The following is a 57,671-nucleotide window of genomic DNA, read 5'->3' as shown; positions in this document are numbered from 1 at the left end:
GTATTTTTTACGCCCGATTCAAGCCCAAGACAATCCTGCACTGGCCCGTATTATTCGTGAGGTTTCTAAAGAATTTGGACTGGCGCCGGAATCCGGTTTTGCCGTGGCCGATGCTGCGGTCGATGATTTATATGCGGTGTATTCACAGCCACACGCACAGTATTGGGTCGTTACCAATGACCAAGGCAATATTTTCGGTGGTGGCGGTGCTGCGCCTTTGCAGGGTGATCCAAGCCGCCTGGAAATCCAGAAAATGTATTTTCTGCCAGAGATACGTGGCTACGGATTTGCCAAACAGATTCTGGAACACGCTTTTGACTTTGCCCAGCAGGCCGGTTTTCAGTCCTGCTATCTGGAAACCACAGCATCACTGTGGCAGGCGGTAAAATTGTATGAAAAGCTGGGGTTTGTACATTTATCTGCCCCACAAGGCCAGACCGGTCATAGTCATGCCTGTGAAATCTGGATGGAAAGAGCTTTGAATGAAGATGAATCTGGGTAACATCAACCGCCTGCGTACAAAAAAGCCCTACTCACCATAGGGCTGACTAAAACAGTCGAATGGATTTTTCTATACTTAATCTGCCTTCAGGCCGAACTTTTTAAACAGGCTTAAACGGCGTTTCGGCTGGATATTGGCTTTGTTTAAATCACCTTTATAATGCTTGAACACGCGTTTATCCATCATTTTAAACCATAGCGGTGGAATCAGCGCCGGCAGCAACATACTGGCATAACCGCTTGGCAATTCAGGCGCTTCATCAAAATGTCGCAAGGCCTGAAATGGACGGGTCGGATAGGCATGATGATCGGAATGACGCTGTAACTGATATAAAAACAGATTGGTGACAATATTATTGTTGTTCCAGCTATGTTCCGGCTGGGTACGCTCATATTTGCCCTGCGCATCTTTTTGTCGAAGCAAGCCATAATGCTCAATATAATTGACCAGTTCAAACAGGCTGATGGCATAAAAGGCCTGCGTGCTTAAATACGGCACAATGCCTTTCCCAAAGCTGGCCAGCATTCCGGCATGAAACAGCGCACTCATGCCCCAACCTTGTAGCAATTCATTGTCTTTGGACCAGAAATTCTTGCCTTTGCGTTTTAAACGCTGGGTTTCAATTTCAATTGCCGATTTAAACGAGCCTTTCACCGTACGTGGCCAGAACTCATAAAAGGTTTCGCCCATACGGGAAGACGCCGGATCTTCTGGGGTTGCAGCGCGTTTATGATGCCCATACGGATGTTCAATCCGGAAATGGTTATAACCCGACGGCACCAGCGCCAGATGCGACAGATAATGCTCCAGTTTGGAGGATTTATGGCTCAGTTCATGTGCAGTATTAATCGCCACCCCATTAACCAGTCCCATCGACGCACCCAGAAAAATTTTATCCAGCAGCGAAGTCTCTTTACGTGAGACCAGATAGGCCGCATAAATATTGGCGATATACTGCAAGGGAATAAAACTTTTTACCAAACGGGAATAATACGGGTCCTGCTCCAAGAGCTTGACTTCTTCCGGGCTTGGATTGTGCTCGTCTTTACCGACCAAGGTATCAATGCTAGGAATAATCACATGAATTAACAGTGGTCCACCTAGAGCAAATACAGTTTTAAATGGTTTCGGTGCAAACTGGTAACCGGCCAGAATCCCAATGCCTAAAACCGGTAAAAATGGGCTAATCAGCCATAAATAACGTTTTTTATCTAAAGCCAGACCGGATTTTTCAAGTAAAAATTGCTGTTGTTGTTCTGTGAGTTGTAGCGGAGCATTCATTGCCTGCACTTCCATCCTGCTTAACTTATCTATATATTTCAGCAAACAAGCCACAGAGAACAGTTGCAAACGTCCAAAAAAGCTATGTAAACGTCTTTGGCCCACATTGCCTGAAATTGGCCTTTCATCACACGATAAATTCAGGCTTAATGACCAAATAGCTAGGCTCAAATAAGAAGATATCAACCCGATATGGATGCTTTAAGTAAAATTTTTGATGATATTCATCTCAACAAATCTGAATTTATCTATTTGAATCCACAGGGAAACTGGGCATTTCAATATCAGGATCACAGCGCCATTATTGCCTATGTGGTACTAAGTGGTGAATTATATCTGGAATTATCGACCCAGCGTCAGGTCTATGCGCAGGCCGGTGATATTGTGCTGATTCCTTCCGGCGGTAGCCATGTTGGCAAAAGTAGCACGCAACTGGAGTGGCTAGATGCCCTGGATATTAGTGACCTGTTTCAGCAGAAACGCCAGCAGACCATCGAGTTTGGTGAAGCATCCGGTGAAAAATCATTTATTTTAGCCATGCACGGCACAATGGACAGCATTATGGCCAAGCCGCTGTTAAATGCCTTGCCGGACTATATGCATATTCATCATATTATGAGCAGCACTGCGCCGGAATGGTTGCAAATTGGCTTACAGTTTCTGGCAGTAGAAAGCCATCAGATCCGGCCCGGCCGCGATAAAATTCTTGATCATCTGATCAGTATTTTATTTATTGAATGTGTGCGTGATTATATTGCCCAGCTGAATGATTCTAATAACTGGCTCAGTGCCCTGACCCATCCGGAACTGTCCAATGCTTTAACCGCCATTCATGGACAACCGGAAAAAAGCTGGACCGTCGAAACCCTGGCCGAACAATGCTGCATGTCGCGCTCAAAATTTGCCAATCTGTTTGCCCAGATTGTTGGTGAATCGCCACTGGCCTATTTACAGCAACATCGCTTAAGACTGGCGGCTCAATATTTACGTCATGGCCAGCTCTCAATCCAGCAAATTGCCTATAAAGTTGGCTATTCTTCTGAAACCGCCTTTAGCCAGACTTTTAAAAAACAGTTTGCCCTGACCCCAAGCCAGTACCGGCAGCAGTTTCAGCAGGCTCTTATAAAATAGCCAGAATCGCCGCTACCGGGTCTTCACAATTGCCGGATAGCAGCTGTTTATGCATGGTACGATGCTGCATCACCTGAATTTGTGCAGCTTCAATATGCATCAGCTTTTCAATTTCATGCGCCAGACGCTCTGGTGTAGCCTCTTCTTGAATCAGCTCTTCAATGACTTTTTTGCCGGCAATAATATTCGGTAGCGAGTAATACGGAATTTTAACCAGCAGTTTGGCAATCCAGTAGGTAATCCGGTTGAGCTTATAAAAAGTCACCATTGGACGATGCAATAACATCGCTTCCAACGTTGCAGTACCTGAAGCCAGCGCAACAATATCCGCTGCATTCATGACCTGACGGCCAATTTTTGATTCTGTATCGGTATTTTCCAGCAGACTAACCCGTGATCTCAGATCAGCAGCACAATGCTGTAATAAACTTTCAATCTGCTGTTTACGCGCATCGTTAATGGCGGGAATTAAGAAGTGATAGTTTTGATATTTGGCAGCCAGAATTTCAGCGGCTGCCAGAACCAATGGCCCTAAACGCTCAATTTCACCACGACGACTACCGGGCAATAAGGCAATATGCTTTTGCGAAGCTTCCAGCCCCAGTTCCAGTTTGGCATCGGCCAGATTATTATCGACAGGCAACTGACTCGCTAATGGATGCCCGACAAAGGCAGCCGGAACCTGCCATTTTTGATAAAAGGCTTTTTCAAATGGAAATAAACACAGCACCAGATCAATATTGGCTTTAATGCCGTGGACACGGCCCTGACGCCATGCCCAGACCGAAGGACTGACATACTGCACGGTTTTAATGCTTGGACTTTTCTGCTTCAGGCTTTTCGATAAACGCAGGTTAAAATCCGGCGCATCAATCCCAATAAAAACATCGACCGGCTCCTTGCTCCACTGTTCAACCAGTCCATCACGCACGGCAAACAGCTTTTTAATGTCTTTTAAGACTTCAACAATGCCCATGACCGACAAAATATCCATCGGATAATAGCTTTTAAAGCCTTCAGCAATCATTTGCGGGCCGCCAATACCTTCAAATTCAGCCTCAATGCCTTGCTCACGAAAACGGCGGATCAGTCTGGCACCCAAAGTATCCCCAGAAACTTCTCCCACCACAATGCCTATTTTCAGTTTTCGTTTTTGCAAGACCTTGCTCCTTCAATTGCTGCGTGGAATTTTAACATATTCTGCTTGAAGTGACTGTAACGACTGTTTGTCCTGAGCTGAGAAAAAATTCAGGTTTTTCTATATTTTAACTGCTTTGTTTTTATCCAGTATGGCTATCAGGTTTGATTGATGATGCTGTGCTGGGCTCATTCATTTATTACGCTTTCACCGCTTTATTTCACTCTATTCCACCTGACTTGCAGTTTCATGACCATCAGCAACTTTTTATCATGCTGAAAGATTGATCAAATAAAATCCCAAACTCCAACACATGTCATCTCTATGTAATGACACTGAATATACAAATAATAAATTTAAAGTGAAATTTCCTGCTATTTTTAATCTTTTTATCTTTCCATTTTGCTGCGCTGTCATCACAAAATCTGCCTATTCAGCCCTGCACATCCTGATCTTTTTACTAAAAAATCCCCTTTTTTTCAGCTTTAAATCCAGCAGATTTCAGATAGATCTACTCCACGCTGTTTCACTATAAATGTTGATCTTTTTCTCATCTTTAGCATTTTTTAGAATAAGCAAATCATTAATCATGCCAACGACTTATATCCGAAAGTCATAAGATAAGCACGTTTTTTGATGTATGGCATATCCCCATGTTTGGTGCAGTTGAGTTTATTTTGGCAGGTGTTTTGGTTGGCTTCTGTGTAGGTGTGACCGGTGTAGGCGGTGGTTCGTTAATGACCCCGATTTTAATCAGCCTGTTTAAGATTGAACCGCACATTGCCATTGGTACCGATCTGCTCTATGCCGCAATTTCCAAATTCTGTGGTTCACTAGTCCATGCCAAAAAAATGAATATCGTCTGGCCAATTGTGATCTGGCTGTCTGTCGGCAGTATCCCGGCGTCTTTTGCAACGCATTGGGTACTCGACAACTATTTAAGCCAGTCCACGCATTATAAAGCTGTGCTGACCATGGTCTTGGGCTTTATGCTGACCCTAACCGGCATATCTATTATTTTCCGCAGCCAGATTGAAAAATTTTTCAACAAATATCGCAAACACGAATTGCCAGATATGACTCAAGACCTGGAAAAGGTCGACCTGAAGGCCACCAACAAGCGCGCGATGATTGTGGTGATGGGAATTGTCCTGGGTGTGTTCGTCACCCTATCTTCGGTGGGTGCAGGTGCCTTCGGCATTATGGCGCTGGTGCTTATGTTCCCGAACTTGCCAATGATCCGCATTATCGGCTCCGATGTGGTCCACGCAGTCTTATTGACCTTTGTCGCCGGTATGGGTCACATGACCTCGGGCAATGTCGATTTTGAACTGCTGATGTGGTTACTGGTCGGTTCTATTCCGGCAATTGTGGTCGGTACTTTAGTCAGCTCACGCCTGCCTGAAAAAATTATCCGTAAAGTGCTGGGCATTACCCTGTTCGCGCTTGGGGTGAACTTTATGCTGAACCCGGTCAAATCCAAACCGGCACAACCAGTTGAAGCGGCGATGGTGGTGAGCGCTGAAAAAACATCGCCAGTTTAATTTATCTCTGCGATTCATCACTTTTTTTTCAGTAATCTATTGATCTTTTTTATAACAATAGGCTGCTATATTCGTGTTATATTCAGGCTATTAAACAATCTTGTATACGATTAAACCAGTGACGGCAATGAACACTTTACAGTCTAACCCTATTACACCTTCAGATATCGATGATGTGAATATTAAAAGCATCCAGCCACTTGTGACCCCTGCTGAACTCAAAGCAGAACTTCCACTGACTGACTCTGCTTATCACACCGTACTGAAAGGTCGTGAAACCATCCGCAATATTCTTGATGGTAAAGACAAACGTCTGTTTGTGGTCATTGGGCCTTGCTCGATTCATGATCCTGTGGCAGCACATGATTATGCAGACCGCCTGAAAGTGCTGAGCGAAAAAGTAAAAGATACCTTATACATCGTAATGCGGGTGTACTTTGAAAAACCGCGTACGACCGTGGGCTGGAAAGGTCTGATTAACGACCCGGACATGAATGACTCTTTCAATATTGAAAAAGGTCTGCGTATTGGCCGTAAACTGCTGCTGGAACTGAATGAAAAAGGTCTGCCTTGTGCCACTGAAGCACTGGACCCGAACTCTCCACAGTATTATCAGGATCTGATTTCCTGGTCAGCGATTGGTGCGCGTACCACAGAAAGTCAGACTCACCGTGAAATGTCTTCTGGCCTGTCTTCACCGGTTGGCTTTAAAAATGGTACCGATGGCGGCTTAACTGTTGCGACCAACGCAATGCAGTCTGTAAAACATGGTCACAGCTTCCTGGGGCTGAACGAACATGGTCAGGTGTCGGTAATTCGTACCAGCGGTAACAACTATGCGCACGTGGTATTGCGTGGTGGTAATGGCAAGCCAAACTATGATGCCGGTTCAGTCGCCGATGCAGAAGCAGCGCTAATTAAAGCCAAAGTCAGCACCAAAATCATGATTGACACCAGTCATGCCAACTCCAACAAAGACCCGTACCTGCAACCACTGGTCTTAAAAAACATCACTGAACAGATTTTAGATGGCAATAAATCAATTGTCGGGATTATGGTCGAAAGTCATTTGAAAGGCGGTCGTCAAGATATTCCTGCAAATCTTTGCGATTTGGAGTATGGTAAGTCTGTTACCGATGGATGCATCGACTGGGAAACCACTGAAAAATCCCTGCTTGAGATGCATGAAGCATTGAAAGAGGTTTTAGCCAGCCGCTAAAACTGACTCAAAAACGCCATCGTCAAGATGGCGTTTCCATTTCAGTTGCAGGAAATTTTATCTGATGAATGAAATTGAAACCGCTTTAAGCCAAATTGATCACTTTCAGTTTGTGCATGAACACCTGTACACATCCGGCCAGCCGAATGCGGAACAGTTACGTCAGATTAAAGAATATGGCATTACCACTGTGGTTAATGTCGCACTGAGTGATGCCGAGCAGCATCTAGCCAATGAAGATAAAATCTGTCTGGAACTGGGCCTGAACTATGTACAACTGCCCATCTCTTGGGAAACTCCATCTGACGCCCAATGTCTGCTGGTTTTAGACCTGATTGATCATCTGGTGCAGGATCAGATGGTGTGGTTGCATTGCGGTACCAATCAGCATGTCAGCAGCCTGATGTATTTGTATCGTCAGTATTATATGAATATGGACATGCCTACCGCGCAGGAAATGTTGCACCAGATCTGGGAGCCGAATGAAACCTGGACCGGTCTGATTCACGCTGTTGCCTTACAACTTCAGGGCCGTAAAGCAACCCAGGAACTGCAAATTTCCTTAATGAAAACCGATCACTTTGCGTGACAAATTAACACCGTAGCTGTAGCCAGAATTCCTTCCTGACGGCCGGTAAAGCCTAATTTTTCCGTGGTGGTGGCTTTAATGCTGATTTGAGTCACATCCACATCCAGCACATCGGCAATACTCTGGCGCATTTCCAGATTGTGCTTGGCCAGTTTCGGGCGTTCACAGGCCACGGTAATGTCGGCATTATTCAATAGATAACCGCGGTCTAAAATCAGCTGATAAACATGCTTCAGCAACACCCGGCTGTCAGCGCCCTTAAATTCAGGATCGGTGTCGGGAAAATGCTGTCCAATATCGCCCAGTGCCAATGCACCCAATAAGGCATCGCATAGCGCATGTAAAATCACATCCCCATCTGAGTGGGCTTTCAGAGCATGGGTATGTGGAATTTTAACCCCAGCCAATGTCACAAAATCGCCTTCTTCAAAGGCATGTACGTCTATTCCCTGCCCAATTCGTATTTGTGCAACCATATTCAACTCCTTCAGAAATAAACGATTGAAATCTTGTATTCACAGTTTCTCTTTCGCTATAGTTAGCTTACGCAAGCTAATGAAAGTATAAGCGATCATGCTGTTGAAAACCGAGATGAATCTTATAAAAATCATTGGAACCCTGTTGTTTTTGGGCGCCGCGGGCACCCCGCTGTCGCATGCACAGAAAATCAATTGCGAGCAGGCCAACACGCCTGCTTTCAATAAAATCTGCCATGCCGATTTACAGGAGATTCGTGAGCAGCTCAATGATCAGTTTCTGACAGCTTTTCTGGTGACCGATGCCCCGCTGCGTATTCTGCAAGATACCCATCAGCTCTGGTTTAAACGTGCGCAGCAGTGTAAAACCACCGAGTGTTTTAAACAACAGTTTGAAGCGCGTCTGGATCAGTTAAATTTCTTTAGCTCGATGAACCAGAGCATGACCCAGCATTATCTGAAATTTGAACAGGGACAACTGGCCAAGCAACCGGTACATTTGCAGATTCATCAACTGAATAAAGACAGTATTAAAATTGAAGGTGTGGCCTATCGCAGTCCAAACAACAAGCTAGATACCCAAACCATTTCCTTACTGGCCTATACCTCACCGCAGCAAAAGCAGCATATTATTGACAATGAACATGACTGCAATTACCAGCTCGACTTTCAGAAGGCTTATCTGGCGGTGCGTACTGAACAAAAAGGCTGCGAGCGTTTTAGTGGTATTTATCGACTCTATGATTAAAACCTGACAGCGCTTTACATCACCCACCACAAAATCAATGGCAAACTGAACGCCGCACACACAGTCTGCAGGCTAATCACACTGGCCATCAGCTGGCTATCTCCCCCCAAAACTTTGGTCAGAATATAAGCCGATGAGGCCGTCGGCAAGGCAAAAAACATCACCAGAATCTGGGTATGCAGGGCCGGCAGATTCAATGCCAGACAGGTCGCCAACGCAATCATCGGCATCAACAGCAAGCGTCCAAAAGTGTTTAATAACAAGGTCCGCAGATCTTTACGCAGCCCCTGAAACTGTAATGCTGCACCAATACACATCAAGCCCAATGGCAAACTGGAAATGGCAATCTGTTTTAAATAATTTTCAAAGCCAATCCATAAGCGTAAATTCAGCAGATTAAACACCCCGCCTGCAATACAGCCTAAAATTAAGGGATTTTTCAATAATGATAACAGGATGGATTGCAAGCGCATCCCTTCTGAAATGGTCAGAGCCAAAACCGAGAGAATATTGACCAGAGGAATGCAAAACACCAGCAGAATAGCAAACAGCGCCATACCTTGCTGATAAAACAAAGACGCCGACAGCGCCAGACCGATATAGGTATTAAAACGCACCATGCCCTGCATATACACGCCAAAACGTGCCGCTGCAGTGCCATACAGCGCCTTTAAGATATATAACAGACAAACCGCAATCAGCAGGGTCAGACCCGCTCCCAGCATCATGTGGCGAATTTCGCTGGCCTGAATTTCGGCATGCGCCAGGCCCAAAAACAGCATCACCGGGAACAGCAGATAGTAGTTGAGCTTTTCTGCACCCTGCCAGAATTTATCTTCTAAAAACCTAAAGCGCTTGAGTACATAGCCCAACGCAATCAGAAAGATTAAAGGAAATAGCGCAACCAGAATTATATTTGCCATCGTTTATCCATACATATCGCGGTCTGCCCAGGACGGCAGCATCTCAATCCATTTTTTTAATGGCAGTTCAAAATCTTAAAACGAAAATATTTTATTTAAAGCCTGAGTATAAGCCAAATAGCTCATTGAATTGACAGCGATTTGCTTCATTTTGATGGATTTATTTTGCCAGAACCCGGCAGATGATCAGCATCTCTCCTAAAGCCCTGTTACTTTAAAACAGAGCTTAACTGAATGTTCTCATTACCCGGTCACCGGATAATGCTGCGCAATTTCCTGACTAATCATCAATGCTGTCGCCGCAGATAAGGTCCAGCCCAGATGCCCATGGCCAGTATTATAAAATACCCGTGGATGCTGGCCCTGCCGAATCACCGGCATCATATTTGGCATCATCGGACGTAAACCTGCCCACGGCACCACGCTTTCGGTTGAAATATCAAAATTCCGCTGCACCCAGCGCACCAGTGGCTGAATCCGGTCATGGCGAATATCGCGATTATAACCATTAAATTCGGCCGTTCCGGCAATCCGCAGCCGATCTGTGCCTAAACGTGAGGTCACAATTTTGGCACTTTCATCTAGCAGACTGACCCAAGGTGCCTGCTTTTGGCTCTGTTCATCCTGTAAATTGACGGTAATGGAATAGCCTTTGACCGGATAAACATTGACCCGATCACCTACCTGTCGCGCCAATTGATAGCTCCCCACACCGCCGCAAATCAGCACGGCATCGGCATGTAAGGTTTCCACCATCGGCTGATCTGCCAGCGGATCTTCAATGGCTGGCCGATAACTCAGCTGTACCTGCTGGGCGTCTAGCTGAATATCATGAACATCCCGGCCGAAAATATAACGTACACCCTGCTGCATGGTGACTTGAGCCAGCCCCACCGTGAATTTATGAATGTCGCCGGTGGCATCTCCCGGGCAGTAAAAACCTGCATAATATTGCCCAGTTAGACTTGGTTCAATCTGTCGGATTTCATCCAGACTGACCTGATAACGCTCCAGCCCCCCCTGACAGAGCAAATCATTGACCCGAATTGCAAAGTCAAAATCCGCTTTATTATGATAAAAATGCAAAATTCCACGTTTTTCCAAATTGAAATCAATCTGTTCCTGTTCTGCAATTTCAAATAAACGTTTGCGTGCCAGAAGTGCCAGGCGCACTGTTTCCTGGGTATTGTGTTCATAGTGGCGAATATTGCTTAAGAACTCGATCAGCCAGCCATACTTATGCAGATCAAATACAGGATTTAATAAGAGCGGCGCCGACTTTTGCGACATCCATTTTAGGCCTTTCAGTACAGTGGCTTTCTGATTCCAGACTTCTGCATTACTGGCTGATAACTGGCCACCATTGGCATACGATGTTTCCATCGCCGGGTATAAATGCCGGTCAATCACCGTAACCCGATAGCCCAGACGCATCAACTCATAGGCTGAAGTGACCCCGGTAATTCCTGCACCAATGACAACAACATGCGGCATAAAACACTCCTTGGAACAGCTGTTCCAGACGTGATGCCCCATCTGTCAGGGTACCTGAGAGCTTCGATTGTTCTGATATTCAGCTCAACCATCCCCTTCGGTGAGCACGATACGTGCTTCTCTCCAGATTTTTGAATTATTACGGTCCTTTTGCCTGAGAGTTTCCGGGGTCGTTGCTCCTTCGGCGAGCACCAAGTGCCGCTCTCCCGCAATAATTTTTATTGTATAGCTTGAATATGAGCAAAATCCGGGCCAAGCACGAGTAGAAATTTGTATCTGATGTTCAAGAAACCTCAAAATCTGGATATAAAAAAACTGCCCCAATTGGAGCAGTTTTTTGAATCAGCTTCAAACAGCGTGTTAGCGTACAATCCCGCGTTTAGACTGTTCTAGTGAATCAATTAAACGCTGTGCTTCCGGCACTTCTGGCAGAATCTCTGCACGGATTTTCTGAATGGCTTCTTCAGTGGTTAATCCTGATTTGTAAATCAGTTTAAAGGCGTCCCGTAATCCTTGAATCACATTTTTCGACCAGCCTTTACGACGCATACCTTCAATATTCATAGCAAAAGCATGCGCAGGATTACCCGAAACCATCACATAGGCCGGTACATCTTTCAGAATTAAAGATGCGCCACCAATCATGCTGTAAGAGTCAATTTTACAGAACTGATGAATACCCGAGTTTCCACCCACCACCACATAATCACCGACATGCACGTGCCCTGCGACACCGACATTATTGGCAAAAATATTGTGATCACCCACGATACAGTCGTGAGCAATATGCGTATTGACCATCAACAGGTTGTGGCTACCAATTTTAGTGATGCCTTTGTCCTGAACCGTCCCGCGATGTAAGCTGGAATGTTCACGAATCAGGTTATAGTCACCAATTTCCAGCCAAGTTTCTTCACCCTGATATTTCAGGTCCTGACAGACTTCGCCAACACTTGCGAACTGGAAAATCTCATTATGCTCACCAATACGGGTATAGCCACCCACCACCACGTGTGAATGCAGCTTTGTACCCGCACCAATGCTGACATTCGGACCAATAATACTATAAGGTCCAATTTGCACATCAGGCGCAATGACTGCAGAGGAGTCAATTATAGCGGTGGGGTGAATGAGGGGGTTATTGCTCATGCTTGCTCTGTTTTCTGATGCGAAATCATAATTTCCGCGGTTGCTGCAACAATGCCATCGACCGTGGCGATACAATTATATTTGTAAATACCACGTTTCTGCATTACTAATTCAGATTTTAATACAAGTTGGTCGCCTGCAACCACTTGTTTTTTAAATCTAACTTTTTCGGCACCGGCAAATAGGAATAATGCACCCGCAGTCGGTTTCTGATTATTCATAATAAAGCCAAGCACGCCTGAAACCTGTGCCAGCGCTTCTACAATCAACACCCCTGGCATAATTGGATATTCAGGGAAATGTCCTTGTAAAAACTCTTCATTAATCGAAACGTTCTTATAACCCACAATCCCATTGTCAGTTACATCAACGATTCGATCTACCAATAAGAATGGATAACGATGTGGCAAATATTCACGGATGGTTTGAATATGCATTGGCAATTCAGGTTTCGTAAATGTTGGGGTATTCGACTCAGTCATCATAATTATTTACGCAATTTTAAAGTTGATTCAAGGGACTCAATTTGAGTCTGCATATGATCGAGTCTTTTCTGCAATTGGGTCAATGGCACATCTGCTAATTGTCTGAAGCGAATCACCGCGCGTTTCCATTGCGCATTTGGTAATGCACCGGTGCCCGAAGAATAGGTTCCTGGTTCAGAAATACTCTTTGTGACCATTGACATTCCGGTTAAAGTCACATTGTCGGCAATAGAAAGATGACCAGAGACCCCACATGCGCCTGCCAGAATACAGTTTTTGCCAATGATGGTACTGCCGGCAATACCACATTTTGCAGCGATCGCGGTATTGGCACCTACTTTCACGTTATGGGCGATTTGCACAAGGTTATCAATTATGACACCATGTTCCAAAATTGTGTCATCCAGCGCCCCACGGTCAATACTACAATTCGAACCAATCCGCACATCATTACCAATCTGTACTGAACCTAGCTGTGCAATACGGTGCCATTTGCCCTGATACGGAGCAAAACCAAAGCCTTCACTTCCAATTACGGTATTGGCATGAATGCGGACCCGGTCAGCAATTTTAGCTTCACCAGTAATAGTGACATGGGAATCAATAAAACATTCTTTACCAATTTCAACAAAATCATCAATTTTACTGTGCGACTGGATAATGGTTTTATCACCCACCACACAATTTTCACCCACCACCACATAATGGCCAATATAAGCACTTTCAGAAATGATCGCTGAGGGATGAATTTGTGCGGTACTTTCAATACCGGTTTGAGTGTGCTTACGCTCAAAGACATGGGTTAAAATTGCAAACGCCAAATAGGGATTTGCCACCACAATAAAGTTCTGATGCGTATCAAGCTGCTGCTGTAACTCGGGCGTGACAATTAAAGCACCCGCCTTAGATACTTTTGCCTGCTCCACATACTTGTCAGCATTGACAAAAGCAATGTGCTGCGGTTCAGCAAGCTCCAGGCTCGCTAAACCTTGGAGGCATAAATCAGCCTGACCGACCAGCTCGCCCTGGACCAGACGAGCAAGTTCTTCTAAGCGATAATGTTGATAACTCATTGATTACTTGATTGCATTAACCTTTTGAATCATTTTATCAGTTAAATCATACTTAGGGTCATAGGCAAGTGCTGAGTTTTTGTTCAAAACCACATCTAAATTATTTTCTTTACGCAATTGTTCTGCTGCCTGCTTGATGCGCTGCTCAAAACTGTCATTCATTTTTTGCAGATCAGCCTGCACTTTGGTCTGCAAACTTTGCTGTAAAGTATTAAATTCTTTTAACTTGGCCTGATACTGCGCCGATAATTTCTGCTTATCGGCTTCAGATAAATTTGCTGACTGCTGGGCACGTTGCTGCAAATTTTCCAGCTCTTTACCCAGCTGTTCAAGTTTAGTGGTTTGAGGTTTAAGCGATTGTTGCAATGCACTATTTTGCTGTTTTAAATAGCTGCTGCTTTCAACCACACGCTCTAAGCTGACCACACCATAACCTGCCGCCTGTGCCGCTGCGGCACAGGACAGTGTGAAACCTAAAACCGCCAGTTGTATCTTCTTCATCTTGATCTATCCCTATTTCAAGCATCCATGAACAGACCGTACTTAGAACGTACGGCCAATTTCAAACTGGATATTCTTGGTTTCATCACCTGGTTTTTCATTCAGCGGATATGCATAACTTAAGGACAATGGGCCAATCATGGTAATCCAGGTAAAGCCTACACCGACGCTATAACGCATATTGCCAAAGTCAAAGCCATAATTGTCTTTACAATATTGACGTTCTTCTGCCGTATTAGGAACATCACATTGGGTATCAAAGACTTGCGCACCCTCAGCAAAAAGCACCGGACGAACCTGACGCGCCCAATCGCCTTTAAATGGTACCGGTAAAGCCAGTTCAGTACCAAACTGTACTAAAGCATTACCACCCACTTCTTCTGGAGATGGATCTCTTTGATTAGTTTCATCAAAGTATACGCCATCATATTTTGGACCAAGCGTACTGTTGTCATAACCACGTACCGAGCCATAACCACCGGCATAGAAGTTCTTATAGAATGGTAAATCATTACCATAGCCCACTTTACCATAGCCACGCAGCACAAAATCTTTACCCAGCGGATAATAGGCCTGCGCATCATAGGTGACTTTTTGATATTCCACATCACTGCCCGGTAAGGCGATTTCAGCATTCACCCGATGTGACATCCCCGTCGTTGGGAAAATCGGACGGTTAAGAGTATTATATGACCAGCCCAAGTTCAAATTATAAGTTAAGAAATCACCCTTAAACTCATTAAAAAATTCCTGAGGTGCAGTACATTCACGATTTTCTTCATCCCATGAACCCTCTGGACAGAAGGTATCCGTACGCCCTGTTGCTTTACCACCCTTGGCAAGTAGATAATCACGAACATAAGTCGATACATAAGGACCGGTTGTCACTTCTGTCTGATCAATATTTAAGCCCGCACTAATGCTCTGGTTTTCATCAATTGGATAACCAAAGTTAATCCCGCCACCGAAACTGTCGGTCACATAGTTGTTAACGTTATAGTCATCATCCAGTTTGGTTTTACGGTAGTACATATTATAACCGCGACGTACACCATCAATGGTAAAGTACGGATCGGTTACGCTTAGGTTATAGTAGTCTTGTGTTTCAGAACGCGACAGGTCAATCGACACGGCATTACCGGTGCCCAAGAAGTTGGTCTGGCTTAAACCGGCCTGGAAAGTTACACCGCCACTTTGCGAGAAACCCACCGCCAAGGTACTGGTACCAGAATGCTGTTCTTCCACCGCAACGTTAAGATCAACCTGATCCGGTACATTCGGAACACGCACCGGTTTAATATCCACGGTTTTAAAGAAACCAGTACGTTCTAAACGGACTTTAGACAGATCAATTTTTTCATTACTGGCCAATGCACCTTCCATCTGGCGCATTTCACGACGTAATACTTCATCGGAGGTTTTGGTGTTACCACTGAAGTTAATCCGGCGTACTGTGACTTGCTGGCCCGGATTGATGTAATAGTTCAGATCAACCTGTTTGGTTTCTTCATTAATTTGTGGCACCACATTCACTTCTGCATAGTAATAACCGGCATTACCATACTTGCGAAGCAGCAGCTGCTTAACCGCATTGACCTTTTCTTGCGAATAGGTTTCACCATCTTTATAGATTTGCAGCGCTTTTAATTCTTCTGGTGCATATAAAGCATCACCCAAGAATTTGGTTTGACCAAATTTGAACTGTTCGCCTTCATCAATCGACACCTCAATGAAGATGTGCTGTTTGTCTTCACTTAAGTTCAGGCTCGAATTATTGATATTAAAGTTGATATAACCACGGTTTAAATACAGCGCACGTAAAGCTTCCAAGCTTGCTGCCATTTTCTCACGCGCATAACGGTCATTACGTGAAATCACAGAAGCCCAGCCACTTTCTTTGACTGCAAAGGCCTGTTTAATTTCGCTGTCTTTAAAGACGGTATTGCCAATGATATTAATATCAAAAACTTTGGCCGCTTTACCTTCAATAAACTCGATGGTCAGGTCGACGCGGTTATTCGGACGTGCTGTGGTAATGACTTTGACATCGGCATCATAACGGCCTTGCTGCATGTATTGCTGTTCAAGTTCCGATTCTAGTGTTTGCAAAGCAGACTTTTTCAGCACTTCACCTTCAGCCACGCCCATTTTCTTTAAGCCTTCTTCAAGGGCTTCTTTTGGAATTAATTTATTGCCTTTAAATTCGACTTTCGAAATGATCGGACGTTCTACCACCTGAAACACCAAGGTATCACCTTGCTGGGCAGCTTTAATATCATCGAATAAACCTGTGGCATACAGGCTGCGAATTGCATTTGCAATGGTGGCATCGTTGACACGATCACCACTATTTACAGGAATCATTCCATAAACATTGGCTGGCGTTAAACGAACAAGTCCGTCAATTTGTATATCTCTTACGATAAATTCATCTGCTGCATATACTTGTTGTACTGCTGCCATAGCACTAACCAGTGCCAGAGGCATAAATAAATGTGTGTGCTGCATGCCAGTCTTTTCCAATGTTAAATTTATTGCCTATCCACGTTGTTATAAACGCATAAAATCATTAAATAATGCCAGAAGCATCATGCTACCGAGCAATACCATACCAATTTTTAAACCAACCAATTGTATTTGTTCAGAAACAGGTTTACCACGAATTAGTTCTATAAAATAATAAACCAAATGTCCACCATCCAGCATTGGAATTGGCAGTAAATTTAGAATACCCAAGCTTACACTCATTAGGGCCATAAACGAAATAAAAGTTTGCCAGCCCATTTCAGCGCTTTGTCCTGCCACCTTGGCAATGGTAATCGGGCCAGACAGGTTATCTAAACCAATCAGACCACGCACCATTTTGACGATGGAGTTCAAAATCATCGAGGAAATTTGACCGGTTTTATCGACCGCCATCATTAAGGCTTCTGTAGGACTATATTGAATGGTTTGTTTATATTCTTCAGGAATTGTTATTTTTCCCGGGTCACTTTGTACACCTAACATACCGGTGGTGTTGCCCATATTGTCGCGTTTGGCCTGCGGCATAATTTCCAGCTGTACCCGCTGATCTTGACGCAACACGTCAATCTTCAACAGTTTCTCTGGCGATGCCTGTACCACTTGTACCACATCGTACCAGTCTTTCATGACAACACCGTCAATCGCTAAAATCTGGTCACCTTCTTTCATCCCTTGACGAATGGCAGCGCCATCTTCACTCAGTTTGCTGACCACTGCTGGAATATTCGGACGATATGGCGTAAAGCCCAGAACCTCAAGTGGTGACTGAGATTGATCTTTCAAGAAATCTTGAATCGGTAATTGAAAGTTTTGTGGCTGACCATCGCGGTTGGCCTGAATATGAATGGTACCTGTTTCACCGGCACGATCCACCAGCGCAAAATTCAGTTTTTCCCAGGTGCTAACCTGGGTACCATCGACTGCGGTAATCCGGTCACCCGGCTGCATATTCACTTCAGCCGCAGGCGTTTGTGGCAAGACTTTCCCAACACGGGTATTCAGCTGTTCCTGAGACGGTAAAAACAGAATCCAGAACATTACAATCGCAAAAACCAGATTAATTAAAGGACCTGCCGCGACAATCGCGATCCGTTTCCACGGATGCTGACGGTTAAAAGCAAAAGGCAGATCTTCTTCTGCCACATTGCCCTCACGTTCATCCAGCATTTTGACATAGCCGCCCAAAGGCAAAGCCGAGAGCTGATATTGAATACCGGATTTCTTCGAGGTCCATTTCAGCACTGTCGGGCCAAAACCAATAGAATAAACCAGGACTTTGACCCCCAGTTTGCGTGCAACAAAGTAGTGCCCAAATTCATGAATTGCAATTAACGGCCCCAACAAAAGAATGGCCGCAACAATAATAAATAAGGCACTCATGTCTTAGCTTCCTGTCTGAATCACACACTGCTGTGCAAAAGCACGGGCATTCTGGTCTGCCTGAAGAATGGTTTCAATTGAATCTGCGGCGCGATTGGCCAGATGATTCAGGGTCTGTTCAACAATTTCTGGAATCTGGGTAAACCCAAGCTGGTTTTGCAAGAAAGATGCCACTGCAATTTCATTGGCCGCATTTAGCAAGGTCGGTGCAATACCACCTGCCTGCATGGCTTGACGTGCCAGCTTTAAGGCCGGGAAACGCGTGGTGTCCGGTGCCTGAAAATTCAGCTGTGAATGGATAAATAAATCCAGCGGCGGAACATGCGTCTGCAGACGTTCCGGCCAAGCCAACGCATGCGCAATTGGCGTACACATATCCGGATTACCCATTTGCGCCAAAGTTGTTCCATCGACATATTGAACCATGGAGTGAATAATACTCTGTGGATGCACCACCACTGTAACAAATTGTTCTTTTACTGCGAACAAATGGCAGGCTTCAATCAGCTCCAGACCCTTGTTCATCAGGGTGGCGGAATCGACGGAAATTTTTTGACCCATAGACCAATTGGGATGTTTACAGGCTTGCGCCGGGGTCACACTGTGTAACTGTTCCAGACTATGATTTAAAAATGGCCCACCCGATGCGGTCAGCAGAATCTGCTGCACACCCAGTTTTGGTTGACCATTACGCTCGACCTCAAAATAGTTTTGCGGCAGGCACTGGAAAATTGCATTGTGTTCGGAATCGACCGGCAATAATAAAGCGCCATGATCACGCGCTGCCTGCATCATCAGGTCACCGGACATCACCAGAGCTTCTTTATTGGCCAGTAGCACGCGCTTACCGGCCTGCACTGCGGCCAACGTTGGCATTAAACCTGCGGCACCAACAATTGCCGCCATCACCACATCCACTTCAGGATGTGAAGCCACAGCTATTAAACCAGCTTCATCACAGAGGATTTCAATATCGGCAAGATTGGCCTGCTGTAACAGCTGTCTTAAGGAATCGACCTGTGCAGCAGGTACCACGGCCACTTTGGGATGAAACTGTTTGCATATTTCAACCAGCTCAGCAATACGACTGTGAGCCGTTACGGCATATACCGAATATTTTTCAGGATGTTGTTGCAGTATTTTTAAGGTGCTTTGACCAATTGAACCTGTAACACCCAATATACAAACAGATTGTAACATCTATAAATCTACGCCAATAAGTTTCAGTACATACATGCTTGCAGCAAAGATTGGAGCCGCTGCGAGCAAGGAGTCAATGCGGTCCAGCACTCCACCATGTCCTGGCAGAATACGACCAGAGTCTTTAATTCCGGCACGGCGTTTGATCATGGATTCAAACAGATCGCCCAGTACCGAACTAAACACGGTTATCATGGACAGAATCAGGAATAAAATATGTTGGGTCAGGCTTAAGTCCAGATAGACAATTTCTACAAACAGCACAATCAGGATGGCGGTAAACACGCCACCATATAAACCTTCCACCGATTTGTTTGGACTGACATGTGGTGCCAGTTTCTTTTTACCAAACTTGCGTCCGACAAAATAAGCGCCAGAATCTGCACCCCAAACCAGTAGGAACAGATACATCAGCCACCACGGTGAATGGGTCCAGACCACATAAATGGCAGTCACGGCGGCAGAAATGAGCACAAAGCCAATAAAGTTCAGGCTTGGATTGTACCAGCCATCATATTCAGGATAGGATTTCACCCAATACAGGCTGAGCAACCAGGTTAAAATCGAGGCTGACCACAGCAATAACGCAATATCACTAAAATATAAAGCAAGCGCGGAAAGAGCGGCGGTCACCAGACCATAACCCCAAGCCATGGGCTTGATGACATATTTTGTTGTTCTTGGCATGAGTTTGAACCACTCATAGCCCGCAACCCCTGCTGCAAAAATCATCAGCACAAACATTGGATAATGGGACTGAGTTGCAAACATACAGCTCAGCACCACAGCGACCAATACCAATGCGGTAATTATCCGCTCTAACATGTATTAATTCTCAAGTTTCTCTTGTTGGATTTGCTCTGAAGTTTTTCCAAAGCGACGTTCGCGTCCTGCAAACACATGAAACGCATCATCCAGCTCTTCCACACTAAACTCTGGCCACAAGGTCGGAGTAAAGTACAGTTCGGCATACGCGGCCTGCCAAAGCAAGAAATTGGACAGCCGATAATCACCACCCGTACGGATCAACAGGTCCACAGGCGGTAAATCACCTAGGCACACATATTGACCGAACAGCGTGCTATCAATCTGTTCCAGCGCGACTTTATTGGCCAGTACATCAGCCGCAATCTGTTTGGCTGCTTCTGCCATATCCCACATGCCCCCATAACTGATAGCAATGGTTAAAGTCATGCTACTGAACTTAGCAGTCCTTTGTTCAGCATGCAACATCAAGTCACGTAGATGTGGGGATAAACGGCTGCGATCACCAATAAAACGCAAGGCAATCTGGTATTTTTCCATGCGCGGCATTTGCTCATGAATCGTGTCTTCCAGCAATTGCATGAGTAAATCAACTTCATATTGCGGACGATTCCAGTTTTCACTTGAAAATGCAAAAACGGTGAGTGCCTGAATGTGTTTGCTGCGACAATAGTCAACAATCGGATCTAGAATATTTTTACCTTCACGGTGACCGTCGCCTTTTTGCAATTGATTTTTCTTGGCAAAACGGTTGTTGCCATCCATGATGATGGCAACATGTTTTGGAAGCGTCTGACAGTCTTCAGATGTGGTCATCGACAATTAGACCTTCATCAACTCAGCTTCTTTAGCAGCCAAACGCTTGTCGACTTCAGCAACATATTTGTCGGTGATTTTCTGGATATCATCACCTGCACGACGTTCATCATCTTCAGAAATTTCTTTTTCTTTCAACAATGCTTTGATATCGCCCAAGACGTCACGACGGATGTTACGAATCGCCACTTTGGCATTTTCCGCTTCAGAACGCGCAACTTTCTGCATGTCTTTACGGGTTTCTTCGGTTAAAGCTGGTAGCGGCACACGAATCGAATCAGCGGTAATCGGGTTCAGACCGAGGTCAGACTCACGAATCGCCTTGTCAATTGCAGACACCATGGTACGTTCAAATGGCTGTACGATTAGAGTACGTGAATCTTCAACACCCACGTTCGCCACCTGGTTTAACGGCACATCTGAGCCATAGTAAGGAACCATCACACCGTTTAAGATTGATGGATGGGCACGGCCGGTACGAACTTTGGCAAAACCTTGCTCCAAAGACTCCAGAGTCTTTTGCATACGCTGTTCGCTGTCTTTTTTAAGATCGTTAATCATATGATCTTCCTTACTTAATTCTTTAAGATGTAATTACTAAAATAGCGTGTAGTATAAAGAGCTTTCAGGCCCACGTACATTAGTTCGTAACGTGAGTTCCTTCTTTTTCACCCATAACCACTGAAAGTAAAGCGCCGGCTTTATTCATATCGAATACCTGTAACGGTACATTGTGGTCACGGCATAAGCAGATTGCGGTTAAATCCATCACGCCGAGCTTTTCATCTAACACCTGATCGAACGTCAGGGTGTCATATTTCACCGCATCTTCGTATTTGCTTGGATCTTTGTTATAAACGCCATCTACCTTGGTGGCTTTCAGAATCAGATTGGCTTCAATTTCAATACCACGCAAGCAGGCTGCCGTATCTGTGGTAAAGAACGGGTTACCTGTACCGGCAACGAATACGCACACTTCACCTTGAGTTAAGTGGCGAATTGCATCACGGCTTGAATAAGATTCTACAACGGTACCTATTGGCAGTGCTGAAAGCAGACGTGTTTTAATGTTACGGCGTACTAAAGCATCACGCATGGCCAGACCGTTCATCACAGTTGCCAGCATACCCATCTGGTCACCAGTCACACGACCAACCAGACCATCTTTTTGTAACTGGCTGCCACGGTACAGGTTACCGCCACCGACCACGATACCGACCTGCACACCCAGACCCACCAGGTGCGCAATTGCCAAAGACATCTGATCAAGGATTTGTGCATCAATCCCCATATCCTTGTTACCCGCCAGTGCCTCGCCTGAAAGCTTCAGCAAAATACGTTCATAACGTGGCTTTTTAGAATCCAACATCATCAAACTCCAAAGTATTTAATTTAAATTTTTTCTGTATATGAGTACTTAAGCAGATTTGATCGCAATCAGCTTGGCAAATAAATCGTATTCATCTGCATCGGTAATTTCGACTTCAAGCAAATCGCCTGCTTTAATTTTTGACTTGTCGATATCTTCAACAAACACGTTACCATCAATTTCAGGTGCATCTGCATAAGAACGTGCAACGGCAACCGGGAATTCTTCTTCCAGATCATCCACCAGCACAGTCATGGTCTGACCAATGCGTTTTTGCAGTTTTGCAGCTGAAATTTCCTGCTGCACCTGCATGAAACGTTCATAACGTTCCTGCTTGATTTCTTCCGGGACATGATCTGGCAGATCATTCGCGGTTGCACCTTCAACCGGTGAATAAGTGAAGCAACCGACACGATCCAGCTGCGCTTCTTTCAACCAGTCTAGCAACATCTGGAAGTCTTCTTCGGTTTCACCCGGGAAGCCAACCACGAAGGTCGAACGAATCACCAGATCCGGACATTTTTCACGCCATACATTTAAGCGCTCTAGTGTATTTTCACTGTGCGCCGGACGTTTCATCAGTTTCAGGATTTTCGGACTGGCATGCTGGAATGGAATATCCAGATACGGCAAGATTTTACCTTGAGCCATCAGGTCAATCACAGCATCGACGTGCGGATAAGGATAGACATAATGCAAACGGACCCAGATACCCAACTGGCCCAGGGCTTCACACATGTCATAGAATTTGGTTTTAACCGGCTGGCCGTTCCAGAAATCCAGTTTGTATTTGGTATCCACACCATAAGCTGAGGTATCTTGAGAAATGACCAGGACTTCTTTTACACCAGCACGTTTCAGCGCTGCGGCTTCTTCCAGAACAGAACCGACCGGACGGGAGACCAAATCACCACGCATGCTCGGGATGATACAGAAGGTACAACGGTGGTTACAGCCTTCTGAGATTTTCAGGTAGGCATAATGTTTCGGGGTTAAACGGATCCCCTGTTCTGGCACCAGATCAATAAACGGATTGTGCTTTGGTGGCTCCGGCACATACTGATGCACGGCATCCATAACTTCTTCATAGGCTGCTGCACCAGTCACTTTTAAGACATTCGGATGCATTTGACGAATCTTGTCTTCGTCTTTACCTAAACAGCCAGTCACAATGACGCGACCATTGGCATTCATGGCTTCGCCAATGGCGTCTAAAGACTCTTGTACTGCAGATTCAATAAAACCACAGGTGTTAACCACGACTAAATCAGCACCGTCATAATCCGATGCGACATCATAACCTTCAGTCTTTAACTGAGTTAAAATTCGTTCAGAATCTACCAATGCCTTAGGACAACCTAAAGAAACAAAACCGACTTTGGGGGACTTCATGAATCTGCGCTCCACTAGAATGCGCGTATTGTATGACTTTTCTGGCCATAAAAATAGAGAAATAGCCCACTCTTTGCATAATGCACCAAAATACAACCACTAAAGCCGGCTTATACACAATATTGCACCATTTTGATTCACTTTTGGTTTACAGCACTGGCGTTATCCGCTATACCTGAATCAACCCGTCCATTTCAGCGCATTTTTCTCATAAATTGGCTTGATTTACAGGAATTTGAACAAAGTTGGCGTGCATTTTGCTTAATTTGCATCATTAACGTTCTTAATTCAGAAACCTATTGCTTTATGAAGATGCCATTGCGCTATTTTAATACAGGATGCCACCGCTAATGGATCAAAGCCCGGCTATCGACTATCGCCTTTTAGTGGACAATTTGACCACTGCCATTTTACTGGTTGACAGCAACCTGAATATTTTTTACCTCAATTCCTCTTGTGAGGCGCTGTTTGATATCAGTTTATTGCGTGCTGCCGGACAGCCGGTAATGAATTTACTGCATCTCCCGACCGATGAATTTAATACCTACGAAGCGCTACAAAATACCTTAAGCACCGGACAGCCTTATACCCGCCGTGAAGCTACCATTAATGTCAACTTTAAAGACATTCATGTCGATTACACCGCTTCGCAGCTGAATGCCGGCAAAAGCTATCATCCTTTATTGCTGATTGAACTGAATCCGATTGACCGGATGCTGAAAATTTCCAAAGAAGAAAATCTGATTCAACAGCATCAGGTGGCGCGGCAACTGGTGCGCGGCGTGGCGCATGAAATTAAAAACCCGCTGGCCGGGATTCGCGGTGCAACCCAGCTACTGGCGCGAAGTCTGAATGACTCTCAATATGCAGAGTTTACCGACATTATTATTAATGAAGTCGATCGGCTCAGAAATCTGGCCGATACCATGCTCGGTTCACGTCAGTTACCAAGCTATGAACTGGTCAATATTCATGAACCATTGGAACGCGTGCGTTCGCTGATTGCCAACCAGACCAAGAAAAAAGTCAAAATCATTCGAGATTATGACCTGTCGTTGCCGGAAGTCATGGCGGATCGTGACCAGCTGATTCAGGTCATGCTGAATATTAGCGTCAATGCGGTACAGGCCATGATGGAAAACAAGGAATTCTTTGCAGAACATCAGCCCGAACTGATTTTAAGAACCCGTATTCAGCGCCTGGTCACCATTAATGGCGTGATTCATCGTTCGGTGGTACGGATTGATATTGAAGACAACGGCCCCGGTGTGCCGGAAGAAATTATTGAATCGGTGTTCTATCCGCTGGTTACGGCGCGCGCCAAAGGCACCGGACTGGGCCTGAGCATCGCACAGAATATTATGCATCAACACAACGGAATGATTGAGTGCCAATCTGTTCCAGGAAAAACAATATTTAGCTTATATATACCTTGGGAGTCTAACCATGTCGCGAAATAAAATTTGGGTAATTGATGATGATCGTGCCATGCGCTGGGTACTGGAAAAAACCTTCAAGGAAGAAGGCTTTGACGTTACCAGTTTTGAAGAAGCCCAATCTGCCCTGGAGCAACTGGGTGTCGATGCACCGGATGTAATCCTGACCGATATCCGTATGCCGGGTATTGATGGCCTGACCTTCCTCGGTAAAGTCAAAGCCAGCTATCCGGATTTACCGGTGATTATCATGACCGCACATTCAGATCTGGAATCTGCAGTGTCGAGCTATCAGACCGGCGCCTTTGAATATTTGCCAAAACCGTTTGATATTGATGAAGCGCTAGCGCTGGTCAATCGTGCCATTTTGCATATCACCAAATTACAGCAACAGGAATCAGCCAAAACCGCACAGCCCATTCAGTCGACCGAAATTATTGGTGAATCACCAGCAATGCAGGAAGTATTCCGTGCCATTGGCCGCTTATCGCAATCGCATATTACCGTGTTGATTAATGGTGAATCGGGGACCGGTAAAGAACTGGTGGCGCATGCCCTGCATCGCCATTCACCGCGTAGCAGCAAGCCGTTTATTGCGCTCAACATGGCCGCCATTCCGAAAGACCTGATTGAAACCGAATTATTTGGTCATGAAAAAGGTGCCTTTACCGGCGCCAACACCCAGCGTCAGGGCCGTTTTGAACAGGCCAATGGCGGCACCTTGTTCCTGGATGAAATTGGCGATATGCCATTTGAAACCCAGACCCGTTTATTACGTGTTTTAGCCGATGGTGAATTCTACCGTGTTGGTGGCCATATTCCGGTGAAGGTAGATGTGCGTATTGTTGCTGCAACGCACCAAGATCTGGAAAAGCTGGTACACGAAGGCCGTTTCCGTGAAGACTTGTATCACCGTCTGAACGTCATCCGGATTCATATTCCAAAACTGGCGCATCGTAGTGAAGATATTCCAATGCTGGCGCAGCACTTCCTGGCGCGTGCCGGTAAAGAGCTAGGTGTGAGCCCGAAAATCTTGCGTCCGGAAACCCAAGAATATATGCAGCAATTGCCTTGGCAAGGCAACGTTCGTCAACTGGAAAACACCTGCCGCTGGTTAACCGTCATGATTACCGGCCGTGAAGTCTATCCGGAAGATTTACCTTCGGAACTGAAACAGATTCCAATTGAAAAATCAGGCGATGTACCGGCCAATCTGCATTTAGACCGCGTCTCGATCCATCACTGGGATGAGCTGCTGGGTCAATGGGCGGTACAGAAACTGAAAAACGGCGAAATGAAAATTCTGGACATCGCCACACCGATGTTTGAACGCACCCTGATTAATGCCGCGCTGCAACAGACCCGTGGCCGCAAACGCCATGCCGCTGAACTGCTGGGCTGGGGACGTAATACCCTGACCCGCAAGCTGAAAGAACTGGGCATGGACAGTGCTGATGATGATGTCGAGGAAGAAATTGAAGGCTAAACCAGCCTGATCTTTATGATAAAAAATAAGCTCCTTATGGAGCTTATTTTTTTAATTGGATTCCGGCACAGCAATGCCGATATAACGCGATAAATCCTGCACACCCAAATCAGTGCGAATGATCAGATAATGCGGAAAGCTGGCTGTGGTCAGTTCCTGAAACATATTGAGCTGATCATCATGTGCGTGAATTTCATCGACACTACGCGCCATGGTTGCTTCAAATACATCGGCAATATATTCAAAACCCAAATCCAGCGCCACAAACAGCGTATGCTCACAGGGCTGAATATACTGCTCTTGTGACCAGTCAATAATCGCCTGCTGGCAGCAAGGACAAATCACGTTGGCATCGGCATCGGGCTGTTGAATCAGTTGATAAGACATGTATTGATCATCTCATGGACTTTATCCTTAGTGTAAAGGATTTGTAGCCATAACTTAAGCTCGCCACGCATCACAAAGGCGAAAAGAGACGCTGCAAAAACCGCACAAATCAAATTGACAGCCCAGAACAATCATAATTTAATCTGCTTATCGTTGCATAAATGGAATAACTACACATGCTTTCGGACCTCGATGATTTTTACTGCTTTGCCCAGGTGGTTGAGCATGGCGGTTTTAGCGCCGCAGAACGTGCAACCGATATCCCCAAATCCAAACTGAGCCGCCGTGTGCACAATCTGGAAGAACGTTTGGGCGTGCGCCTGATTCAGCGCAATTCCCGCCATTTTGCCGTAACCGATATTGGCATGAACGTGTATCGACATGCACAGGTGATGGCCAATGCAGCACAGGCAGCGCATGATCTGGTTGATCATCTGAGTATTCAGCCGCGCGGCCTGATTAAAGTTAGCCTGCCGGTCTCCATTGCCCAGAATGAAATGTCCAGAATTCTGCCGGAATTTTTAAAGACCTATCCGGAAATTAAAGTCCAGCTTCTGGTCAGTAACCGCCGGGTTGATCTGATTAATGAAGGGATTGATCTGGCCTTGCGTGTACGCAGCAATCTGGATGATGATCCGAATCTGGTGATTCGTACCTTTGAAACCATTGAACAGCATCTCTTTGCCAGTCAGGCCTATTTAAACCAGCACGGCGACCTGAAACAGCCGGAAGATCTGGCCAAGCATCATATTCTCAGTATGGCTGATGATCATGTCGATCAGCATATTGTGGTCTATGATGAACATCAGCGGCAGAAGAAAATTAAAGTCAACCCGACCGTAATGGGTTCGGATCTGATGCTACAGGCACAACTGGCCCGTCAGGACTGTGGGATTGCCCTGCTCCCGGACAATATTGTGGAACCCTATATTCAGTCAGGCGAACTGGTACGCGTGTTACCAAACTGGCGTGCGCCGCACGGGGTTTTTCATGCCGTGTATCCATCCCGCCGTGGTCTGTTACCGGCGGTACGGGTGTTTATTGATTTTCTAGTGGAAAAACTGTCACAGCGTTAAAGCCAACCATCAAATTTCAGGCAAAAAAAAGCTTATCCAGGGATGGATAAGCTATAAAAACTAGAAACTACAGCAAGAATCTATAAATACATAATATGTACAAAAGACAGCATTAACAAATAGCTAATTTATATCACTTAATACTTTTAAAGTATAAATAAGCCGTTTTATAGCTAGATTTCCGGGTATTCTCCAGTACCTTCCGGCCACGGCGACAGCACTTCAAAGCCGGTTTCAGTCACGGCAATCATATGTTCCCACTGTGCAGAAAGTGATTTATCGGTGGTCACGACGGTCCAGCCATCATTGAGCTCTTTGACTCTGGAGCCGCCGGCATTAACCATCGGTTCAATCGTGAACACCATACCTGGCTTGAGTTGTAGCCCCTGACCCGGCTGGCCATAGTGCAGTACACTTGGCTGTTCATGATAAATTTTACCAATACCATGCCCGCAATATTCACGCACCACTTTATAGCCGGCCTGCTGCGCGACAGTTTGAATTGCATGACCAACATCGCCTAAAGTCGCACCCGGCTTCACCGCATGAATCCCTGCGACCATCGCCGCATAGGTGGTTTCGACCAGTCTTTTCGCTTCCGGCTTGATTGTCCCAACGTAATACATGCGACTGGTATCGCCGTAGTAGCCGTCTTTAATTACCGCCACATCAATATTGATAATATCGCCATCTTGAAGCACAACCGACGCAGATGGAATACCGTGACAAACCACTTCATTCGGTGAAATACAGGTGGTTTTGGTATAGCCGCAATAGCCAACATTGGCCGGAATCACCTGCAAGGTATTGACAATATAGTCGTGGCACAGGTCATCTAGATATTCAGTGGTCACGCCCGGCTTGATATGCTCCCCGATCATCGCCAAAACCTGAGCAGCCAAACGACCTGAAACACGTAATTTTTCTAAATCCTGCTCGGTTTTAATCGATACGGCAGACGCTCTCATGCTTAAAATCCCCTATGAAACATTTGCTTAGTATAGTCCTTTTCAGTGACTTTTGTTTGATCACAAGCGGTTCCATCTGCCACAAACCCACTACTGCTTAAATATTCAACAGTTAAAAACCTTTATATTTATTGACTGTTTTTTCAAATTTATCTTTTGATATTTAACAGTTTTCATCTTTTAAAAATTAAATCAACAATATAGTTTCACTAATTTTTGACAACCCGATCAATTTCCCAAGCCAAGATATAAAAATAATTCATAAGATTTATAAAATAAATTAGCCAAAGCAGTTGCCATGTTCTAGAATCGCTTTCTTTTGTTTAACCGATCTATCTCCCTTATGACGAGTTTACGTACACGGGATATTATTGCCTTAGGTTTAATGACCTTTGCACTATTTATCGGTGCCGGCAATATTATCTTTCCGCCTATTGTTGCACAGCAGGCAGGTGAACACGTTTGGTTAGCAGCTTTCGGCTTTTTAATTACAGCCGTGGGCTTGCCGGTGTTGACCATTATTGCCCTGTCTCGTGTAGAAGGTTCGATCCAGCTTTTAAGTTCGCCACTGGGCAAAGCAGCCAGCCTGATTTTGACCGTGGTGTGTTATTTAGCGGTAGGCCCTTTATTTGCCATTCCCCGTACCGCAACCGTTTCTTATGAAATTGGTTTCTCCTCTTATTTTGGTGCAGCCCCGAGCAGCTTGCTGATTTACAGTCTGATCTACTTTATTGTGGTGACCATTGTTGCGCTGTATCCCAACAAGATTCTGGATACGGTGGGTTATTTCCTGTCGCCCCTGAAAATTTTATCGTTAATTATTCTGGGTGTTGCAGCAACTTTCATTCCCGCGGGTCATATTCCGCCAGCCATTAATAACTATATCAACAGTCCAGTCTCGGAAGGTTTCGTCAATGGTTATTTAACCATGGATACCTTGGGTGCCTTGGTATTTGGTATTGTGATTATTAATGCCATGCGTTCGCGTGGGGTCAGCGATAAAAAGCTGATGATCAAATACGCCATGATTGCCGGACTGATCTCTGGTATCGGTTTAACCCTAGTGTATTTAAGCCTGTTCAAACTGGGCTTGGGCAGTCATGAAGTAGCACCGAATGCAACCAATGGCGCAGTGATCCTGCATGCCTATGTGCAACATGCTTTTGGTGACTTAGGTTCCCTGTTCTTAAGTGCCATGATTTTCATTGCCTGTATGGTAACCGCGATTGGCCTGACCTGTGCCTGTGCAGAATACTTCTCGCAAATTACCCGCATTAGGTATCGTACTTGGGTATTTGTCTTAGTCGGTTTCTCATTGGTGATTTCCAACCTCGGTCTGACCAAACTGATTGCACTCTCAGTGCCGGTATTGAGCGCGATTTATCCACCTGCGATTGTAGTGATCTTACTGGGCTTTTTCTGGAAAAACTTCCATTCTCCAGCGCGTGTAATTCGTCCGGTCACTGCAGTAGCCTTATTCTTTGGCGTGATTGATGGCTTAAAAGTAGCAGGGCTAGATGGCTTTTTACCAGAAGCTTTACTGAACTTACCGTTAAGCGCGCAAAACCTGGCCTGGCTGATTCCATCTGCCATTGTCCTGCTGATTTGTATTGTGATCGACAAGGTTAAACACTAAGCCTTAACCCGAGTCGTTAAAGTCTGGTTTTACCCAAACCCGATTTTAAATTGCTCAATAATGGTCAAGTTTTACCCAAACTGACTCTTATTGTGTCACTTTCTTTCAGTCTGGTTTAGCTCAATCTTGCTTAACTTCTAAGCCTATTGAAGTAAGCTCATCCACTTTCGCTTCTCCTCATTCTCTGAAACCCTTCAATTCAGCGCAATGCTGCTCTTTACCCTCTTTTTGCATACCTTCTACCAAAGCCTAATAGCTGCCCTATTGTTAAGCTGGCATAAATAATGCTACATCTTTACTCACTTCTTTACAGTGATGCCCTAATATTCCGTAAATAAATGAACTGAATTTGAGCATTTATTTATACACACTATGTTCTTTCAAAATATTGCGATAGGCGCTTGAAATACACTGCAATTCGCAGTACAACTAAACAAACTAATCCGATCAAAATAGTCTGTTTTTGATCAAAATACAGGAGGGATGGAGATGTTATCATTACATTTCAATAAGCAAGTCTTCATTAACGCTCTGAAGGCAAATAACAATTTAGTGACTTTCCTCAGCACCACCTTTGCGCTGCTGCTGACGCTGGTCTTTCAAGGATTGATTCAGGGTAACCTGAAACCGGCATACTTTATCTACGCACTAATCGTCTGTATCGCCTTCTATATTTGGGCTGTGGTCGATGAAAAATATCGACAGCCGGCTCCCATTGATCAGCACAACTCTTAATTTTAACCGACCCAGATGGATGAGCATTCATCCATCTGCTCAGAATCAGAAAAATAGCTTTTTATACTGCTTGGCCACACACCCTTAAGCCCATAAATATAATCCCGCACCCACCACCAGTAGCAAGGTGGCCAGTACCTCACCCAGTACCAGCAGCAACATCGCCAGACTCATTAAACTTTTTGGCAGATGCCATTTGCCCAACTGATGCGGAGTTTTAAACTGATTGGTGGTGTCCTTTAAATAACCATGCAGTGCATAACTCAAGATTGAAAAAGCAAAGAAAAACAGGTTAATTGCCACCAGTAGCAAATTCAGTTCGGTGGACCATACCGAAAAATAAGCCATGGCTGCCAGAATCAGACTGGCCGGCGCATAGAGCAAACTGCTACGATGCGCAATATCGACATAATAATGAGCACGCGCCTGTGGTGAATGCCGAATCTGCCAGTATTTCCATACCCCGGTCAGCATGCCCACCCATAAAAATATACCGCTGGCCAGAATCGCCCCTTTCACCGCAACATCAAGATCCATTGCATTCATTTCGTTTTGTCCTTATTTGAATTGCCTTACTGCATGACCCCGAAGTCAGAGATTGCAACTGCATTCACAGCAAACTCCTTTACATTAGAGTCATTCACTTTTTTTAATGTTCATCCTATGACTTCGTTTGACCCCGTCCATATTACCTGCGCAGATGGCTATCAGCTGAGTGGGCGCTTCTACACCCATCAGGCTAAAAAGCAGCCTTACCCTGTCCTAATTTGTCCCGCGACTGGCATCACGCAAGGGTTTTATCATCCTTTTGCCGAGTGGTTAAGCCAGCAAGGTTATGACGTGCTCAGTTTTGATTTTCGCGGTATTGGCGGCTCTTTACAAGGGAAATTAAAGCACTCACAAGCCAGTATTGTCGATTGGGGCCAACTGGACATTGCAGCCGGTATCGAGCATCTATTGCAACTGAGCCAGGCCGAACAGGTGATTTTATTGGGACATAGTGCTGGCGGCCAGCTGCTGGGTATTTGCCCCAACCATGCCAAGGTGGCCAAAGTTGTAGCGGTATCGGGTTCGACCGGCCATGTCAAAGGCCTTAAAGGACGCACCAAACTACTGGCGCCACTAATGTTTCAGGTCATTTTCCCGATCGCCCGCATTACCCATGGATATGGCCCAACCCAGGCCATTGGTATGGGCGAAAATTTACCGAAAAATGTGGCCCGGCAATGGGCAGAGTTTTGTGGCAAACCTGGTTATGTAATCAATGCCATTGGCAAAAGTGTATTTGAAGATTTTCATGCTGACATCCGTAGCCCGATGAGCGTACTCTGGAGTTCGGATGATGAGATTGCCACCGAAGCCAACGTCAAAGATTTACTGCGCCTCTATCCTAATGCTGCTACCCGAATGATTGAGCTAAAACCGCAGCAGTATGGCCACAAAGCAATTGGTCATATGCTGATGTTTAAACGCTCTCACCAGAACCTGTGGCCGGTGATTGCGGCCGAGTTACGTATCTAAAACTGCAACTCTCTTGAAAAAAGATGAGCTTTAAATAAACACCAGAACAGAAAAAGCCCCACATCAGTGAGGCTTTTTTGATTTACCAACTTTTGGCAATTAAGCGTAGGTAATCATCACGGTTTTAATGCGGTTACCTTCCAGCTCGGTGACTTCAAAGTGTACGCCCTGATAGTCCAGATGCGTACCGACTTGTACATCGCCCTGGGTTTTATCCAAGATTAAGCCGGCAACACTAATATAGCCTGCATCTTCTTCCACCAGATCCAGCATACCCAGTTCCAGCTCAAGCTGATAAACGTCCAGCATACCGGTCGCTTTCCAGGTGGTCTCGTTAACACGGATTAAATCTGGCTGTTCATCGGCATCCGGGAACTCACCGGCAATCGCTTCAAACACATCCAGCGGCGAAATCAGACCTTGCACATTACCAAACTCGTCACTCACCAATACCAATGAACCTTTTGAAGTACGCAAAGTATTGATCGCATCAATGACTTTCATTTTTTCAAAAATGTAAATTGGACGGTGACGTTTCACCAGCGCCTTAAAGGCTTCTTCATCATCCAGCACATCCAGTAGCTCTTTGGCACGAACAATACTGATAACTTTGTCGAGGCTACCACGACACACCGGGAATAAACTGTGCGGTACCGACAATACCTGCTCACGAATCTGTTCTGGTGTATCTTCAATGTTCACCCAGGAAATCTGGTTACGCGGCGTCATAATCGACGCAACCGAACGTTCTGCCAGCGTTAATACGCCGCCAATCATATAACGCTCTTCATGCGCAAAGGTTTCTTGTGCTTCACTTGAATGCATGTCCGTAGTTTCAATACGGCCGCCCATTAACTTCAGAATCGAATCTGCAGTACGGTGACGCAGCGGAATTTTCGCTTCATGTTTTGCCGCATTACGCTGCCCAAACTGGTTAAAGGCTTCAATGGCAATGGCTACACCAATACCTGAATAGATATAACCTTTCGGAATGTGGAAACCAAAACCTTCTGCAATCAGGCTGATACCAATCAACAGCAGGAAGCTTAAACACAAGATTACCACGGTTGGATGACGGTTAACAAAGGCTGTTAGCGGTTTAGACGCCAGTAACATGACCGCCATTGCTACAATCATGGCGGCCATCATCACATAGATGTTGTCGACCATACCAATTGCGGTAATAACAGAGTCTAAAGAGAATACGGCATCCAGGATTACGATCTGGGCAACCACTGCGGTGAAGCTGGCATAAACCACATTGGTGGTCACTTTAACTTCCGGCTTGCCTTCCATCTTCTCGTGCAATTCGGTCACGGCCTTATAGACCAAGAACAAACCACCGAACAGGAGAATCAAATCCCGCCCTGAGAATGTTAAATCAAATATCGAAATAAGCGGTTGAGTCAAGGTGACTAACCAAGAGATTGCGAATAATAACCCCAAACGCATGAGCAAAGCCAAAGACAAGCCAATCACACGGGCTTTATCACGCTGCTCAGGAGGTAATTTTTCTGCCAGAATGGCAATAAAGACTAGGTTATCAATACCTAGAACAATTTCTAAAATAATAAGTGTTATTAAACCAACCCAAATTCCCGGATCTAATAAAAACTCCATTAGTTCATCTCTCCGATAGGGTTAGCGTGTAATTCGAAATGTAGACCTGGGCCCGGCGACGGATCCATAAATTTAACCTTTTCAACTGTAGATAAAAATATTATGCATAATCTTCTATTTTTGTAATCATTTTTTCGGAATTTTTTTGGTAAATTCCTGTATTGGTTAAATTAAGCCAAGTTTTCTGCTTAAAAAAAGTACAAGTTTGTAATTAAATTTCAGGTTTTATTAAAAATTCCAAAGAGAGATAAATGACTGCAATCAGAGCAAAAATCGGGGTTAGATTTCAAAACTTAAATATAAATGTCTGATTTTTATTATTTTATTAAAAAATAAATTCCAAGATATTATTTTTCTATCTAAAAGACTCTAATTTCTAGTATTGAGATAAATGTAGCCCAGTTTTCAATTTGTTACTTTTACTTAAACGGTTTGAAAGTAAATCCTGAAGAAAGATAAGCAAGTCCCTAACCTCAATGCTTCACTCTTAACATCATCATGATCATTTTCATGCAAAAAATAACGAATAAAAATATATGACAATACAACAAATATACGTTTATCAAAGTACTGCGCGAGAGAGGTGTCACGCTCTATCAGTTGCTATTTCAAGCAGAAAAAAACAGCCAATTAAGATCAAGTGAAAATGGTTGTTTTTTTAGGAGACAAGACTTTGGGGTGTTTTAGGCAGAATGATTGCTGGATAAAACCTTCATCCTCATTACTCATCTAAACCACTTTAAAAATACGCATCTTTAAGATGAAATACTGAAGTTTACACAGAAGATTGTGACCATTTATCAGGACTAAAATAGGGATGATCTCTCCCTAACTATCCCAGTCTAAGCCAGCTGATCTCCCGATAAAACCGCTTTGACTGAGCCTTTTATTGACGAATACGATTAAAACGACTTGCTAAGCATATGACATTTCAAATAAAATGTGATGGGATTTCACACAAATACAATTAAAAATGCAAGGAATAACTAAATGACCAAGAAATATTCCAAATTTCTGCCTTCTACTGAAGACTTCAATATTGAGCAGTTTCCTTATTACTGGGTAACCCAAGTCCATGCTCAATATGTGTTAAATGTCGATCATGCACTCAAGAAATATGGTCTGGATAACTCACGCCGCCGCATTCTGATTGCGCTAAAAGCCAAACCGAATGCCAGCGTTTCCGACCTGTCAGACATGGTGGTATCAAAGATGTCGACCACCACCAAAATTGTCTATCGCCTGAAAGAAGAAGGCCTGGTGGAAACCTACTCCTGTGAAGATGATGCACGCATCACCCGGGTTATTTTGACCGATCAGGGCCATGCCATGACCGAAAAAATCAATGACCTGACCGGTGTGGTACTGGAACAGTCCTTTGAAGGTTTAACCCCGCTACAGATTGAAAAAATGATGGACAGTTTGCGTCATATTTTTAATAACTTATCGCGTTAATCATCCAGCATTCTGCACACTGCTTATGACAAAGAATCGAAAAAGTTCAGTTGGGGACTAACTTTTTCGATTTTTATTTTTGGCACATGCGAACATTCAAACTCTTCAACCGGAAAGCCTTCGACAAAACGCTGAATATCCGGCTGAGTTTGACCAAGCCATTCCTGCAAACGTGCATGTGGAATCACAATTACCGAACGTTTTACATTGCCCGGCTCATGAAAGTCTTTCATCATTGGATGGTCAATTGCATCCATGGTAATCATGGTGCAGGAACGAATAATCTCATCCTGAATTTTGCAAATTTCATATAAAGCCGCAATATAAAATGCCTGCCCATCTTTACGGCGCACGCCCCAGCGCTGCGGTTTATTGTCAATATATTTGGACTCATAAAACTCCGTTACCGGAATGACCCCAAACTTGCGTTTCAGCACCGCTTCCTGAAAGCTGGGTTTCTGTAACAGGGTTTCATTACGGGCATTATAGGTTTTATGGGCAATGCTCTTATCTTCCGCCCATTTGGGTACCAAACCAAACATCACCTTACGCCATTCCAGTCCCTGTTCAGATTTGAACAGCAACGGCAAGTGATAGCCCGGATAGACCTCATCTTCATATTCAAAAGGAATATCCGGGAGATTTAAATCCTGTCGCTGTTGTGGCGTAAGCGGTTTAAAGTTGGCACACATGGCAATATGGCTGCTCAGTTTAGACAGCTCTATTATACGCCTTCAGGCGGTTAAGTTGCGCCTACGCTTTAACTAGGTAGCGTTAACCAGTGGGTGCGACAAAACTCTTCTAAGACCCATTGACCATTAAAACGCCCCAGATCGGAATTTTTCTCGCCACCAAAAGGCGCATTCGGATAATCCGCCACGGTAATGGCATTGATATGCGTCATCCCAGCGTCAATTTTTAAGGCAAAGGCTTTGGCACGTTCAATATTGGCGCTACAGACCGCGCTCGATAAGCCAAAACGTGTGGCATTGGCCAGCATCAGTGCTTCAGCTTCATTTTGCGCTTTAATCACCGGCAGTACCGGCCCAAAACTTTCTTCTTGCGCCAGACTCGACGCCGGGTCAACATCAATAAAAATATGCGGTGGAATCACATGACCGCGCGTGGCACCTTGCAGTACCAGCGTCGCGCCAGCCTCTTGTCCTTGCTGGATAATATGCTGAATCTTCTGCACCTGATCGCGGTTAATAATTGGGCCAATCACTGTAGTATCTTCATTCGGATCACCAAAAGGAATGCTTTTACTGCGTTCAACCAGTTTACCGACAAAACTGTCATGCACTTTTGCATCAACAATAATGCGGTTGGTACTCATGCAAATCTGCCCCTGATGCAAAAAGCGCCCCATCACCGCCAGTTCTACCGCCAAGTCCAGATCGGCATCATCCAGCACCACCAAAGGTGCGTTTCCGCCCAGCTCCAGCGCCAGCCGTTTTAAATTCGGACTGCCCACTGCCAATTGCCCTACGCGCTTGCCCACTTCGGTGGAACCAGTAAAGGAAATCAGTTTCAGCACTTCATGTTCCACAAAATAATCACCAATTTCACTACCTGCACCTGCCAGCACACTAAGGCTGCCCACTGGTGCACCGGCTTCTTCAAACAGTTTCGCCAGCAGCAAGCCACCGGTAATTGGCGTATCACTGGCCGGTTTCAGTACCACAGTGTTGCCCAGTGCCAACGCCGCCGCCACCGAACGCATACTTAAATGAAAAGGAAAATTCCATGGGCTAATTACCGCCACCACGCCCAGTGGTTTACGTACCGCATAGCTTTGACGGGTCGAATCGGGAGATGGTAGTTCCTGAGTTAACATACGCTCCGGGAAAGTCGAGCTTTCTTTTAAAATGCCTATTGCAGCATCGACTTCAATATTGGCTTTTAAACGGGTACTGCCCGATTCCTGAATCAGCCAGTCGATAATTTCCTCCCGACGCGCCTGAATAATCTCAATCACACGCAGCAGCAGATTTTTTCGCGCTTCAGCTGAACTGTCTGCCCACTTTGCGGCATACTCAAAAGCCGCCGCATAGGCACTGTCAACATCGACAATACTGGCACCTTGTAATTTTAAAATGCTTTCTTGGGTATAAGGATTCAGATTGTCCAGGATTCGGGTTGAAGTGCCCTTGATCCATTCACCGGCAATAAACTGTTGATCAAGAAATTGATACGCGCCCATAACATCTTCCAGATTTTGATGATTTTCCTCACTCTAAAAGGTCTGCACAGAAAGTTCTAGTGCTATTCGGTGTGTAATTATTGCCATAAAAAAAGCCTTCCGAAGAAGGCTTTTTTAGATCAGGCAAATTCAGGATTAGTCACCTGTATAGCCTTTTAATTTTAAACGTGCTGCGTGCAATAGCGGCTCGGTATAACCTGCTGGCTGCTCGCCACCTTTGAAGATCAGGTCAGACGCTGCCTGGAATGCAACGTTGTTGGCAAAGTCTGCTGCCATTGGCGTGTACAGTGGATCGTTGGCATTTTGCTCATCCACAATTTTCGCCATACGTTGCATCACTTCTTCAACCTGTGCACGCGTGACGATACCGTGACGTAACCAGTTAGCAACGTGCTGAGAAGAAATACGTAAAGTTGCGCGGTCTTCCATAAGGCCAACATCGTTGATGTCTGGAACTTTCGAACAGCCCACACCCAGGTCAACCCAACGAACCACATAACCTAGGATACCCTGACAGTTATTTTCAAGCTCTTTCAGTTTCTCTTCGTCAGACCAGTTGGTGTCTGTTGCCAGTGGTGGCGTTAACAGGTCATCTAATGGCAGCGCTTCAGTCGCAAGCAGTTCCTGCTGACGGTTCGCAACATTAATTTGATGGTAGTGAATCGCGTGAACCACTGCACCTGTTGGTGATGGAACCCATGCACAGCTTGCGCCCGCTTCTGGATGTTCAGTCTTGGTTTTGTACATGTCTAGCAGCATGTCTGGTTTAGGCCACATGCCTTTACCAATCTGTGCTTTACCACGTAAACCGGTTTGCAGACCGACCATCACGTTACGGTTTTCGTACGCCGGGAACCATTTTTGACCTTTGATTTCGCCTTTACGAACGAATGGACCCGCTTCCATGAAGGTATGGATTTCGTCACCAGTACGATCCATGAAGCCTGTGTTAATGAAGATGGTACGGTCTTTCGCCTGTGCAATACAGTTCTTCAGGTTCACAGAAGTACGACGTTCTTCATCCATGATACCAATTTTTAAAGTCTTCGCAGGTAAGCCTAGCGCCTGTTCAGCACGTTCAAACAACTCAACTGCAAATGCCACTTCTTCTGGACCATGCATTTTTGGCTTCACGATGTACATTGAACCTTTACGCGAGTTCTTGATCGTGTTTTCACCGCGGATGTCAGCCACGGTAAGCAGAGGTGTTACCAATGCATCCATGATGCCTTCATAAATTTCTTCACCATCGACCAGAATCGCCGGGTTGGTCATCAAGTGACCTACGTTACGAAGCAGCATCAATGAACGGCCATGAACCTTGGTTTCACCGCCTTCAACATTTTTGAAGGTACGGTCAGCATTGAGTTTACGGGTAATGGTTTTACCATTTTTCTCAATCGACTCTTCCAGTGTACCTTTCATCAGGCCTAACCAGTTACGGTAGCCTTCTACTTTTTCTTCAGCATCAACCGCTGCAACAGAGTCTTCCAAGTCTTGGATTGTTGTTACTGCAGCTTCAAGAACTACGTCTTTAACACCAGCAGCATCAGTTTGGCCAATTGGGCTGTTGGCATCAATCTGGATGATGACATGCAGGCCGTTATTTTTCAGCACAACTTCAGTTGGTGCAGCCGCTTCGCCATTATAACCGACAAATTTAGCAGCATCTGCAACAGTCGTAGTTGAGCCATCTTTCAGGCTAACAACGAGTGCATTACCTTCAACCGCATATTTTGTTGCATCTGCGTGTGAACCTTGCGCCAACGGGAAAGTTTCATCCAGGAAGTTTTTCGCGAATGCGATAACTTTCTCACCACGTTTCGGGTTATAGCCTTTGCCTTTTTCTGCGCCATCTTCTTCAGAGATTACGTCAAAGCCGTATAGTGCGTCATATAGAGAACCCCAACGTGCATTGGCTGCGTTCAGGCAGTAACGCGCATTACGTACAGGGACAACTAACTGTGGGCCTGCCAGTAATGCAATTTCTTCATCTACATTTTCAGTCGTAATTTGAAAATCTTCTACTTCTGGTAATAAGTAGCCAATTTCAGACAAGAAGGCTTTGTAAGCTTCTAGTTCAAATGTGTTATTGCGATGCCATTCGTCAATCTTCGCTTGCAGATCATCACGTTTGGCAAGCAATGCCTTGTTCTTAGGCGTAAGGTCGACAACGACTTGCTCAAAGTTTTTCCAGTAGGTGTCACTGTCTAAACCAGAACCTGGTAATGCTTCATTTTCGATGAAATCGTAAAGTTCTTTAGCAATCGCTAACTTGCCTTTTTGAATACGTGCAGTCATTGTCTTTCCTGATATTGCTACTTTTTATACAAGAGATTCTAGTATACCGATTTATATTTGGCTGAATAGTATTATCACATTGCTAAATAGTGATCATTTTTTATTAAATAAATGTTGCTATTTAAAAATAAAATAATCTTAGGATGTGACATTATCATTAAGCGAAATATATAACCTACAGTGTATAAAGTTTTTGAAATGTCGGAATTAGACTTAAGTTCAGAATTGTAAAGAAAATTCGGCACTTCAGCCCTTCCGGGTTTTATTATTAGCCAAGATTAAGCCATGAATTGAACAAAATGTCGATAAAAGCAGCAAAGATTTTTTGCTACAAAAAAAGCGCCCGGTTGGACGCTTTTTAAATATGTCGAATTCAGTATTAAGATGCTTCAGTCGATGCACCCGCAGCTGAAATCTGACGATGCGCTGCATGTAAATAATCATCTGACTGCATTTCCAGCAAACGTGAACGCGTCCGTTCAATTTCAAAGGCCAGTTTTTCACCTTGGTAAAGTTCAATAATCGAATCTTCTGAAGTTAATAGCAGCTTTACGCCACGATCATAAAACTCATCGACCAGATAAATAAAACGGCGTGTACCATCGGCCAGATAATCGGTTAAATGCGGCACATTACTGACCAGCACGGTATTGTACAGGTTGGCAATTTCAATATAGTCAGCTGGGCTACGCGGTTTCAGGCACATTTCCGAGAATTCACACCACAACACATCTTCAGTATGCGCCACCGTTTCAATTAAACGGTTGTTGATGGTAATGGGCTCATCCGAATGGGTTTGGGTATGAGTCAGCGCATCAAAACGCTGCGCCATCCAGACATTATGGTCATGCGTCAGCGGTGATTTAAACAGTTGCGCCTGTTTTAACACGCGTAAACGGTAATCCACTCCTGCATCGACATTTAAAATGGCACAGTTCTTTTTCACCATTTCAATGGTTGGAATAAAGCGGTCACGGTGAATACCATTTTTATACAAGCCATCTGGCGCGATGTTTGAGGTGGCCACCAAAGTAATGCCGCGATTAAACAGCTTCTGGAACAGGTCGCTGAGAATCATGGCATCAGTCACGTTAGATACAAAGAATTCATCAAAACAGATAATTACCGCATCTTTATAAATCTGGTCAGCCACTGTATCGAGGGGGTTACGCTGCCCTGACAGTTTGTTCAGTTCACGATGCACATGCTGCATAAAGTGATGGAAGTGCATACGGATTTTGCGGCGAAACGGAATTGATTCATAGAACTGGTCCATCAGCCAGGTTTTACCGCGTCCAACCCCACCCCACATATACACACCGCGCGGAGATGTCTGACGACGAAAACGGCGAAAGGCCTTTTTCGAGGCTTTATAACGCTGAATTAACTCTTGCCACACCCGATCCAGCTCGTGTACCGCTTCGGCCTGTGCTTCATCTGGCATGAACTGCCCCGACGCCAACGCCTGTGCATAGCGTTCTGCCGGAGACAATGGAGTATATGCTGTGTTGTGGGATGAGTTGAAGTCAGACATATTATTCAGTACTTTTGGGGTTAATAAATGATAACGAAGATAACCGCCGCACAATATACCACTTTGGGTTTAAAATGCTTAGGCTATTTCCTATACTGGCGCGGACTTTGTCCAAACCAGCGTTTAAAGGCATGATTAAAGGCCGCAGGTTCTGAATAACCCAGTAACTCTGCAATCATTTCAATTGAATAAGCTTGATATTCAATTAATCTCAATGCCTTGTCTTTAATTAAATCTTCACGAATCTGTTTATAACTGGTGTTCAGCTGCTGTAACTGATGACGCAAGGTGCGCTCTGGAATCTGTAAGGCCTGCGCGGTTTCGGCCATGGTCGGCATCACGCCCTGCTGCAATTCCAGATAATCTTTGACCCGCTGCACCAAGGTCGGTGCCTGATCATCCAGTTTTAAGCGCTGCAGCTCTTCAATACACTTTTCTTCAAAGGTCTTAAAGGTAATTGAATCGGCGGATGGAATTTTCACTTCCAGCACCGACTGCTCGAACCAGAACGCTGCATGGTCATGGCCAAAACACAAGTCATGACCATAATAGTCATGATAAGCCACCAGGGCCTGTGCCTGATCTGGACGTGCAAATGGCAGTTCAATACGGATTTGCGGCACATTCAGGCTCATCATCTTGTAAAGATCCTGAATAAACTTGAAAGTCCCGGAAATTTCACATTGCGCCCGCAGCATACCCAAATCGCTATCCAGATCATTCGGCAGATATTGCAGCGCCACCCGATCTGCTTCATGTTTCAGCTTTAGCTGCCCGGTCAGATGAGTCAGCCCCTGATACTGAATGCCTTTTTCAATCGCGGTCGCAATAGTGTCAGAGGTCACCAGTAACATCAGCAAGGGACCATAACCGGCCAGTGCATAATGCTGGCCAATAAAAATACCCTGCTCAGGTCGCACCCCGGCGCCAATAATCTTCAGAATATCCAGTTCCAGTCGCGGATGAATCACCGAACTGGCATCCAGTGCATCTGCATGCAGTCCGATACTTTGCAAACGCTCATCCACATCAATTCCGGCATTTCGCATACCTTGAATTAAGTACATGAGACCGAGAATGGATCGTTTCATAGGGGCGCTTGAGTCACGTCTGTGTATCTGTTTTACTATATCATTCACTATTTTTAAATTGCCGAAAATATCAATTTTTTTGTCAGTGCTATCATGGCATCTGCACTGACCCGCTTATATGCTAATCATAGAAATAAAAAGAAAAGGATATACAACTATGCATGACGCATTGTCAAATCATGATTTTTCTACAAATCATGCTGTTCAAAAAACTAAAATTGCCATTATTGGTGCCGGTTTTGGTGGCCTGGCGATGGCTATTCGCCTGCTGCAGCAACAGATCACCGATTTTATGATTCTGGAAAAAGCCAATGAGGTTGGTGGCACCTGGCGGGAAAACCAGTATCCGGGTGCGGCCTGTGATGTGCAATCGCATATGTATTCCTTGTCATTTGCGCCCAAAACCGACTGGTCGAAACGCTATGCCGAAGCGCCAGAGATTTTTGCCTATATTCAGGGCCTGACCGATCAGTTCCAGCTCAGAGATTATTGCCAGTTTCAGACTGAAGTCCTGTCTGCGCATTATCAGGAACAGGACTGCGAATGGCATTTACAGCTCAATCAGCAGCGCAAGCTAATTGCCCAATACGTGGTATTTGCCTCCGGACCCTTGCATGTGCCACAAATTCCGCATATTCCGGGGATCGAAAAATTTAAAGGCAAGGTCTTTCATTCATCGCAGTGGGATCATCAATACGACTTAAACGGTAAAAATGTCGCCTCAATTGGTACTGGCGGCAGTGCCATTCAATATATTCCGGAAATTGCCCCGCAAACCAGACAGCTGTATGTGTTTCAGCGTACCGCCGCCTGGGTGATTCCACGCGATGAGCGACTCTATAGCCAGCTTGAAAAAAAGCTGTTTAAAAAGTTTGACTGGTTTAGAAAACTGCACCGTGCCCGCCTGTACTGGTCCAATGAATCTCGCGTGGTGCCGATTGTAAAACCGGGGGTAATGAAATATACCCAGAAACTGGCCGAAGCCTTTTTAAAATATCAGGTCAAGGACAAACGCATCGCCGCCAAGCTGATTCCTGACTATATTATGGGTTGTAAACGTATTCTGGTCTCCAATAAATATTATCCGACCTTTAATCGCACCAATGTCGAACTGGTGACTGATGCCATTCAGGAGCTGACTGAACACAGCATCATCACCAAAGATGGCAAAGAACGCCCAATTGATTGTCTGATTTATGGCACCGGTTTTATTACCGATCCGCGCATTTATCTGAAATCGTTTGATTGTGTCGGTGAACATGGCGTGGAGCTGAAACAGGCCTGGAAAGATGGCGCCGAAAGTTATTATGGCATTTGCACCAAAGGCTTTCCCAACCTGTTCCAGCTGCTAGGCCCCAATACCGTGCTGGCGCATAATTCCGTAGTGTTTATGATTGAGGCACAGGTTGACTATATTTTGCAGATGATCAAGCTGGTCGAACGTACCCAGACCGATGCCATAGTCATTAAAGATCAGGTTCATGATGACTATAACCGTTATGTTCAGGAGATGCTGGCCGGGACCATCTGGCAATCCGGTTGTGTCAGCTGGTATCAGCAAGATGGTGGTAAAAACTTTGCCCTCTGGCCGACCTATACCTGGAAATACTGGTTAAAAACCCAGAAAGTGAATCCGGCTGATTATCGCTTACTGAATAAACGTGCAAAACAACAGCTGGCCAGCTAATTCAGGCATAATAAGCAGGAATTGATTTTAGGCGAGTATAGATGCAATCCTTTTGGCTTATTTTCCAGCTACTATTTTGTCTCTATCTCGGCTATGCCTTTGCAGCCCGGTTTCCCCGCTGGCTGCAACAGCTTATGCTGAAACTGTTACCTTATTTCAGCTATATTCTACTGATCGCCATTTCACTTGAATTTACCCAGACTTTAAACCAAATCCCTCAACCGGAACGTATTTTAACCAGCGCAATGCTGATTTCATTTAGCACCAGTCTCGGCGCTTTCGCCTGCTGTTATGGCCTGTTTAAATGGGCCGGTTTTCAGCCCAGCCAAGGACGCGTATCCTTCAGTCTGGTACTACAATCCTTACTCAATATCAGTTATGCCTTCATTGCTTTAGCCGCTGGTTATCTGCTTTATCTGGGCAGTGAATATTGGCAGCTCAATTTACATATTAGTACCTGGCATTTATTACTGGTCTTTATGCTAATGATTGGTTTTGATCTCGCACGTGCGCCACTTGACCACTCCTGGTTAAACTGGAACATCCTGCTGGTGCCAGTGGGCTGTATTGTTGGCTCGATTTTAGGGGCGCTGTTCTGCTTATTCTGGCTATCACACATTTCCCTAAAAGATCTGATCATGCTGTCGCAAGGCTATGGCTTTTATTCCATGAGCGGGATTGTAATTAGTGAACTGCGTACAGCTGAACTGGGCAGTATTGCCCTGATGAATGATTTATTCCGCGAAATCTTTGCGATTGTGCTGATGTATCTGATGGGTTGGCGTTATTCGCGTGCGGCCATTTCTTCTGCCGGCGCTACAGCGATGGATGTGACCTTACCAATGGTGAAACAGGCCTGTGGCAATGACTTTATTCCTCATGCCATGGTCAGTGGTTTTGTGTTGTCAGTATTGGCACCTATCGTGGTCAGTATTCTGGCAGTGATTTAGATTTAACCTCTTCCAACCTCCCTTTACAAAGGGAGGAGTCCCCCTTTGGAAAAGGGGGGTTTAGGGAGATTACAACGTCGCTAGAATATCTTTAAGCATTTGACGAGGATGTTCCGCCTTGGTAATTGGGCGACCAATCACCAGATGTGTTGAACCATCCATCATCGCCTGTTTAGGCGTGACGATACGCTTCTGGTCATCTGCAGCTGAACCTTCAGGGCGAATCCCCGGCGTTACCAGAGCAAATTCCTGACCCAAGCTTTCACGTAGCATCTTGGCTTCTTGCGCTGAACAAACCACACCATCTAAACCACTGTCTTTGGTTAAGGCGGCTAAACGCTTCACCTGTTCAAATGGCTCAATATCTAAACCGATATCACGTAAATCTTCACGACCCATTGAGGTCAAAACAGTCACCGCAATAAGCTGGGTATTGTAATTCCCTGCTTTTAAGCGCTCTACACAGGTTTCCATCATTTTTCGGCCGCCAGAGGCATGCACATTCACCATCCACACCCCTAAGTCTGCTGCCGCACATACCGCCTGAGCCGTGGTATTAGGAATATCGTGGAATTTCAAATCCAGAAAAACTTCAAAGCCTTTATCTTGCAGTGCTTTGACCACTGCTGGCCCTTCATGGGTAAACAGCTCTTTACCGACCTTGACCCGACATAAGGCTGGGTCTAGCTGCTCGGCAATTGTCATTGCGTCGTAATGACTTTTTGCATCTAAAGCAACGATAATACTCATGAGAAGACCCTTAAAACTGACAAAATTAAAGCATTATACGAATTTCAAATCTGGCAACCAAGTGAATTTTATTGAATATAAGCAAAGCAGTTAAATTAAACTGCTTCTTTATAAAACCTTATGGATTAAACTAAGCGTTTCAAAACATGGCTGCATAAAAAAACGCTTAGGAGATCAGCTCTTAAGCGTTAAATATTTCAAGTTGCAGACCTCAAAAAAGCCATTCAACTTTATTCAAGCGTCCACTATAAAGGTGTAGATGAACGATCATTCGGATGAATATCGACTACCGTTTTTTCATGGCGCGTATTTGCAGCTGCCTCAGCCGCTGCCAACTGTGCCGTATGAATTTGCTCTTTGCGCAGATGGTCAATATCTTTACGCAGTCGCTTGATTTCCCAGCTGGTCTGGAATACGCGGAAAATCTGCACACCCAGTAAAAGTCCAACAACAACACCCAATGCCAGGGTCAGTAATAACAACAACCCCAAACGCATGGCTGGAACTTGAGTGAACAAAAGGTCAACCGACAGCTCGGTCCCGTTTTGTAAAACCAGAGCCAATGAATAGCCAAACAGTACAATCAATAATGCGACTAAGACGTAACGCATAAACACACCTCAGGATATAAATTAATTATTTCTCTGCAGATGCGTTCACTGCATCGCGCAATGCTTTACCTGGTTTGAAATGAGGTACCGCTTTTGCCGCCACTTTAACTGACTTGCCCGTTTTCGGGTTACGACCTACACGTGGCTCACGATGATGTAATGCAAAGCTACCAAATCCACGAATTTCAATTCGGTTATCTGCAGACAGTGATTCAATCATTTGATCAATCATAATCTTAACAGCTTCTTCAACTAAAGGTTCCGCTAAATGTGGATTTTTTAGGGAAATTCGCTCTATTAAGTCAGACTTATTAAGTGCTTCAGTAGTCATCTGCGACCTCTTTAATTATCAAGCTACTTTAACTCAAAACCGATAATAACCTGTTTAAATACAAAACGGTAGCGCAATAAGTTAATACTACGCTACCGTTTACAGTATTTGTGTAAAAAGTAAGAGTTAAATTACATTAATCATACTTTTCCACAGCCACTTAGTGGTTCATCTGAGCTTTGATCAGATCACCAATAGTCTTAGGACCATTGTCTTGAGAAGCTGTTGCTTGACGTAAGTTAGCTACTGCTTCTTTCTCTTCAGCTTCGTCTTTCGCTTTGATAGACAAGTTGATAGAGCGAGACTTACGGTCAACGTTGATGATTTTCGCTTCAACTTCTTGACCAACTTCTAAGAACTTAGTTGCATCTTCAACGCGGTCGCGGTTGATTTCAGATGCTTTCAGAGTTGCTTCAACTTCGTCAGCCAACTTAACAGTCGCGCCTTTCGCGTCAACAGCAGTTACAGTACCTTTAACCAGCGCACCGCGTTCGTTAGCAGCTAAGAAATCGTTGAATGGATCGCTGTTCAATTGCTTGATACCAAGGCTGATACGGTTGCCTTCAGCGTCTACAGACAGGATAACCGCTTCAACAGTGTCACCTTTCTTGTAACGACGAATCGCTTCTTCGCCTTGTTCGTTCCAAGAGATGTCAGACAAGTGAACTAGACCATCGATACCGCCTGGTAAACCGATGAAGATACCGAAGTCAGTGATTGACTTGATTGTACCTGAAACTTTTTCACCTTTGTCGTGGTTCTTAGCAAACTCTTCCCATGGGTTAGCACGAGTTTGTTTGATACCAAGAGAAATACGACGACGCTCTTCATCAACTTCAAGAACCATAACGTCAACTTCGTCACCGATCTGAACAACTTTAGATGGGTGGATGTTTTTGTTTGTGTGGTCCATTTCTGAAACGTGTACTAAGCCTTCAACGCCTTCAGCGATTTCAGCGAAGCAACCGTAGTCAGTTAAGTTAGTTACGCGGGCTTTAACGATAGAACCTTTAGGATAACGGCTCATGATCGCTAACCATGGATCTTCGCCTAATTGTTTCAGGCCTAAAGATACGCGGTTACGTTCTTTGTCAAACTTAAGTACTTTAACAGTAACTTCTTGACCAACTTCAACAACTTCTGATGGGTGCTTGATACGTTTCCAAGCCATGTCAGTGATGTGAAGAAGACCATCGATACCACCAAGGTCAACGAAGGCGCCGTAATCAGTAAGGTTCTTGATCGTACCTGTAACTGTTTGACCTTCTTCAAGCTGAGCAAGAAGCGCTTCACGGTCAGCTGAAGATTCAGCTTCCATAACAGCACGACGAGAAACAACAACGTTGTTACGTTTAGCATCAAGCTTGATAACTTTGAATTCTAACTCTTTACCTTCAAGGTGAGTGGTGTCACGGATAGGACGAGTGTCTACCAAAGAACCTGGTAAGAACGCACGAACTGGACCGATGTCAACAGTGAAACCGCCTTTAACTTTACCAGAGATAACACCAGTAACGATTTCGCCGTCTTCAAAGATTTTTTCAAGTTTAGTCCAAGTTTCAGCACGTTTCGCTTTTTCACGTGATAAAACTGTTTGACCCATACCGTTGTCGAGAGCTTCAACAACAACATCAACAGTATCACCAACTTGAACTTCAAGTTCACGTTGTTCATTTAAGAATTCAGCACGGTCAACAATACCTTCAGATTTAAGGCCAGTGTCAACTGTTACCCAATCAGAGTCGATGCTTACTACAACGCCTTGGATGACAGCACCCTTTTCAACGTTGAGGTTTAATTCGCTTTCTTCAAAGAGGGCTGCAAAAGATTCGGTCATGATATTTCCGATAAAGTCAGCGGTCTTGGATCAGACAAGGCCGGTTCAGTTAAGCGTTTACATAGTCCGTATAAAACTGATCAAGCTATGCATTCGCTGAATAAATTTAGTTTGCTAATTGCTGATCGACATAACGTGTCATCAGTTGAAAGACTTCATCGATGTTCAAATCTGAACTGTCAATGATGTAAGCATCAACCGCTGGCTTGAGTGGAGCAACTTCGCGCTCCATATCCCGTTTGTCGCGAGCTTCGATATTAGCTAAAATGTCGTTTATTTTAGCATCCAGCCCCATACCCTGCAACTGTTTTACACGTCTTTGCGCGCGCGACTCTGCCGATGCAGTCAGATAAATTTTGGCTTGTGCTTCAGGAAAAATGGAGGTGGCCATGTCACGACCATCGGCTACCAGCCCCGGCGCCTGGGCAAAAGCACGCTGACGGGCCAACAATGCCGTTCTAAGTTCCGGAATTGCTGCTACTTTTGAAGCATATTCTCCGACACGTTCGGTACGGATGGTCTGGCTGACATCTTCGCCATCCAGCATGACCTGAGTGCCGGTTGCTGTGCTCTGAAATTTGATGTCTAAATTTGTTGCAATTTCGATGCATTTGCTTAGTTCGTTACTCAGACTTTCCAGCAAATCTGCCTTATGCAATGACAGCCCGAGCAGACGATACAACGCGCCTGAGTCCAGCAAGTGAAATTGATAATGTGCAGCCAGTTTGGCGGCAAGCGTACCTTTACCCGAGCCACTTGGCCCATCAATGGTAATAATTTGAACTGTCATTGCGTTTCCAGACATATTTACAGATTTTTATACAGATTTAGCCAGTTTACTTAAACCGATTTTAATTGCAGTTTTCAACTGGGCAAGAATGAGTTTACTAACAAAAGGCGCGCGTGCCTGCAGCTCAATCCGGTAGGTCACCAGGGTTTTATCTTCTGCCACAGGCTCAAATTCAATCACGCCCAAATGATGTTTCACCAACGGATTTTTAATAATTTTATATTCAATCCGCTGATTTGGCTCGAGCACCGTAATCTGCTCCTGCAAAGGCTTAATCGGGCCAAAACCCATCCGGCGCACCGAACCCACACCATCCGGGCGTTCAGGATCAGCGGAATCCTTGACACGCTTAACCTGTAAAGGTGCAAAAGCGGTGTTATAGGTGGCATGTTTCGACATTAATTCAAATACCTGTGCTACAGGCGCATTAAATTCTTTTTTAATTTGAATAGCGTTCATTTTATTGTTCCTAAAGGGATTCAATCACATACACGGCTTAGTGTAGAGGAAAATGCTTTAAAGATTCTGATCATTTAAGGACTTTTGTTGTAATTTTTGCTGTCTTTTCTGCTCACGACGCAGCTTGAAAAAATCGCTCAACTGGGCTGCACACTGGGTTTGCAAACAGCCCGCTTCAAATTCAAACAGATGATTATAATAGCCACTGTCCAGCAATTGGCGTGCACTAACCAGAGAACCAGCTTTCGGCTCGGTGGTGCCAAATACTACCCGTTTTACCCGGGCATGAATCAGTGCACCCACACACATGGTACACGGCTCTAGCGTAACATAGAGCGTGGTATCTTCCGGCAAGCGATAATTTTCAATGTGGCTACAGGCCTGACGAATCGCCAGAATTTCAGCATGCGCAGTAGGATCATTCAGGGAAATGGGCGCATTATAGCCCGCCCCAATGATCTGGTTCTGACTGACTAAAATTGCCCCGACAGGAATTTCTCCCTGCGAGGCCGCTAATGCAGCCTGCTCAAAAGCATGCTGCATCCAGTATTCATCAGAATAAGCTTCAACATCAGACATAAATCAGCTGATAACACCATGACGTTTCAGCAGGTCATTCCAGCTTTGAATTGACGTCACCGGTGGATCATCGGCCAGAATACCTTTTAGGCTGCGATCAGCGCCCTGCTTCCACTCTGGAGATAAATCCTTATCGACCAGACGGGCACGCACACCCTCAACAAAGTCAGGGTGATTGATTTTCCAGGCCGAAATCTGGGTTTCCAGTTCAAACACTTCATTCCATGAATGCACCTGTTTGCCCCATTGCCATAATAACCAGCTTAGGGCTGCAGTTGTCAGTGAACCTTTTTGCAGGTTTTCACTGGCCTGACGCAGCCAGTCGCTACGCGCATCACTTAAACCGACAATTGCTTCATAGTCATGTTCAAAGTTGACACCACGACACACGCTATGAATTACATCCAACGAATTCTGTAATGGTCCTGGTCCAACCGGACGGTGCATACTGTTTAAGGTATCATCAATAGCACGGAAATCCCCGGCCGGATAATGATCCCAGTCAATATTAATCATCCGGTCCAACACCACATCACGTGCGACATCACAGATATGTGTGGCCCAGCCAATTCCGTAAGCGCCGGCGGCAGTCATAATCGAACCGGTTAAACCAGTGAACAGACCAATAGCACCCCGATCTGCCAGAAAGCGCGATGCACCTACATCTGGATAAAGACCAATATTAATTTCCGGCATCGCCAGACGTGAATGTGGGGTTACCAGACGGAATGGTGCTGCCATAAACAGACCAAGACCACCACCCATCACATAACCTTCACCCCAGACCAGCACCGGCTTGGCATAGTTATGCAGCAACAAATCCAGCGCATATTCCTGTTCAAAGAATTTATTGGCGGCCTCAACTTCGTCATTAATCACCAGTTGACGCAGTTTGCGCACATCTCCGCCGGCACAGAAGGCTTTTGGTGTAGTAGAGTCAAGCCAAATGGCTTTCACCTGCTCATCCGTATGAAAGTCCTGAAAGACTTCCAGTAAAGCAGTCACGATAGATTCATCCAGTGCATGCAACGACTTTGGGCGGTTCAAACGAACAATACGCCAGCCATTTTGTGCTTCTTCAACAATTAAATCGGGATGATACTGTTTCAATACGGGAGTTTGTGTCATGCGTCCAGCTGCCAGTCTATAGGCTCAATGCCATGTTGTTTCAGGTAATTATTTGTTTTTGAAAACACTTTACATCCAAAAAAACCACCACGGTTTGCCGCCAGCGGCGACGGATGTGCGGCTTTCAAGATTAAGTGTTTATTCGGATCAATGCGTTGTCCCTTACGCTGTGCATAGGCACCCCATAAAATGAACACAATATGCTCACGCTGTTCATTTAGGACATCAATCACATGATCTGTAAATTCTTCCCAGCCCCGCTTCTGATGCGATGTTGGCTGTGCAGCCTCAACAGTCAGGACACTGTTTAACAGCAGCACACCCTGTTCCGCCCAACGGGTTAAATCGCCATGCTTGGGAATATCTAGCCCCAAGTCGGTATGTAACTCATGGAAAATATTACGTAAAGATGGCGGTAATGCAACCCCTCTCTGCACAGAAAAGCTCAGGCCATGTGCCTGATTCGGACCATGATAAGGATCTTGGCCCAGAATAACGACTTTGACCTGCTCTAGCGGCGTGGTATTTAGTGCATTAAAAATTAAGCCACTTGGTGGATAAATCACTTTATTGGCTTGTTTTTCTTCGAGTAGGAATGCTTTTAAGGCATCCATTTTCTCACCCAGCAAAAAATCGCTCAGGGCATATTTCCAGCTCGCATCTAACTGAACCTTCTCCAGTTTCTCGTGTTGCTGTTCAGTTAAAGACATACCTGTATTAAATCCTTTATATCCATGTCAGGATGTGTGTATTAGAGTTTAACCTGTAAATCTACGCTTGGGTTTTGGAATTTAATACCCTGTTTCAATTTTTCATACATCTCGGGATCTGACCATTCCGCACGCACCTGCGCTGAAAACTCGATCTGATCCAGGGCAAGCCGTCCCATTTGTTCGTTTTCAATATCTTCTAAAAAGCTTTGCGCATAACCGGTATCGGTTTCATGCACAATTACCGAATAGACTTCAACATCACCTTCACCATTCTGGGTGATGGTTGAGGCCAGCACCTGCTGCGCCAGAAAGAAGAAAATACGGGAAAACTGCTCGGCAGATGGCGACACCGGTAAAGAGACCCAGCGCGCACTAAAGTTTTGGCAGGCCTGAATATAATCCGGATTGTCCTGTTGCCAGAAACAGATCGCATGATCGAAAGAATCAAAAATTTCTTTAATCACACCTTTTAGCAAGCCAAAATCATAGACCATTTGACCATGATCTAATTTCGTTGCCTTAAGTAACAGCTCAACTTTATAGCTATGGCCGTGTATTGAACGTTTACAGCGGTCTGAAGTGCAGTTACGCACAATATGAGCATTTTCAAACTTAAATAACTTACGAATTAACATGTGTCCCGATCAGGCCAGATTATTTGTGAATCGACTATTAATTATAAAGCAAAATTAAAGGAATAAGCATTAAATTTGCTGTTTAACTTGATAGCTAAAACCTATCTCACTTTATACACAGTGAAAATTGCGCTAGAACGCAGCATTTTAAAATGGTGCCATGCTGCGATAAGCCACATAAACTGTTTTTTTATCGCGTACCAGATCACTACTAAACTGGCGTTTGCGTTCACTCAGCATCACTTCAATTTTTGCCTTAAAGTAATTGGATTGCACGCCCAGTAAAGCACCGACCTGAGCTTTCAGGGCTGCATCAACCTGTTTAAAGGCATCCAGCTCCCACAGTTCCTGCGTATTGGCAAAATGCTCCAGATTGGCCTGACGCTGTTCTAACAGCTGCTGGATCTGATTGACATCTAGCTTGTCATCAATACTGGCTAGCACTAAGGCCGGTGCCGTATTGATGTTGATACTGGTACTGCGGTTCGGCAAAGCACTAACATAAGGCAGCAACAGCTGATATTGTCCTTCTTCAAAGCCGCGCACCTGTTTCAGTTCTTCGACACTATAAAAAAGGGAATTTGAAGGTAAATAGCCATTAGGTAGGCCCTGATAATAACCACTTTCGGCACCCATCGGCCCGATGGGTAAATCATCGGCATCTTGCCAGTCAATTACCGCTTCACTGATTTGGGCAGGCAAGCCAACACGCACCAGCAGCCGTTCAAAATACAGTTTGGCATTTTCATTAACATTGCCATTGTCATTCAGCAAGGCATTTAAATTGAACTTCCCCGATTCATCACTCAACACACCCGCCACAAAACCATCTTCGACAGGAAAAGCTGGCATTGGCTGGGCCCAGTTTTCTTGTAGATGATCGACCTCGGCAGCATTTTCAGCATCATCTTTGAGTAATTCGGCAAAGAAGGCTTCGGCACTTTTGGCATAGAGCAAGGACTGGTTCTGCCGCATTAAATAAGCGGTACTTTCTGCGGTATAGGCCTGACGTTTGGCAATGGTCGCCGCCAAAATGGTGGCCAATGCCACCATCATTAAAATGGTGATTAGCGCAATACCCTGTTGCTGCTTCATGTTCTGTCCCATTACCCCATTCACTGCCTGTCTTATGATGTGGTTTTATTGTCTGATTTCAGGAAGTCAGTATTTAACAGGCTAAAAATCCATTCATATTGTACATCTTGTACGGTTAAATTTATTTTAATGCCTTTTGGCAGTTTGCGTTTTTGCTGATCATCATTTAAATCAATACTGCCGTCTGGCCAGTTACTCAGCTCCTGCGGATTCAGCACACTGACCTGAAACTGGCTAACATTGTCCAACAATATGCTGGAAACCGGCTGATCCTGCCCGGACTGATGCAAATTGGCATATTTCAGACGATACAGTTTTTGTTCATCGGCCCGGTACTGATATTCAATCCGTTCAGTGGGGGCAATGCCCTGCTGCAAAGGATCGGTCACACCGGTCTTGCTAAAATTAAAACGGCCGTTTTGTAGTACCAGAGCTGGCTGAATATCATTATTGATGTTTGCGGTCAGCGGTACAATCTGGATACTGTCACGCAAGATTTGTTGATAGGCACTCTGCAGTCCTTCTAACTGCTGTTCATGCCACTGATTACGGTCTTTGACCTTGACCAGATAATCAAATACTTTCCAGCCCAAGGCAGACAGCACCGCAAAGATGGCAATGGCCACCAGCAGCTCGACCAGGGTAAATCCGCGTTTAGCCTTAATCATTGCGCCGCCCGATGATTAAAAAACACCAAATGGGTGATGCCGGCTTCAACCTGACCGGTATCGAGGTTAAATAAGCTGACCTGCACTTCTACCCGCTGCACATTCGGGCTAATGGTGGGCTGTGCGCTTTTATCAATTTGCCAGCTTTCACCTTGCAGGGTGACCTGTTTTGATTGCGTACCCGTGAGCCAGTCCTGCTGGATTTCCATTAATGCCTGTTCGTTTAAGGCCACAAACTGCGCTTTGGTTCTTAAAATGGCATGAGAGGTCGACTGGGTATATTGCATGGCCACTTGAGTCAGCGCCATGGCAGCTGTAGCGAAAATCGCCAGTGCCACCATCACTTCTAATAAGGTAAAACCGGCAATACGCTTGAATCGGGTCTGATGCGGATATGCTCGTAATCGGTACGCGGATGTTGAACAGCTGGAAAAAAGCCGGCTCAGTTTTTGCAGATCAGGCGATAAGAAGGCTGAAAATAATCTATTCTTCATTCACGATCTTACCCAGATGATCAATTTCGATTTCAGCCCCAACCGGAAGCTGCTCGAAATAAAACTGAATCCGTACCGGTTTAATTTCGCCATTACCGAGCCAGATCAGTTTCGGGGCATCGCCTTGCAGCAAGGCGGCATTCTGCGCATTCTCAAAGCCGTGTTGTAAAGGCTGGATCTGAAAGCTCACTCCATCGGGCAAACTTTGCATCTCAAATTCGGCATATTTTTGCCAGCGGGTCGCGGTTTGACTGAGCATGACGCTTGAACTGTCGGTAGCGGTGGTTGCTGGCAAATATTCCAGAACTTCATAACGAAATGGTGACACATCGGTGGCATTTTGAACATTTAGAGCCAGCACACGCGATTGATCGTCCGCTTCGCGTTGCAGCTTCTTCACATCCATCAAAAACACTTCACGTGCCTGCATGGCGCTGCGCTGGTCCACCCCGCCAATATTCATCAGCACCAGTGAGGCGGCAATGGCCATGACCACAATCACCACCATCAATTCAATGAGTGTAAAACCACGAACAGATGAGAAGTGATGCGATCTAGTCATGAGATTTAGACGATCTGTTCGAGATGTTGAACTTGTTTCGGCAAGGCCAGTGCCTGATCGATATAGGCCACGCGCAAGGTGTCACGTGAACCCAGATAACGCTGGTAAAAACTGGAATTTAGAATGGCCGCCGCACCGTGCGTCAATGACCAGATCGAGGCCAGATAATCACGCACTGACATTTTGCTCTGAATTGATTCCAGATAATGCTCGGTCATGCGAATAATCAGACGCAGGCGCTGTTTACGCACCTGATACAGTTCGTTAAACAGATGGTTGATGCCCATACCGGTAGTCGACAGGCGCTCTTCAATCTGATGGAACAGTACCGTACGCTCTGGATGATGCAAGTGATGCAGCATAAAGAAGGCCAAATGTTCAGGAAACTTTTTCTCAGCATCCTTGATCATTTCAAGCAGCATGTTCTCATTACGAATAATCAGCAACATGTACAGCTCGTCTTTACTCTGGAAATGTTTATAAAGCGTGCCTTTGGCCAGGTCCAATTCTGCGGCCAAGGCATCAAGCGTCATCCCTGCTTCACCATTTTCTAATAGCAATTGCTCTGCCACTTGAAAAATTAAGGTTTCTCTTGCTCGAAATTGAGCCTGACGATCCATCTTCACCCTATAAACTCTCTCTTATGCACTTATCGGTCAGTTTTAAAAATCCTAGATTTTTACTTTTGGTTCAAGAGGTTTTCAAAATTCTGCATGGTTATGAAAGCCATCTCTTCCAGTGATTTATCATATACATCACTCAGGGCTTTGGCTACATATGGAACATATTTTGGTTCATTTGATTTACCACGATATGGCATTGGTGCCAGATACGGTGAATCGGTTTCAATCAGGACACGATCTAGTGGCACCTGCTTGGCCACATCCCTTAAATCCTGGGCATTTTTAAAAGACACAATACCCGAGAAAGAGACATAGTAACCGCAGTCCAGTACCGCTTTGGCGGTTTCCCAATCTTCGGTAAAACAGTGCAAAATCCCATGGGTTGATTTTTCCGCGCGGATAATATCAACCGTATCATGCTTGGCTGAACGGGTATGTACCACCACCGGTTTTTTTACGATTTGCGAGGCATGGATATGTCTGGCAAAACAGTCTTTCTGCTCGGCAATAAAATCGGTACTGTGATAATAATCCAGCCCGGTTTCCCCCAGCGCCCAGACTTTTTCCGGTTGTGCCAGCTCGACCAGATAGTCAGTGGTGGCACGCGCC

57 protein-coding genes and 1 riboswitch (2 of these 58 cut by a window edge) are annotated in these 57,671 nt (G+C 45.0%); of the genes, 15 read left to right on the top strand and 42 right to left on the bottom strand.

Going from position 1 to position 57,671, the window contains the following annotated elements; translation table 11 throughout:
• A protein-coding gene (locus tag P253_RS03630; protein ID WP_016658189.1) for a GNAT family N-acetyltransferase crosses the window boundary here: on the top strand, positions 1–502 show its 3' portion. Its footprint begins 2 nt before the window's first position; 502 of the gene's 504 nt are visible here — the last part of the coding sequence; its start codon straddles the left edge of the window (only 1 of its three bases is visible, at position 1); it ends in the stop codon at positions 500–502.
• A 75-nt stretch (positions 503–577) separates the two neighbouring features.
• On the opposite strand, the gene P253_RS03625 is transcribed toward P253_RS03630, so the two are convergent.
• Positions 578–1,783 (bottom strand): alkane 1-monooxygenase, encoded by a 1,206-nt coding sequence (locus P253_RS03625; RefSeq protein WP_016658190.1) that lies wholly within the window; start codon positions 1,781–1,783, stop codon positions 578–580.
• 192 nt (positions 1,784–1,975) lie between these two features.
• Here P253_RS03625 and P253_RS03620 point away from each other — a divergent pair, with 192 nt between their 5' ends.
• Positions 1,976–2,914 (top strand): AraC family transcriptional regulator, encoded by a 939-nt coding sequence (locus P253_RS03620; RefSeq protein WP_016658191.1) that lies wholly within the window; start codon positions 1,976–1,978, stop codon positions 2,912–2,914.
• Here the strand turns inward: P253_RS03620 and lpxB are convergent.
• Positions 2,904–4,073, bottom strand: a complete 1,170-nt coding sequence (lpxB, locus tag P253_RS03615) for a lipid-A-disaccharide synthase (RefSeq protein ID WP_016658192.1) — start codon at positions 4,071–4,073, stop codon at positions 2,904–2,906. The genes P253_RS03620 and lpxB overlap by 11 nt on opposite strands.
• A 632-nt stretch (positions 4,074–4,705) precedes the next feature.
• Between lpxB and P253_RS03610 the strand changes: the two genes are divergently transcribed.
• From P253_RS03610 to P253_RS03600, 3 genes are all read left to right on the top strand, one after another.
• Entirely contained in the window at positions 4,706–5,596 is an 891-nt protein-coding gene (locus P253_RS03610) for a sulfite exporter TauE/SafE family protein (RefSeq protein ID WP_016658193.1), read from the top strand.
• Positions 5,597–5,723: 127 nt separating this feature from the next.
• Entirely contained in the window at positions 5,724–6,815 is a 1,092-nt protein-coding gene (locus P253_RS03605; RefSeq protein ID WP_005177632.1) for a 3-deoxy-7-phosphoheptulonate synthase, read from the top strand.
• 64 nt (positions 6,816–6,879) lie between these two features.
• Complete coding sequence (locus tag P253_RS03600) at positions 6,880–7,404, top strand: protein tyrosine phosphatase family protein (RefSeq protein WP_016658194.1); 525 nt, start codon at positions 6,880–6,882, stop codon at positions 7,402–7,404.
• On the opposite strand, the gene ispF is transcribed toward P253_RS03600, so the two are convergent.
• A complete protein-coding gene (gene ispF, locus P253_RS03595; protein ID WP_005177629.1) occupies positions 7,392–7,880 on the bottom strand; it encodes a 2-C-methyl-D-erythritol 2,4-cyclodiphosphate synthase in 489 nt (162 codons plus the stop codon). The genes P253_RS03600 and ispF overlap by 13 nt on opposite strands.
• A gap of 97 nt (positions 7,881–7,977) precedes the next feature.
• Between ispF and P253_RS03590 the strand changes: the two genes are divergently transcribed.
• Entirely contained in the window at positions 7,978–8,628 is a 651-nt protein-coding gene (locus tag P253_RS03590) for an A1S_1983 family putative colistin resistance protein (protein ID WP_005177627.1), read from the top strand.
• Positions 8,629–8,642: 14 nt separating this feature from the next.
• On the opposite strand, the gene P253_RS03585 is transcribed toward P253_RS03590, so the two are convergent.
• The 14 genes from P253_RS03585 to rimO all read right to left on the bottom strand — a co-directional run bounded on the left by P253_RS03585 (position 8,643) and on the right by rimO (position 23,701).
• Complete coding sequence (locus tag P253_RS03585; protein ID WP_016658195.1) at positions 8,643–9,551, bottom strand: AEC family transporter; 909 nt, start codon at positions 9,549–9,551, stop codon at positions 8,643–8,645.
• Positions 9,552–9,794: 243 nt separating this feature from the next.
• Complete coding sequence (locus tag P253_RS03580; protein WP_016658196.1) at positions 9,795–11,045, bottom strand: D-amino acid dehydrogenase; 1,251 nt, start codon at positions 11,043–11,045, stop codon at positions 9,795–9,797.
• Positions 11,046–11,177: 132 nt separating this feature from the next.
• Positions 11,178–11,264: riboswitch (glycine riboswitch) on the bottom strand.
• Between the two features lie 141 nt (positions 11,265–11,405).
• Positions 11,406–12,194 carry an acyl-ACP--UDP-N-acetylglucosamine O-acyltransferase gene (gene lpxA / locus P253_RS03575; protein WP_016658197.1) on the bottom strand — a complete coding sequence of 263 codons (789 nt, stop codon included), beginning with the start codon at positions 12,192–12,194 and terminating at the stop codon, positions 11,406–11,408.
• On the bottom strand, positions 12,191–12,676 hold the full coding sequence (fabZ, locus tag P253_RS03570; RefSeq protein WP_087662207.1) for a 3-hydroxyacyl-ACP dehydratase FabZ: 486 nt from the start codon (positions 12,674–12,676) through the stop codon (positions 12,191–12,193). Before fabZ ends, lpxA begins: the two co-directional genes overlap by 4 nt.
• Before the next feature lie 5 nt (positions 12,677–12,681).
• Positions 12,682–13,752, bottom strand: coding sequence for a UDP-3-O-(3-hydroxymyristoyl)glucosamine N-acyltransferase (lpxD, locus tag P253_RS03565; RefSeq protein WP_016658198.1), 1,071 nt, complete (start codon positions 13,750–13,752; stop codon positions 12,682–12,684).
• Positions 13,753–13,755: 3 nt separating this feature from the next.
• A complete protein-coding gene (locus tag P253_RS03560) occupies positions 13,756–14,253 on the bottom strand; it encodes an OmpH/Skp family outer membrane protein (protein WP_016658199.1) in 498 nt (165 codons plus the stop codon).
• A 42-nt stretch (positions 14,254–14,295) separates the two neighbouring features.
• Positions 14,296–16,761, bottom strand: coding sequence for an outer membrane protein assembly factor BamA (gene bamA, locus P253_RS03555; protein WP_016658200.1), 2,466 nt, complete (start codon positions 16,759–16,761; stop codon positions 14,296–14,298).
• Positions 16,762–16,803: 42 nt separating this feature from the next.
• Positions 16,804–18,159, bottom strand: coding sequence for an RIP metalloprotease RseP (gene rseP, locus P253_RS03550; RefSeq protein ID WP_016658201.1), 1,356 nt, complete (start codon positions 18,157–18,159; stop codon positions 16,804–16,806).
• A 3-nt stretch (positions 18,160–18,162) separates the two neighbouring features.
• Positions 18,163–19,359, bottom strand: coding sequence for a 1-deoxy-D-xylulose-5-phosphate reductoisomerase (ispC, locus tag P253_RS03545; RefSeq protein ID WP_016658202.1), 1,197 nt, complete (start codon positions 19,357–19,359; stop codon positions 18,163–18,165).
• Positions 19,360–20,184, bottom strand: coding sequence for a phosphatidate cytidylyltransferase (locus tag P253_RS03540; protein ID WP_016658203.1), 825 nt, complete (start codon positions 20,182–20,184; stop codon positions 19,360–19,362). It abuts the gene before it with no gap.
• A gap of 3 nt (positions 20,185–20,187) precedes the next feature.
• Positions 20,188–20,940 carry a polyprenyl diphosphate synthase gene (uppS, locus tag P253_RS03535; RefSeq protein WP_005177599.1) on the bottom strand — a complete coding sequence of 251 codons (753 nt, stop codon included), beginning with the start codon at positions 20,938–20,940 and terminating at the stop codon, positions 20,188–20,190.
• Between the two features lie 6 nt (positions 20,941–20,946).
• Positions 20,947–21,501 (bottom strand): ribosome recycling factor, encoded by a 555-nt coding sequence (frr, locus tag P253_RS03530; RefSeq protein WP_005177597.1) that lies wholly within the window; start codon positions 21,499–21,501, stop codon positions 20,947–20,949.
• Positions 21,502–21,580: 79 nt separating this feature from the next.
• Positions 21,581–22,309, bottom strand: coding sequence for a UMP kinase (pyrH, locus tag P253_RS03525; protein ID WP_005177594.1), 729 nt, complete (start codon positions 22,307–22,309; stop codon positions 21,581–21,583).
• Positions 22,310–22,357: 48 nt separating this feature from the next.
• A complete protein-coding gene (gene rimO, locus P253_RS03520; RefSeq protein ID WP_005177586.1) occupies positions 22,358–23,701 on the bottom strand; it encodes a 30S ribosomal protein S12 methylthiotransferase RimO in 1,344 nt (447 codons plus the stop codon).
• A gap of 350 nt (positions 23,702–24,051) precedes the next feature.
• On the opposite strand from rimO, the gene glnL reads away from it, so the two are divergent.
• Both glnL and glnG read left to right on the top strand, forming a co-directional pair.
• Positions 24,052–25,161 carry a nitrogen regulation protein NR(II) gene (gene glnL / locus P253_RS03515; RefSeq protein WP_016658204.1) on the top strand — a complete coding sequence of 370 codons (1,110 nt, stop codon included), beginning with the start codon at positions 24,052–24,054 and terminating at the stop codon, positions 25,159–25,161.
• Positions 25,148–26,623, top strand: coding sequence for a nitrogen regulation protein NR(I) (glnG, locus tag P253_RS03510; protein WP_016658205.1), 1,476 nt, complete (start codon positions 25,148–25,150; stop codon positions 26,621–26,623). Before glnL ends, glnG begins: the two co-directional genes overlap by 14 nt.
• A gap of 51 nt (positions 26,624–26,674) precedes the next feature.
• On the opposite strand, the gene P253_RS03505 is transcribed toward glnG, so the two are convergent.
• On the bottom strand, positions 26,675–27,010 hold the full coding sequence (locus P253_RS03505) for a hypothetical protein (protein WP_005177579.1): 336 nt from the start codon (positions 27,008–27,010) through the stop codon (positions 26,675–26,677).
• A 176-nt stretch (positions 27,011–27,186) separates the two neighbouring features.
• On the opposite strand from P253_RS03505, the gene P253_RS03500 reads away from it, so the two are divergent.
• Positions 27,187–28,086 (top strand): LysR family transcriptional regulator, encoded by a 900-nt coding sequence (locus P253_RS03500; protein ID WP_016658206.1) that lies wholly within the window; start codon positions 27,187–27,189, stop codon positions 28,084–28,086.
• 173 nt (positions 28,087–28,259) lie between these two features.
• Here P253_RS03500 and map read toward each other — a convergent pair whose 3' ends face one another.
• Complete coding sequence (gene map / locus P253_RS03495) at positions 28,260–29,054, bottom strand: type I methionyl aminopeptidase (protein WP_016658207.1); 795 nt, start codon at positions 29,052–29,054, stop codon at positions 28,260–28,262.
• Positions 29,055–29,397: 343 nt separating this feature from the next.
• On the opposite strand from map, the gene brnQ reads away from it, so the two are divergent.
• Positions 29,398–30,690, top strand: coding sequence for a branched-chain amino acid transport system II carrier protein (brnQ, locus tag P253_RS03490; protein WP_016658208.1), 1,293 nt, complete (start codon positions 29,398–29,400; stop codon positions 30,688–30,690).
• Between the two features lie 489 nt (positions 30,691–31,179).
• Positions 31,180–31,425, top strand: a complete 246-nt coding sequence (locus tag P253_RS03485) for a hypothetical protein (RefSeq protein WP_016658209.1) — start codon at positions 31,180–31,182, stop codon at positions 31,423–31,425.
• 84 nt (positions 31,426–31,509) lie between these two features.
• Here P253_RS03485 and P253_RS03480 read toward each other — a convergent pair whose 3' ends face one another.
• Positions 31,510–31,971, bottom strand: a complete 462-nt coding sequence (locus tag P253_RS03480; protein WP_005177567.1) for a hypothetical protein — start codon at positions 31,969–31,971, stop codon at positions 31,510–31,512.
• Positions 31,972–32,088: 117 nt separating this feature from the next.
• Here P253_RS03480 and P253_RS03475 point away from each other — a divergent pair, with 117 nt between their 5' ends.
• The gene (locus P253_RS03475) at positions 32,089–32,946 is read left to right on the top strand and encodes an alpha/beta hydrolase family protein (protein ID WP_035363003.1); all 858 of its coding nucleotides are present in this window, start codon (positions 32,089–32,091) and stop codon (positions 32,944–32,946) included.
• Positions 32,947–33,045: 99 nt separating this feature from the next.
• Here P253_RS03475 and P253_RS03470 read toward each other — a convergent pair whose 3' ends face one another.
• Positions 33,046–34,566 (bottom strand): TerC family protein, encoded by a 1,521-nt coding sequence (locus P253_RS03470; protein ID WP_005177562.1) that lies wholly within the window; start codon positions 34,564–34,566, stop codon positions 33,046–33,048.
• A 990-nt stretch (positions 34,567–35,556) separates the two neighbouring features.
• On the opposite strand from P253_RS03470, the gene P253_RS03465 reads away from it, so the two are divergent.
• On the top strand, positions 35,557–36,021 hold the full coding sequence (locus P253_RS03465) for a MarR family winged helix-turn-helix transcriptional regulator (protein ID WP_005177561.1): 465 nt from the start codon (positions 35,557–35,559) through the stop codon (positions 36,019–36,021).
• A gap of 23 nt (positions 36,022–36,044) precedes the next feature.
• On the opposite strand, the gene P253_RS03460 is transcribed toward P253_RS03465, so the two are convergent.
• From P253_RS03460 to P253_RS03440, 5 genes are all read right to left on the bottom strand, one after another.
• Positions 36,045–36,713 carry an SOS response-associated peptidase gene (locus P253_RS03460; protein WP_005177558.1) on the bottom strand — a complete coding sequence of 223 codons (669 nt, stop codon included), beginning with the start codon at positions 36,711–36,713 and terminating at the stop codon, positions 36,045–36,047.
• 68 nt (positions 36,714–36,781) lie between these two features.
• Positions 36,782–38,224, bottom strand: a complete 1,443-nt coding sequence (locus P253_RS03455) for an aldehyde dehydrogenase family protein (protein ID WP_016658211.1) — start codon at positions 38,222–38,224, stop codon at positions 36,782–36,784.
• A gap of 135 nt (positions 38,225–38,359) precedes the next feature.
• Entirely contained in the window at positions 38,360–40,525 is a 2,166-nt protein-coding gene (locus P253_RS03450; protein ID WP_005177554.1) for a malate synthase G, read from the bottom strand.
• 379 nt (positions 40,526–40,904) lie between these two features.
• On the bottom strand, positions 40,905–42,059 hold the full coding sequence (zapE, locus tag P253_RS03445; RefSeq protein ID WP_005177549.1) for a cell division protein ZapE: 1,155 nt from the start codon (positions 42,057–42,059) through the stop codon (positions 40,905–40,907).
• Between the two features lie 83 nt (positions 42,060–42,142).
• Positions 42,143–43,150, bottom strand: coding sequence for an AraC family transcriptional regulator (locus tag P253_RS03440; RefSeq protein ID WP_016658212.1), 1,008 nt, complete (start codon positions 43,148–43,150; stop codon positions 42,143–42,145).
• Positions 43,151–43,307: 157 nt separating this feature from the next.
• On the opposite strand from P253_RS03440, the gene P253_RS03435 reads away from it, so the two are divergent.
• Both P253_RS03435 and P253_RS03430 read left to right on the top strand, forming a co-directional pair.
• Entirely contained in the window at positions 43,308–44,837 is a 1,530-nt protein-coding gene (locus P253_RS03435; RefSeq protein ID WP_016658213.1) for a flavin-containing monooxygenase, read from the top strand.
• Positions 44,838–44,878: 41 nt separating this feature from the next.
• The gene (locus P253_RS03430) at positions 44,879–45,787 is read left to right on the top strand and encodes a LysO family transporter (RefSeq protein ID WP_016658214.1); all 909 of its coding nucleotides are present in this window, start codon (positions 44,879–44,881) and stop codon (positions 45,785–45,787) included.
• A gap of 69 nt (positions 45,788–45,856) precedes the next feature.
• On the opposite strand, the gene pyrF is transcribed toward P253_RS03430, so the two are convergent.
• The 16 genes from pyrF to P253_RS03350 form a co-directional block, all read right to left on the bottom strand.
• On the bottom strand, positions 45,857–46,537 hold the full coding sequence (gene pyrF, locus P253_RS03425) for an orotidine-5'-phosphate decarboxylase (protein WP_005177537.1): 681 nt from the start codon (positions 46,535–46,537) through the stop codon (positions 45,857–45,859).
• Positions 46,538–46,782: 245 nt separating this feature from the next.
• On the bottom strand, positions 46,783–47,148 hold the full coding sequence (locus P253_RS03420; RefSeq protein WP_005177535.1) for a lipopolysaccharide assembly protein LapA domain-containing protein: 366 nt from the start codon (positions 47,146–47,148) through the stop codon (positions 46,783–46,785).
• Positions 47,149–47,173: 25 nt separating this feature from the next.
• On the bottom strand, positions 47,174–47,479 hold the full coding sequence (locus P253_RS03415; protein ID WP_005177533.1) for an integration host factor subunit beta: 306 nt from the start codon (positions 47,477–47,479) through the stop codon (positions 47,174–47,176).
• A gap of 160 nt (positions 47,480–47,639) precedes the next feature.
• A complete protein-coding gene (rpsA, locus tag P253_RS03410) occupies positions 47,640–49,316 on the bottom strand; it encodes a 30S ribosomal protein S1 (RefSeq protein WP_005177527.1) in 1,677 nt (558 codons plus the stop codon).
• A gap of 106 nt (positions 49,317–49,422) precedes the next feature.
• Entirely contained in the window at positions 49,423–50,106 is a 684-nt protein-coding gene (gene cmk / locus P253_RS03405; RefSeq protein WP_016658215.1) for a (d)CMP kinase, read from the bottom strand.
• 27 nt (positions 50,107–50,133) lie between these two features.
• A complete protein-coding gene (locus P253_RS03400; protein WP_016658216.1) occupies positions 50,134–50,565 on the bottom strand; it encodes an SRPBCC family protein in 432 nt (143 codons plus the stop codon).
• A gap of 57 nt (positions 50,566–50,622) precedes the next feature.
• Entirely contained in the window at positions 50,623–51,144 is a 522-nt protein-coding gene (gene tadA, locus P253_RS03395) for a tRNA adenosine(34) deaminase TadA (protein ID WP_016658217.1), read from the bottom strand.
• Between the two features lie 3 nt (positions 51,145–51,147).
• Complete coding sequence (locus tag P253_RS03390; protein ID WP_005177517.1) at positions 51,148–52,272, bottom strand: enoyl-CoA hydratase/isomerase family protein; 1,125 nt, start codon at positions 52,270–52,272, stop codon at positions 51,148–51,150.
• Positions 52,269–52,982, bottom strand: coding sequence for a uracil-DNA glycosylase (gene ung, locus P253_RS03385; RefSeq protein ID WP_016658218.1), 714 nt, complete (start codon positions 52,980–52,982; stop codon positions 52,269–52,271). The genes P253_RS03390 and ung overlap by 4 nt, the downstream gene beginning before the upstream one ends.
• A gap of 41 nt (positions 52,983–53,023) precedes the next feature.
• Entirely contained in the window at positions 53,024–53,620 is a 597-nt protein-coding gene (locus P253_RS03380; protein ID WP_005177512.1) for a 6-pyruvoyl trahydropterin synthase family protein, read from the bottom strand.
• A gap of 147 nt (positions 53,621–53,767) precedes the next feature.
• On the bottom strand, positions 53,768–54,715 hold the full coding sequence (gspK, locus tag P253_RS03375) for a type II secretion system minor pseudopilin GspK (RefSeq protein ID WP_016658219.1): 948 nt from the start codon (positions 54,713–54,715) through the stop codon (positions 53,768–53,770).
• Positions 54,716–54,747: 32 nt separating this feature from the next.
• On the bottom strand, positions 54,748–55,383 hold the full coding sequence (gspJ, locus tag P253_RS03370; RefSeq protein ID WP_016658220.1) for a type II secretion system minor pseudopilin GspJ: 636 nt from the start codon (positions 55,381–55,383) through the stop codon (positions 54,748–54,750).
• Positions 55,380–55,751, bottom strand: a complete 372-nt coding sequence (gspI, locus tag P253_RS03365) for a type II secretion system minor pseudopilin GspI (RefSeq protein ID WP_225876427.1) — start codon at positions 55,749–55,751, stop codon at positions 55,380–55,382. Before gspI ends, gspJ begins: the two co-directional genes overlap by 4 nt.
• Positions 55,752–55,866: 115 nt before the next feature.
• Positions 55,867–56,439, bottom strand: coding sequence for a prepilin-type N-terminal cleavage/methylation domain-containing protein (locus tag P253_RS03360; protein ID WP_016658222.1), 573 nt, complete (start codon positions 56,437–56,439; stop codon positions 55,867–55,869).
• A gap of 5 nt (positions 56,440–56,444) precedes the next feature.
• Positions 56,445–57,059 carry a TetR/AcrR family transcriptional regulator gene (locus P253_RS03355; RefSeq protein ID WP_016658223.1) on the bottom strand — a complete coding sequence of 205 codons (615 nt, stop codon included), beginning with the start codon at positions 57,057–57,059 and terminating at the stop codon, positions 56,445–56,447.
• A 59-nt stretch (positions 57,060–57,118) separates the two neighbouring features.
• Positions 57,119–57,671: the 3' portion of a TatD family hydrolase gene (locus tag P253_RS03350; protein WP_005177502.1), read on the bottom strand. 221 nt of this gene lie beyond the right edge of the window; the window shows 553 of its 774 coding nt (coding positions 222–774); its start codon lies beyond the right edge, outside the window — the gene reads right to left on this strand; the stop codon is at positions 57,119–57,121.

It is taken from the genome of Acinetobacter indicus CIP 110367, from assembly GCF_000488255.1.
In the GTDB taxonomy this organism is placed as follows: domain Bacteria; phylum Pseudomonadota; class Gammaproteobacteria; order Pseudomonadales; family Moraxellaceae; genus Acinetobacter; species Acinetobacter indicus.
The sequence above is the reverse complement of the archived record's forward strand: the minus strand, read 5'-3'. Positions and strand labels throughout refer to the sequence as shown.

Bases quoted from the DNA above. Each gene is read 5' to 3' on its own strand.
- P253_RS03625 (WP_016658190.1), bottom strand. From the start codon at position 1,783: ATGAATGCTCCGCTACAACTCACAGAACAACAACAGCAATTTTTACTT.
- P253_RS03620 (WP_016658191.1), top strand. From the start codon at position 1,976: ATGGATGCTTTAAGTAAAATTTTTGATGATATTCATCTCAACAAATCT.
- P253_RS03610 (WP_016658193.1), top strand. From the start codon at position 4,706: ATGTTTGGTGCAGTTGAGTTTATTTTGGCAGGTGTTTTGGTTGGCTTC.
- P253_RS03605 (WP_005177632.1), top strand. From the start codon at position 5,724: ATGAACACTTTACAGTCTAACCCTATTACACCTTCAGATATCGATGAT.
- P253_RS03600 (WP_016658194.1), top strand. From the start codon at position 6,880: ATGAATGAAATTGAAACCGCTTTAAGCCAAATTGATCACTTTCAGTTT.
- ispF (WP_005177629.1), bottom strand. From the start codon at position 7,880: ATGGTTGCACAAATACGAATTGGGCAGGGAATAGACGTACATGCCTTT.
- P253_RS03590 (WP_005177627.1), top strand. From the start codon at position 7,978: ATGCTGTTGAAAACCGAGATGAATCTTATAAAAATCATTGGAACCCTG.
- P253_RS03585 (WP_016658195.1), bottom strand. From the start codon at position 9,551: ATGGCAAATATAATTCTGGTTGCGCTATTTCCTTTAATCTTTCTGATT.
- P253_RS03580 (WP_016658196.1), bottom strand. From the start codon at position 11,045: ATGCCGCATGTTGTTGTCATTGGTGCAGGAATTACCGGGGTCACTTCA.
- lpxA (WP_016658197.1), bottom strand. From the start codon at position 12,194: ATGAGCAATAACCCCCTCATTCACCCCACCGCTATAATTGACTCCTCT.
- fabZ (WP_087662207.1), bottom strand. From the start codon at position 12,676: ATGACTGAGTCGAATACCCCAACATTTACGAAACCTGAATTGCCAATG.
- lpxD (WP_016658198.1), bottom strand. From the start codon at position 13,752: ATGAGTTATCAACATTATCGCTTAGAAGAACTTGCTCGTCTGGTCCAG.
- P253_RS03560 (WP_016658199.1), bottom strand. From the start codon at position 14,253: ATGAAGAAGATACAACTGGCGGTTTTAGGTTTCACACTGTCCTGTGCC.
- bamA (WP_016658200.1), bottom strand. From the start codon at position 16,761: ATGCAGCACACACATTTATTTATGCCTCTGGCACTGGTTAGTGCTATG.
- rseP (WP_016658201.1), bottom strand. From the start codon at position 18,159: ATGAGTGCCTTATTTATTATTGTTGCGGCCATTCTTTTGTTGGGGCCG.
- ispC (WP_016658202.1), bottom strand. From the start codon at position 19,359: ATGTTACAATCTGTTTGTATATTGGGTGTTACAGGTTCAATTGGTCAA.
- P253_RS03540 (WP_016658203.1), bottom strand. From the start codon at position 20,184: ATGTTAGAGCGGATAATTACCGCATTGGTATTGGTCGCTGTGGTGCTG.
- uppS (WP_005177599.1), bottom strand. From the start codon at position 20,940: ATGACCACATCTGAAGACTGTCAGACGCTTCCAAAACATGTTGCCATC.
- frr (WP_005177597.1), bottom strand. From the start codon at position 21,501: ATGATTAACGATCTTAAAAAAGACAGCGAACAGCGTATGCAAAAGACT.
- pyrH (WP_005177594.1), bottom strand. From the start codon at position 22,309: ATGTTGGATTCTAAAAAGCCACGTTATGAACGTATTTTGCTGAAGCTT.
- rimO (WP_005177586.1), bottom strand. From the start codon at position 23,701: ATGAAGTCCCCCAAAGTCGGTTTTGTTTCTTTAGGTTGTCCTAAGGCA.
- glnL (WP_016658204.1), top strand. From the start codon at position 24,052: ATGGATCAAAGCCCGGCTATCGACTATCGCCTTTTAGTGGACAATTTG.
- glnG (WP_016658205.1), top strand. From the start codon at position 25,148: ATGTCGCGAAATAAAATTTGGGTAATTGATGATGATCGTGCCATGCGC.
- P253_RS03505 (WP_005177579.1), bottom strand. From the start codon at position 27,010: ATGTCTTATCAACTGATTCAACAGCCCGATGCCGATGCCAACGTGATT.
- P253_RS03500 (WP_016658206.1), top strand. From the start codon at position 27,187: ATGCTTTCGGACCTCGATGATTTTTACTGCTTTGCCCAGGTGGTTGAG.
- map (WP_016658207.1), bottom strand. From the start codon at position 29,054: ATGAGAGCGTCTGCCGTATCGATTAAAACCGAGCAGGATTTAGAAAAA.
- brnQ (WP_016658208.1), top strand. From the start codon at position 29,398: ATGACGAGTTTACGTACACGGGATATTATTGCCTTAGGTTTAATGACC.
- P253_RS03485 (WP_016658209.1), top strand. From the start codon at position 31,180: ATGTTATCATTACATTTCAATAAGCAAGTCTTCATTAACGCTCTGAAG.
- P253_RS03480 (WP_005177567.1), bottom strand. From the start codon at position 31,971: ATGAATGCAATGGATCTTGATGTTGCGGTGAAAGGGGCGATTCTGGCC.
- P253_RS03475 (WP_035363003.1), top strand. From the start codon at position 32,089: ATGACTTCGTTTGACCCCGTCCATATTACCTGCGCAGATGGCTATCAG.
- P253_RS03470 (WP_005177562.1), bottom strand. From the start codon at position 34,566: ATGGAGTTTTTATTAGATCCGGGAATTTGGGTTGGTTTAATAACACTT.
- P253_RS03465 (WP_005177561.1), top strand. From the start codon at position 35,557: ATGACCAAGAAATATTCCAAATTTCTGCCTTCTACTGAAGACTTCAAT.
- P253_RS03460 (WP_005177558.1), bottom strand. From the start codon at position 36,713: ATGTGTGCCAACTTTAAACCGCTTACGCCACAACAGCGACAGGATTTA.
- P253_RS03455 (WP_016658211.1), bottom strand. From the start codon at position 38,224: ATGGGCGCGTATCAATTTCTTGATCAACAGTTTATTGCCGGTGAATGG.
- P253_RS03450 (WP_005177554.1), bottom strand. From the start codon at position 40,525: ATGACTGCACGTATTCAAAAAGGCAAGTTAGCGATTGCTAAAGAACTT.
- zapE (WP_005177549.1), bottom strand. From the start codon at position 42,059: ATGTCTGACTTCAACTCATCCCACAACACAGCATATACTCCATTGTCT.
- P253_RS03440 (WP_016658212.1), bottom strand. From the start codon at position 43,150: ATGAAACGATCCATTCTCGGTCTCATGTACTTAATTCAAGGTATGCGA.
- P253_RS03435 (WP_016658213.1), top strand. From the start codon at position 43,308: ATGCATGACGCATTGTCAAATCATGATTTTTCTACAAATCATGCTGTT.
- P253_RS03430 (WP_016658214.1), top strand. From the start codon at position 44,879: ATGCAATCCTTTTGGCTTATTTTCCAGCTACTATTTTGTCTCTATCTC.
- pyrF (WP_005177537.1), bottom strand. From the start codon at position 46,537: ATGAGTATTATCGTTGCTTTAGATGCAAAAAGTCATTACGACGCAATG.
- P253_RS03420 (WP_005177535.1), bottom strand. From the start codon at position 47,148: ATGCGTTACGTCTTAGTCGCATTATTGATTGTACTGTTTGGCTATTCA.
- P253_RS03415 (WP_005177533.1), bottom strand. From the start codon at position 47,479: ATGACTACTGAAGCACTTAATAAGTCTGACTTAATAGAGCGAATTTCC.
- rpsA (WP_005177527.1), bottom strand. From the start codon at position 49,316: ATGACCGAATCTTTTGCAGCCCTCTTTGAAGAAAGCGAATTAAACCTC.
- cmk (WP_016658215.1), bottom strand. From the start codon at position 50,106: ATGACAGTTCAAATTATTACCATTGATGGGCCAAGTGGCTCGGGTAAA.
- P253_RS03400 (WP_016658216.1), bottom strand. From the start codon at position 50,565: ATGAACGCTATTCAAATTAAAAAAGAATTTAATGCGCCTGTAGCACAG.
- tadA (WP_016658217.1), bottom strand. From the start codon at position 51,144: ATGTCTGATGTTGAAGCTTATTCTGATGAATACTGGATGCAGCATGCT.
- P253_RS03390 (WP_005177517.1), bottom strand. From the start codon at position 52,272: ATGACACAAACTCCCGTATTGAAACAGTATCATCCCGATTTAATTGTT.
- ung (WP_016658218.1), bottom strand. From the start codon at position 52,982: ATGTCTTTAACTGAACAGCAACACGAGAAACTGGAGAAGGTTCAGTTA.
- P253_RS03380 (WP_005177512.1), bottom strand. From the start codon at position 53,620: ATGTTAATTCGTAAGTTATTTAAGTTTGAAAATGCTCATATTGTGCGT.
- gspK (WP_016658219.1), bottom strand. From the start codon at position 54,715: ATGAAGCAGCAACAGGGTATTGCGCTAATCACCATTTTAATGATGGTG.
- gspJ (WP_016658220.1), bottom strand. From the start codon at position 55,383: ATGATTAAGGCTAAACGCGGATTTACCCTGGTCGAGCTGCTGGTGGCC.
- P253_RS03360 (WP_016658222.1), bottom strand. From the start codon at position 56,439: ATGACTAGATCGCATCACTTCTCATCTGTTCGTGGTTTTACACTCATT.
- P253_RS03355 (WP_016658223.1), bottom strand. From the start codon at position 57,059: ATGGATCGTCAGGCTCAATTTCGAGCAAGAGAAACCTTAATTTTTCAA.